51 protein-coding genes and 2 pseudogenes (1 of these 53 running past the window's edge) are annotated in these 57092 nt (G+C 72.9%); 38 read left to right on the top strand and 15 right to left on the bottom strand.

The genetic code is table 11. The features are described from left to right. Both ftsH and folE read left to right on the top strand, forming a co-directional pair. On the top strand, nucleotides 1–310 hold the 3' portion of the coding sequence (gene ftsH, locus POF43_RS09230) for an ATP-dependent zinc metalloprotease FtsH (protein WP_271313678.1). The gene continues 1748 nt to the left of window position 1, outside the view; 310 of the gene's 2058 nt are visible here — the last part of the coding sequence; the start codon falls outside the window, past its left edge; it ends in the stop codon at nucleotides 308–310. 129 nt (nucleotides 311–439) lie between these two features. After that, complete coding sequence (folE, locus tag POF43_RS09225) at nucleotides 440–1045, top strand: GTP cyclohydrolase I FolE (protein ID WP_271313679.1); 606 nt, start codon at nucleotides 440–442, stop codon at nucleotides 1043–1045. 27 nt (nucleotides 1046–1072) lie between these two features. Here the strand turns inward: folE and POF43_RS09220 are convergent, their stop codons facing one another. Continuing rightward, nucleotides 1073–2191, bottom strand: coding sequence for an alpha/beta hydrolase (locus POF43_RS09220; protein WP_271313680.1), 1119 nt, complete (start codon nucleotides 2189–2191; stop codon nucleotides 1073–1075). A gap of 201 nt (nucleotides 2192–2392) precedes the next feature. On the opposite strand from POF43_RS09220, the gene POF43_RS09215 reads away from it, so the two are divergent. The 6 genes from POF43_RS09215 (at nucleotide 2393) to POF43_RS09190 (ending at nucleotide 7418) form a co-directional block, all read left to right on the top strand. Then, nucleotides 2393–4225 carry a phosphatidylglycerol lysyltransferase domain-containing protein gene (locus tag POF43_RS09215; protein WP_271313681.1) on the top strand — a complete coding sequence of 611 codons (1833 nt, stop codon included), beginning with the start codon at nucleotides 2393–2395 and terminating at the stop codon, nucleotides 4223–4225. A 53-nt stretch (nucleotides 4226–4278) separates the two neighbouring features. Beyond that, nucleotides 4279–5133: a dihydropteroate synthase gene (folP, locus tag POF43_RS09210; RefSeq protein WP_271322820.1), complete on the top strand. Its 855-nt coding sequence runs from the start codon at nucleotides 4279–4281 to the stop codon at nucleotides 5131–5133. Continuing rightward, on the top strand, nucleotides 5130–5705 hold the full coding sequence (locus POF43_RS09205; RefSeq protein ID WP_271322819.1) for a nuclear transport factor 2 family protein: 576 nt from the start codon (nucleotides 5130–5132) through the stop codon (nucleotides 5703–5705). Before folP ends, POF43_RS09205 begins: the two co-directional genes overlap by 4 nt. 197 nt (nucleotides 5706–5902) lie before the next feature. Then, nucleotides 5903–6262, top strand: a complete 360-nt coding sequence (folB, locus tag POF43_RS09200) for a dihydroneopterin aldolase (RefSeq protein WP_271313684.1) — start codon at nucleotides 5903–5905, stop codon at nucleotides 6260–6262. Next, the gene (gene folK / locus POF43_RS09195) at nucleotides 6259–6849 is read left to right on the top strand and encodes a 2-amino-4-hydroxy-6-hydroxymethyldihydropteridine diphosphokinase (protein WP_271313685.1); all 591 of its coding nucleotides are present in this window, start codon (nucleotides 6259–6261) and stop codon (nucleotides 6847–6849) included. Before folB ends, folK begins: the two co-directional genes overlap by 4 nt. A gap of 80 nt (nucleotides 6850–6929) precedes the next feature. Then, nucleotides 6930–7418 (top strand): DUF3180 domain-containing protein, encoded by a 489-nt coding sequence (locus POF43_RS09190; RefSeq protein WP_271313686.1) that lies wholly within the window; start codon nucleotides 6930–6932, stop codon nucleotides 7416–7418. A gap of 228 nt (nucleotides 7419–7646) precedes the next feature. Here POF43_RS09190 and POF43_RS09185 read toward each other — a convergent pair whose 3' ends face one another. Further along, nucleotides 7647–8810: an ABC transporter ATP-binding protein gene (locus tag POF43_RS09185; protein ID WP_271313687.1), complete on the bottom strand. Its 1164-nt coding sequence runs from the start codon at nucleotides 8808–8810 to the stop codon at nucleotides 7647–7649. Nucleotides 8811–9027: 217 nt separating this feature from the next. Here POF43_RS09185 and POF43_RS09180 point away from each other — a divergent pair, with 217 nt between their 5' ends. The 4 genes from POF43_RS09180 to POF43_RS09165 all read left to right on the top strand — a co-directional run bounded on the left by POF43_RS09180 (nucleotide 9028) and on the right by POF43_RS09165 (nucleotide 12671). Continuing rightward, complete coding sequence (locus tag POF43_RS09180) at nucleotides 9028–9759, top strand: ABC transporter permease (RefSeq protein WP_271322818.1); 732 nt, start codon at nucleotides 9028–9030, stop codon at nucleotides 9757–9759. Beyond that, entirely contained in the window at nucleotides 9759–10502 is a 744-nt protein-coding gene (locus tag POF43_RS09175) for an ABC transporter permease (protein ID WP_271322817.1), read from the top strand. Before POF43_RS09180 ends, POF43_RS09175 begins: the two co-directional genes overlap by 1 nt. Beyond that, entirely contained in the window at nucleotides 10499–11467 is a 969-nt protein-coding gene (locus POF43_RS09170; RefSeq protein WP_271313690.1) for an ABC transporter substrate-binding protein, read from the top strand. The genes POF43_RS09175 and POF43_RS09170 overlap by 4 nt, the downstream gene beginning before the upstream one ends. A gap of 220 nt (nucleotides 11468–11687) precedes the next feature. Beyond that, entirely contained in the window at nucleotides 11688–12671 is a 984-nt protein-coding gene (locus POF43_RS09165) for a hypothetical protein (RefSeq protein WP_282704496.1), read from the top strand. Between the two features lie 282 nt (nucleotides 12672–12953). On the opposite strand, the gene POF43_RS09160 is transcribed toward POF43_RS09165, so the two are convergent. Together POF43_RS09160 and POF43_RS09155 are read right to left on the bottom strand one after the other, a co-directional pair. Continuing rightward, on the bottom strand, nucleotides 12954–14096 hold the full coding sequence (locus POF43_RS09160) for an NADH-quinone oxidoreductase subunit D (protein ID WP_271314792.1): 1143 nt from the start codon (nucleotides 14094–14096) through the stop codon (nucleotides 12954–12956). A gap of 12 nt (nucleotides 14097–14108) precedes the next feature. Continuing rightward, nucleotides 14109–15149, bottom strand: a complete 1041-nt coding sequence (locus POF43_RS09155) for an SAM-dependent methyltransferase (protein ID WP_271323565.1) — start codon at nucleotides 15147–15149, stop codon at nucleotides 14109–14111. A gap of 121 nt (nucleotides 15150–15270) precedes the next feature. Between POF43_RS09155 and POF43_RS09150 the strand changes: the two genes are divergently transcribed. Then, nucleotides 15271–16470, top strand: coding sequence for a sensor histidine kinase (locus tag POF43_RS09150; RefSeq protein WP_271323566.1), 1200 nt, complete (start codon nucleotides 15271–15273; stop codon nucleotides 16468–16470). 47 nt (nucleotides 16471–16517) lie between these two features. Further along, nucleotides 16518–17201: a response regulator gene (locus tag POF43_RS09145; RefSeq protein WP_271314801.1), complete on the top strand. Its 684-nt coding sequence runs from the start codon at nucleotides 16518–16520 to the stop codon at nucleotides 17199–17201. A 44-nt stretch (nucleotides 17202–17245) separates the two neighbouring features. On the opposite strand, the gene POF43_RS09140 is transcribed toward POF43_RS09145, so the two are convergent. After that, nucleotides 17246–18412 carry a threonine aldolase family protein gene (locus POF43_RS09140; protein ID WP_271323567.1) on the bottom strand — a complete coding sequence of 389 codons (1167 nt, stop codon included), beginning with the start codon at nucleotides 18410–18412 and terminating at the stop codon, nucleotides 17246–17248. A gap of 148 nt (nucleotides 18413–18560) precedes the next feature. On the opposite strand from POF43_RS09140, the gene POF43_RS09135 reads away from it, so the two are divergent. The 12 genes from POF43_RS09135 (at nucleotide 18561) to POF43_RS09080 (ending at nucleotide 32806) form a co-directional block, all read left to right on the top strand. Continuing rightward, nucleotides 18561–19499 (top strand): Rossmann-like and DUF2520 domain-containing protein, encoded by a 939-nt coding sequence (locus POF43_RS09135; protein ID WP_271314795.1) that lies wholly within the window; start codon nucleotides 18561–18563, stop codon nucleotides 19497–19499. Beyond that, nucleotides 19496–20353 carry a pantoate--beta-alanine ligase gene (gene panC, locus POF43_RS09130; protein ID WP_271323568.1) on the top strand — a complete coding sequence of 286 codons (858 nt, stop codon included), beginning with the start codon at nucleotides 19496–19498 and terminating at the stop codon, nucleotides 20351–20353. The genes POF43_RS09135 and panC overlap by 4 nt, the downstream gene beginning before the upstream one ends. Then, nucleotides 20350–22077, top strand: coding sequence for an L-aspartate oxidase (locus POF43_RS09125; protein ID WP_271323569.1), 1728 nt, complete (start codon nucleotides 20350–20352; stop codon nucleotides 22075–22077). Before panC ends, POF43_RS09125 begins: the two co-directional genes overlap by 4 nt. Then, nucleotides 22074–23087, top strand: a complete 1014-nt coding sequence (nadC, locus tag POF43_RS09120; RefSeq protein ID WP_271323570.1) for a carboxylating nicotinate-nucleotide diphosphorylase — start codon at nucleotides 22074–22076, stop codon at nucleotides 23085–23087. Before POF43_RS09125 ends, nadC begins: the two co-directional genes overlap by 4 nt. Continuing rightward, complete coding sequence (locus POF43_RS09115) at nucleotides 23087–23884, top strand: type III pantothenate kinase (RefSeq protein ID WP_271314799.1); 798 nt, start codon at nucleotides 23087–23089, stop codon at nucleotides 23882–23884. The genes nadC and POF43_RS09115 overlap by 1 nt, the downstream gene beginning before the upstream one ends. 553 nt (nucleotides 23885–24437) lie before the next feature. Beyond that, nucleotides 24438–25067, top strand: coding sequence for a hypothetical protein (locus tag POF43_RS09110; protein ID WP_282704495.1), 630 nt, complete (start codon nucleotides 24438–24440; stop codon nucleotides 25065–25067). Between the two features lie 260 nt (nucleotides 25068–25327). Next, a complete protein-coding gene (locus POF43_RS09105; RefSeq protein WP_271326146.1) occupies nucleotides 25328–25540 on the top strand; it encodes a hypothetical protein in 213 nt (70 codons plus the stop codon). Nucleotides 25541–25692: 152 nt separating this feature from the next. After that, the gene (locus POF43_RS09100) at nucleotides 25693–26109 is read left to right on the top strand and encodes a BlaI/MecI/CopY family transcriptional regulator (RefSeq protein ID WP_271317315.1); all 417 of its coding nucleotides are present in this window, start codon (nucleotides 25693–25695) and stop codon (nucleotides 26107–26109) included. A 9-nt stretch (nucleotides 26110–26118) separates the two neighbouring features. Beyond that, nucleotides 26119–26736, top strand: coding sequence for an amino-acid N-acetyltransferase (locus POF43_RS09095; protein ID WP_271317316.1), 618 nt, complete (start codon nucleotides 26119–26121; stop codon nucleotides 26734–26736). A gap of 165 nt (nucleotides 26737–26901) precedes the next feature. Beyond that, nucleotides 26902–27243, top strand: a complete 342-nt coding sequence (locus POF43_RS09090) for a histone-like nucleoid-structuring protein Lsr2 (RefSeq protein WP_271317317.1) — start codon at nucleotides 26902–26904, stop codon at nucleotides 27241–27243. Between the two features lie 631 nt (nucleotides 27244–27874). Continuing rightward, complete coding sequence (locus POF43_RS09085; RefSeq protein WP_271317318.1) at nucleotides 27875–30403, top strand: ATP-dependent Clp protease ATP-binding subunit; 2529 nt, start codon at nucleotides 27875–27877, stop codon at nucleotides 30401–30403. Nucleotides 30404–31207: 804 nt separating this feature from the next. Further along, entirely contained in the window at nucleotides 31208–32806 is a 1599-nt protein-coding gene (locus POF43_RS09080) for an MDR family MFS transporter (protein ID WP_271324532.1), read from the top strand. A 187-nt stretch (nucleotides 32807–32993) separates the two neighbouring features. On the opposite strand, the gene POF43_RS09075 is transcribed toward POF43_RS09080, so the two are convergent. From POF43_RS09075 to POF43_RS09055, 5 genes are all read right to left on the bottom strand, one after another. After that, nucleotides 32994–34247, bottom strand: coding sequence for a HAMP domain-containing sensor histidine kinase (locus tag POF43_RS09075; protein ID WP_271316551.1), 1254 nt, complete (start codon nucleotides 34245–34247; stop codon nucleotides 32994–32996). Between the two features lie 15 nt (nucleotides 34248–34262). Next, complete coding sequence (gene cseB / locus POF43_RS09070) at nucleotides 34263–34955, bottom strand: two-component system response regulator CseB (RefSeq protein ID WP_271316550.1); 693 nt, start codon at nucleotides 34953–34955, stop codon at nucleotides 34263–34265. Continuing rightward, nucleotides 34948–35526, bottom strand: coding sequence for a hypothetical protein (locus POF43_RS09065; RefSeq protein WP_271316549.1), 579 nt, complete (start codon nucleotides 35524–35526; stop codon nucleotides 34948–34950). The genes cseB and POF43_RS09065 overlap by 8 nt, the downstream gene beginning before the upstream one ends. Continuing rightward, entirely contained in the window at nucleotides 35514–36080 is a 567-nt protein-coding gene (locus POF43_RS09060; protein ID WP_271316548.1) for a SigE family RNA polymerase sigma factor, read from the bottom strand. Before POF43_RS09060 ends, POF43_RS09065 begins: the two co-directional genes overlap by 13 nt. A 288-nt stretch (nucleotides 36081–36368) precedes the next feature. Continuing rightward, complete coding sequence (locus tag POF43_RS09055) at nucleotides 36369–37322, bottom strand: iron-sulfur binding domain-containing protein (protein WP_271316547.1); 954 nt, start codon at nucleotides 37320–37322, stop codon at nucleotides 36369–36371. A 200-nt stretch (nucleotides 37323–37522) separates the two neighbouring features. Between POF43_RS09055 and POF43_RS09050 the strand changes: the two genes are divergently transcribed. Further along, nucleotides 37523–38407, top strand: a complete 885-nt coding sequence (locus POF43_RS09050) for a hypothetical protein (RefSeq protein WP_271325626.1) — start codon at nucleotides 37523–37525, stop codon at nucleotides 38405–38407. A 297-nt stretch (nucleotides 38408–38704) separates the two neighbouring features. Here POF43_RS09050 and disA read toward each other — a convergent pair whose 3' ends face one another. Then, the gene (disA, locus tag POF43_RS09045; RefSeq protein ID WP_271316545.1) at nucleotides 38705–39829 is read right to left on the bottom strand and encodes a DNA integrity scanning diadenylate cyclase DisA; all 1125 of its coding nucleotides are present in this window, start codon (nucleotides 39827–39829) and stop codon (nucleotides 38705–38707) included. 255 nt (nucleotides 39830–40084) lie between these two features. Here disA and POF43_RS09040 point away from each other — a divergent pair. Then, nucleotides 40085–40953: pseudogene (locus POF43_RS09040) on the top strand (IS5 family transposase). Nucleotides 40954–40968: 15 nt separating this feature from the next. Here POF43_RS09040 and POF43_RS09035 read toward each other — a convergent pair. Further along, nucleotides 40969–41571 carry a TetR/AcrR family transcriptional regulator gene (locus tag POF43_RS09035; RefSeq protein ID WP_271317100.1) on the bottom strand — a complete coding sequence of 201 codons (603 nt, stop codon included), beginning with the start codon at nucleotides 41569–41571 and terminating at the stop codon, nucleotides 40969–40971. 113 nt (nucleotides 41572–41684) lie between these two features. Between POF43_RS09035 and POF43_RS09030 the strand changes: the two genes are divergently transcribed. Together POF43_RS09030 and POF43_RS09025 are read left to right on the top strand one after the other, a co-directional pair. Then, nucleotides 41685–42890 carry an alpha/beta hydrolase family protein gene (locus POF43_RS09030; RefSeq protein ID WP_271324554.1) on the top strand — a complete coding sequence of 402 codons (1206 nt, stop codon included), beginning with the start codon at nucleotides 41685–41687 and terminating at the stop codon, nucleotides 42888–42890. Between the two features lie 240 nt (nucleotides 42891–43130). After that, nucleotides 43131–44044: pseudogene (locus tag POF43_RS09025) on the top strand (transposase). Between the two features lie 232 nt (nucleotides 44045–44276). Here the strand turns inward: POF43_RS09025 and radA are convergent. Further along, on the bottom strand, nucleotides 44277–45653 hold the full coding sequence (gene radA / locus POF43_RS09020) for a DNA repair protein RadA (RefSeq protein ID WP_271324553.1): 1377 nt from the start codon (nucleotides 45651–45653) through the stop codon (nucleotides 44277–44279). 425 nt (nucleotides 45654–46078) lie between these two features. On the opposite strand from radA, the gene POF43_RS09015 reads away from it, so the two are divergent. Then, nucleotides 46079–47713 carry a sigma-70 family RNA polymerase sigma factor gene (locus POF43_RS09015; RefSeq protein WP_282704494.1) on the top strand — a complete coding sequence of 545 codons (1635 nt, stop codon included), beginning with the start codon at nucleotides 46079–46081 and terminating at the stop codon, nucleotides 47711–47713. Between the two features lie 342 nt (nucleotides 47714–48055). Here POF43_RS09015 and POF43_RS09010 read toward each other — a convergent pair whose 3' ends face one another. Continuing rightward, nucleotides 48056–48928, bottom strand: a complete 873-nt coding sequence (locus POF43_RS09010) for a DUF3109 family protein (RefSeq protein ID WP_271325768.1) — start codon at nucleotides 48926–48928, stop codon at nucleotides 48056–48058. Between the two features lie 64 nt (nucleotides 48929–48992). Here POF43_RS09010 and POF43_RS09005 point away from each other — a divergent pair, with 64 nt between their 5' ends. From POF43_RS09005 to POF43_RS08975, 7 genes are all read left to right on the top strand, one after another. Continuing rightward, entirely contained in the window at nucleotides 48993–49919 is a 927-nt protein-coding gene (locus tag POF43_RS09005) for a Ppx/GppA family phosphatase (protein WP_271318439.1), read from the top strand. Nucleotides 49920–50205: 286 nt separating this feature from the next. Next, nucleotides 50206–50865, top strand: a complete 660-nt coding sequence (locus tag POF43_RS09000) for a DUF433 domain-containing protein (protein ID WP_271325026.1) — start codon at nucleotides 50206–50208, stop codon at nucleotides 50863–50865. Then, a complete protein-coding gene (locus POF43_RS08995) occupies nucleotides 50865–51542 on the top strand; it encodes a DUF5615 family PIN-like protein (RefSeq protein ID WP_271325027.1) in 678 nt (225 codons plus the stop codon). The genes POF43_RS09000 and POF43_RS08995 overlap by 1 nt, the downstream gene beginning before the upstream one ends. Before the next feature lie 76 nt (nucleotides 51543–51618). Continuing rightward, nucleotides 51619–52488, top strand: a complete 870-nt coding sequence (locus POF43_RS08990; protein ID WP_271317242.1) for a sugar phosphate isomerase/epimerase family protein — start codon at nucleotides 51619–51621, stop codon at nucleotides 52486–52488. Then, complete coding sequence (locus POF43_RS08985) at nucleotides 52485–53105, top strand: TetR/AcrR family transcriptional regulator (RefSeq protein WP_271317241.1); 621 nt, start codon at nucleotides 52485–52487, stop codon at nucleotides 53103–53105. The genes POF43_RS08990 and POF43_RS08985 overlap by 4 nt, the downstream gene beginning before the upstream one ends. 227 nt (nucleotides 53106–53332) lie before the next feature. After that, entirely contained in the window at nucleotides 53333–55171 is a 1839-nt protein-coding gene (ilvD, locus tag POF43_RS08980) for a dihydroxy-acid dehydratase (RefSeq protein WP_271325028.1), read from the top strand. 133 nt (nucleotides 55172–55304) lie between these two features. Continuing rightward, nucleotides 55305–56093: a class I SAM-dependent methyltransferase gene (locus POF43_RS08975; protein WP_271318659.1), complete on the top strand. Its 789-nt coding sequence runs from the start codon at nucleotides 55305–55307 to the stop codon at nucleotides 56091–56093. 145 nt (nucleotides 56094–56238) lie between these two features. On the opposite strand, the gene POF43_RS08970 is transcribed toward POF43_RS08975, so the two are convergent. Then, the gene (locus POF43_RS08970; protein WP_271325941.1) at nucleotides 56239–56706 is read right to left on the bottom strand and encodes a hypothetical protein; all 468 of its coding nucleotides are present in this window, start codon (nucleotides 56704–56706) and stop codon (nucleotides 56239–56241) included. Nucleotides 56707–57092: the final 386 nt, after the last annotated feature.

Here is a 57092-nt window from a genome sequence, read left to right as displayed (position 1 = left end):
CAACGAGGCGTGGGAGATCCTGGTCGAGAACCGCGACGTCCTGGACAACCTGGTGCTGGCCCTCCTGGAGAAGGAGACGCTGAACAAGGAGCAGATCGCCGAGATCTTCAAGCCCATCGTGCGGCGCCCGGCGCGCCCCGCGTGGACCGGTTCCTCGCGGCGCACGCCCTCGACCCGCCCGCCGGTGCTCTCGCCGCGCGAGCTGGCGCTGACCAACGGCGCGGCCAACGGCGTCACTCCGCCGTCGGTCTCGACCGTCAAGCAGCCGGTCGAGCCGGAGGCACCCCGGGACGGCGGCCCGACCGGCTGACCTCCCCGGTAGCGGTACCGGAATGAATGCCGCGTCTGCCAGGCTCTAGCCTGGGAGGCGCGGCATTCGTCATGTCCGCGCCCGTGGCAGCAGCGGCACGGGCGTACCCGGCACAGGAAGAGGCCCCAGATGACCGACCCGGTGACCCTCGCCGAGGCCAGTCCGGCGCGCGAGTTCGACGCGGCGCGGGCCGAGAAGGCGGTCCGCGAACTGCTGATCGCGGTCGGGGAGGACCCGGACCGCGAGGGGCTGCGGGACACCCCGGCGCGGGTGGCGCGGTCGTACCGGGAGATCTTCGCCGGCCTGCACCAGCGGCCGGAGGACGTGCTGACCACCACCTTCGACCTCGGTCACGACGAGATGGTGCTGGTCAAGGACATCGAGGTGCTCTCCAGCTGCGAGCACCACCTGGTGCCGTTCGTCGGCGTCGCCCACGTGGGGTACATCCCGTCGCACGACGGGAAGATCACCGGGCTGTCGAAGCTGGCCCGGCTGGTGGACGTCTACGCCCGCCGCCCCCAGGTGCAGGAGCGGCTGACCACGCAGGTGGCCGACTCGCTGATGCGGATACTGGAACCGCGCGGGGTGATCGTGGTCGTGGAGTGCGAGCACATGTGCATGACGATGCGCGGGGTGCGCAAGCCGGGCGCGAAGACCATCACCTCGGCGGTCCGCGGCCAGTTGCGTGATCCGGCCACCCGCGCCGAGGCGATGAGTCTGATCATGGCCCGCTGACCCCCGGCCGGGCCGGCGGGCCCGCGGTCACTGGGTCAGGTGATGGCTCAGCTGGTCGATGGAGGCGGGCAGTTCACGGTCCCAGGTGGTGAAGTTGTGCCCCCCGCTCGGCAGGATGATCGAGGAGACCTGCATCGGCGCGTGGACCGCCCGGATGAACGCCATGGTGGACCGGTAGTTGCCCTCGCCCTTGCGGCTGCTGGTGACCAGGACCCACACCGACGGGACCGGCTTGTGCTTCAGCCGCCACATCAGGTTGCTCTCGTTCTTCAGCGCGGCGCTGCCGCCGAACAGGCTGCCGGTGGTGGGGTCGTCGTGCGTGGCGTAGTACCCCGACAGCGACACGCCCGCCGAGAAGTCCTTCGGATTCTGCATCGCGATCTTCAGCGAGCAGTAGCCGCCGGTGGAGTCACCCATCAGGCCCCAGTTCTGCGGCCCGTTGCCCACCCGGTAGTTGGCCTCCACGGACTTGCGCAGGTCGGTGGTGAAGAACGTCTCCACCTGCGGGCCGTGCGGCACGTTCATGCACTCGGTGTCGCGCGGCGGGACCACGGCCGGCCGCATCATGATCATGATCATGGGCTGCATGGAGCCGTGCTTGATGTGGTCGGTCGCGGTCTGCGGGTACTTCATCCGGGTGATCAGTGACTCGGCGGTGCCCGGATAGCCGGTGAGGATGACGGCCGCCGGGAAGTTCTGCTTGTGGAAGGCCTTCTGGAAGTATTGCGGTGGCAGGTAGACGTACGCGGGAGAGGTGATCCCGGTCTTGGCTCCGGTGATCTCCACCTTGTCGATCCGCCCCGCCTTCGCCCAGTCGGAGCCGTTGGAGACCCCGACGTCCTCGTGGCCCATCTCCTCCAGACCGCCCTTGCCGCCCCCGCTGGCGGTGTAGTCGATCACCTGTCCGGGGGCCTGGTCGGTACCCAGCAGGTCGGAGAACGAGGCGTAGAACCCGAAGTAGGAGTTGATGGCCAGGCCCAGCGCCGCCAGGATCGTCAGCTGGCCACCGAAGAGCAGTCCGACCCGGCCGGCGACCGGTCTGACACCGCGGCCCGACAGCCGTGGCCACAGCCAGATCGTCGCGACGAACAGGGCCATCGCGAGGACGACCACCGCTACCAGGAGTTTTTTGCTCGTGAGACCCATCAGGCGCTTTCCGTTCGTAGGATCGGCCGCCCGCGCACCGCGAGTGGAACCTCACGACCCGTGTTCACGTCCTAGAAGACGCCTATCGCACCGACCGGGGTGCTACGGGCCGAGTGATCCGCTTATCGGGGCTTGGGAGACCGATGTCTGCACACAAAGATGCCGAATGCCTCACAGGGGTTCCGTCAGGAGGCGGCATCGATGACTGAGTCGTCGGACACACGGCAGCCACGGCTGCCGCGGTTCGTGCCCAGCTCGAAGGCGCCGGCCATTGTCGGCACCGTTTGTGCTCTTATCGGACTTCTCGACCTGGCGACCGGGATCGTGCCCCGGCTGCGGCACGGGCGTATGCACACCCTGGCGGAATACCTGCCGGGCGCTGTCAGCAGCATCGCCGCCGCCGCGTCGGTCATCGTGGGCCTCCTGCTGCTGATGCTGGCCCGCGGCCTGAAGCTGCGCAAGCGACGTGCCTGGGCCGCCGCCGTCGTGTTGCTGCCGGCCGGCGTGGTGGCCGAACTGCTGCACCACCGCGTCTCGCCGGTCGACACCGTGCTGTCGATCGGCCTGTTCGTGGTGCTGCTGACCCATCGGGGGGAATTCGCCGCGCTGTCCGACCCGCGCACCCGGTGGCGGGCGGTCCACAACTTCGTCGTGCTCAGCGTGGTCAGCTTCTGCCTCGGCCTGGTCATCGTCAGCGTCCACCCCAAGATGGAGATGGGCAGCCCGTCGTTCGGCGACCGCTGCCGCACCGTGGTCGAGGGGATGATCGGCTTCGGCGGACCGGTGCACTACCTGTCGGACCGCACCGCCGACCTGGTCGGCTACACCCTCGGCGGCCTGGGCTTCCTCATCCTGGTCACCACCGCCTACCTGGTGCTGCGCCCCGAGCACCCCACGGCGGTGCTCAGCGCGGACGACGAGGAGCGGCTGCGCGTTCTGCTCAACCGGCACGGACGCCGCGACTCGCTCGGCCACTTCGCCCTGCGGCGCGACAAGAGCGTCATCTTCTCCGCCACCGGCAAGGCCGCCATCTCCTACCGGGTGATCTCCGGCGTCATGCTGGCCTCCGGCGACCCGATCGGCGACGTCGAGGCGTGGCCCGGCGCCATCGAACGCTTCATGGAGGCCGCCGCCCGGCACGCCTGGATCCCGGCGGTCGTCGGGTGCAGCGAGACCGGCGGCGAGGTGTGGACCCGCGAGACCGGGCTCGACGCGCTGGAGCTGGGCGACGAGGCGATCGTGGAGACCGCCGCGTTCTCCATGCAGGGCCGCGCGATGCGCAACGTGCGGCAGATGGTCAAGCGGGTCGAGCGCAACGGCTACAGCTGCCAGATGCGCCGGGTCGGCACCCTGCCGGAGGAGGAACGCGCCCGGATCAGGGCCGCCGCCGCCGACTGGCGCGGCACCGACACCGAACGCGGCTTCTCCATGGCGCTCGGCCGGTTCGGCGACCCGCGCGACGGCGACTGCGTGGTGGTCACCGCGCACAAGCACATCGACGACGACCCCTCCCCGCACGGCGACCTCAAGGCGGTGCTGCACTTCGTGCCGTGGGGCCCGGACGGCATCTCGCTGGAGCTGATGCGCCGGGACCGCTCGGCCGACGGCGGCATGAACGAGCTGCTCATCGTGCACGCGCTGAGCAACGCCCGGGAGCTGGGCATCACCCGGGTCTCGCTGAACTTCGCGATGTTCCGCTCGGCGCTGGCCCGCGGCGAACGGATCGGGGCCGGCCCGGTGCTGCGGTTCTGGCGCGGCATCCTGGTCTTCCTGTCGCGCTGGTTCCAGATCGAGTCGCTGTACAAGTTCAACGCGAAGTTCCAGCCGGTGTGGGAGCCGCGCTTCATGGTCTTCCCCAACAACCGCGACCTGCCGCGCATCGGCTTCGCCGTCATGCAGGCCGAGGCGTTCATCACCCTGGAGCTGCCCGCCCGGGTGCGCCGCTGGATCCCCGGCGTGCGCGAGATCCCGCCCCCCGAGGCCGACCGTGCCCCGGAACAGCAGGTCACCGCGGTGCACGGCGGCGCCGCCTGACCGACCGGCCCGCCCCGCGCCGGTCGCCGCCGGCACCGCCTAGGCTTTGGCCCATGGGTGCGTTGCGAGGCCGGGTGGCGGGGCTGCCGGAGTGGGACCGCTGTGCGGTGATGGGCGTGGTCAACGTCACGCCGGACTCCTTCTCCGACGGCGGCAGCTGGTTCGACGCGGGACGGGCGGTGGAGCACGGCCTGCGGATGGTGGCCGCCGGCGCCGACCTGGTCGACGTCGGCGGCGAGTCGACCCGGCCGGGCGCCCGCCGGGTCGACGAGGCGGAGGAGCTGCGCCGCGTCCTGCCGGTGGTCCGCGAGCTGGCCGCGGCCGGCGTGCTGGTCAGCGTCGACACCATGCGCGCCACGGTCGCCGAACAGGCGCTGGCGGCCGGCGCCCGGCTGGTCAACGACGTCAGCGGCGGACTGGCCGACCCCGCGATGGTGCCCGCGGTCGCGGCGGCCGGCGTGCCGTTCGTGGTGATGCACTGGCGGGGCGCGAGCATCGACATGAACCGCCGCGCGGTCTACGGCGACGTGGTCGCCGAGGTCGCCGCCGAACTGCGGCAGCGGCTGGAGGCGGTGGTGGCCGGCGGGATCGACCCGGACAAGATCGTGCTCGACCCGGGCCTGGGATTCGCCAAGGACGCCGACCACGACCTGGCGCTGCTCGCCCACCTCGACGCACTGCACGACCTGGGCCGTCCGCTGCTGGTCGCCGCCTCCCGCAAGCGGTTCCTCGGCCGGGTGCTGGCCGGCGCCGACGGCACCCCGCCCCCCGCCCGGCAGCGCGACGCCGCGACGGCCGCCGTCTCCGCGCTCGCCGCCCGTGAGGGCGCCTGGGCGGTCCGGGTCCACCAGGTCGCCCCCACCGCCGACGCGGTCCGGGTGGCCCGCGCCGTGGAGGGCGCCGGATGAGGCGCCGCGGCGGCGGCCCCGGGCGCGGCGGTGGTCCCGGGCGCGGCGGCCCTGACGATCCGGACGACGGCCCGCTGCCCGACCCGTTCGGCTCCGACGAGGACCACGACGCCGTCGAGCAGGTCCACCAGGCGTTCTACGACGCCGTGGAGACCGGCGACCTCGACGCGTTGGAGCGGCTGCTGCTCGGCGGCGCGCTCGGTGAGACGGTGGCCGTCGTGCACCCCGGCTGGCCGGTGCTGCGCGGCCGCGGCCACGTGCTGCGGTCCTACGCGCTGATCATCGCCAATACCGACTATCTCCAGTTCTTCCTCACCGACGTCGAGGTCACCGTCTCCGGCGACACCGCGCTGGTCACCTGCACCGAGAACATCCTCAGCGGCGGCCCCGCCCAGCCCGACGGGTCAGCCGGCGAGCTGATCGGCGGCCTGGTGGTCGCCAGCAATGTGTTCCGCCGCACACCGGACGGCTGGCGCCTGTGGTCCCACCACGGCTCCCCGGTGCTGTCCGGGGAGGCCGGCGACGGCGAGGGACCCGGTGCCGGACCGCTCGGCGGACCCGACTCGGCCTAGCGGCAAAACAGGTGACGGACCGTCACGCATGGGACACAGGACCACTCGTTCGAGCCAAGATTGCGCCGGGTCAGGACTGAGGCACGCACCCCTCGGGTAGAGGCGGCTGCACCGGACACCCCCGTCGGCACGGGTTGCCGGTGCTCGCAGGTACATTCGACGCGTTCTTCTCGACAGTGCTGTAGGGAGTGGTGTTCGTGGACCGTGTCTCGTTGCGCGGCCTGAAGGCTCGCGGTCACCACGGTGTCTTCCCCCGGGAGCGGGCGGAGGGCCAGACGTTCATGGTCGACCTCACACTGGGCCTGGACACCACCGAGGCCGCCGCGACGGACGACCTGACGCGTACCGTGCACTACGGCGTGGTGGCCGAGGAGGCCGTCGCCGTGGTGCAGGGCGAGCCGGTCAACCTCATCGAGACGCTCGCCCAGCGCATCGCCGACCAGTGCTTCACGCACCCGGTGGTCCAGGAGGTCGAGGTGACCGTGCACAAACCGGATGCCCCGATCACCGTCCCGTTCGACGACGTGACCATCACCATCAGCAGGAGGCGCCAGTGAGTTCCGACCCCACCGTCCAGCCGGTACCGGTCTCCGTTGAACAGCAGGTCGACGCCGCCGACACCACCCTGCACAACCCGCGCCGCGCTGTCGTCTCGCTCGGCAGCAACCTCGGCAACCGCCTGGAGACCCTCCAGGGCGCCGTCGACGCCCTCGCCGACACGCCCGGCCTGCGGGTGAAGGCGGTCTCCCCGGTCTACGAGACCGAGCCGTGGGGCATCGAGCCCGGCTCCCAGCCCGACTACCTCAACGCGGTCGCGCTGATCAAGACCACCCTGCCGCCGACCTCGCTGCTGGAGCGCGCCCACGCCATCGAGGAGGCGTTCCTGCGGGTGCGCGACGAGCGCTGGGGACCGCGCACCATCGACGTGGACATCGTCGCCTACCAGGACGTCGTCTCCGAGGACCCCTCGCTCACCCTGCCGCACCCGCGCGCCCACGAGCGGGCCTTCGTGCTGGTGCCGTGGAACGACGTGGACCCGGCGGCCGAACTGCCCGGCCGCGGCCCGGTGGCCGACCTGATCGACACCGTCGGCCGCGACGACGTACGGGTTCACCGCGACGCGGAACTCAGGCTGCCCGAGTAGACGTTGCCCCGGTGGTGGCATCCTGGTCCGCAGGATCCGCCCACCGGGTCCGGCCGGGTACCGCCGAGGAGGAGACGTCGTTGAAGCAGGTGCGCTTCCGGGTGCTGATCGGCACGTTCCTGGTGACCGCCGTGGTCGCCTGGGCCGGATCGCGGCTGTGGAACGCCCTGGGCGAGCTGCCCGGCGTTCCGCTGGCCGCCCCGATCGTGCTCGGCGCCATCGCCGCCGTGCTGGCCGCCACCGCGATCTCGCTGCGCGCCCGGCTGAAGGAACAGCGTGAGCGGCAGGCCCAGGCCCGTGGCGTCGACCCGATGCTGGCCGCCCGCGCGGTGCTCTTCGGCCAGGCCAGCGCCCTGGTGGCCTCGCTGGTCGCCGGGGTCTACGCCGGGTTCTGCGTCTTCCTGATCGCCTCCCAGCTCGACATCGCGCCGCGCCGCGACCAGGCGGTCTACTCCGGCTGCTCGGTGGTGGCCTGCGCCGCGATCGTGGCCGCCGCGCTGTGGCTCCAGCGCATCTGCCGCATCCCGGACGACGAGGACGACCCGGGCCGCGGCACCGCGAAGGCCTGACCCCGGCCCGGACGCACCCCCCACGACACGCCGAAGGCGGTACGGAATCGACACCCGTACCGCCGTCGGCCCTTCCGGGGGCCCGCACCGCCGTCGGCCCTTCCCGGGACGCGTACCGCCGTCGGCCGCACCGCAGGCCCGTACCGCCTGCACACCCACCGGCCGCGTACCGCCCTCGTCCGCGCCGGCCGCCTACCGCCTTGGCCGCCCCGCGGACCCGTACCGCCGTCAGACGCTGGGGACGGTGTCCACCTCGACCTCGTCGCGGGGGACGTCGCGGGCGTCGGCGTCGATGGAGCGGCGCAGCGCCTCGTGCAGCCGGGCCGGGGTCAGCACGCCGCGGAACCGGGCGTCGGCGCCCTCGCCGTCCAGTACCGCGATCCAGCCCGCGTCGTGCTGGAGCATCACGCTGAACGCCTGCTTGAGGTTGGCGCCGAGCGGCAGCCACGCCTCCATGCGCCGGGAGTGGTCGCGGACCGTGCCGGCGGTCAGCGCCTCGGCGCTGACCCAGCCGTGCAGCGTGCCGTCGCCGTCCAGCACGACGGCCCACTGGGCGTTCTCCGCGCGCAGCCGGTCGGCGGCGCGGCCGGCCGGGTCGTCGAGGTGCACGACCGGCGGTGCCACCAGGTCGCCGGGCTCTATCGGGGTGACCGACAGCCGCTTCAGGCCGCGGTCGGAGCCGACGAAGTCGGCCACGTAGGGGCTGGCGGGGGCGCCCAGCACGGACGCGGGGGAGTCGAACTGCTCGATGCGCCCGTTGCCGTAGACCGCGATGCGGTCGCCGAGCCGGACCGCCTCCTCGATGTCGTGCGTCACGAACAGCACCGTCTTGCGCACCTGGCTCTGCAACCGCAGGAACTCGGCCTGGAGTCTCTCGCGGACCACCGGGTCGACCGCGCCGAACGGCTCGTCCATCAGCAGCACCGGCGGGTCGGCGGCGAGCGCGCGGGCCACCCCGACCCGCTGGCGCTGGCCGCCGGACAGCTGGTCGGGGTAGCGGTCGCCGTGCACCTTCGGGTCCAGGCCGACCAGGTCCAGCAGTTCGGTGGCGCGCTCGCGGGCCTTGCGGCGCGGCCAGCCCAGCAGGCTGGGGACGGTCGCGGTGTTCTCCAGCACGGTCTTGTGCGGGAACAGGCCCACCTGCTGGATGACGTAGCCGATGCGGCGGCGCAGCACGACCGGGTCGAGCTTGGCGATGTCCTCGCCGTCGAGCAGGATGCGGCCCTCGGTGGGTTCGATGAGCCGGTTGACCATCTTCATGGTCGTGGTCTTGCCGCAGCCGGACGGGCCGACGAGCGTGACCAGTTCGCCTTCGGCGACCTCGAAGGACAGGTCGTCCACCGCGGTGGTGCCGTCCGGATAGCGCTTGGTGACGTGCTCGAAGCGGATCATGTGTCCTCGCAGCGGGAAGGGGTGACGACCGTACCCTGCCCCCCTTGTGTGAATGCCATGTTGCTGGGATGTGGCACTGCGGCCCGATCGTCGGTGGCCGGTTATAGGCTCTCCGGGCTGGCGAGGAACAGATCCGGGAACGGTCCGGTTCTGCTCCGAGACGCTATCGATATACGACGCGGCGCTTGCGCCGGACCGGACGGGGGAGGTGAGCGCAATGGCCGGCCGAAACTGCCTGGAGGCGAACGACTGGATCTGCGGGGCGTACGTCAGCTCGCGGGCCCAGGACCTGGTCGACGCCACGGTGCAGCACGTGTGGATCACCGTGGTCTCCGTGGCGATCGGGGTGGTGGTGGCGTTCCCGCTGGCGCTGGTGGCCCGGCGCTGGAAGGCGGTGGCCGGGCCGGTGCTCGGCTTCACCACCATCCTGTACACCGTTCCGTCGCTGGCGATGTTCTCGCTGCTGCTGCCGGTCTTCGGGCTGTCGGCCGCCGTCGTCGTCACCGGTCTGGTGCTGTACTCGCTGACCATCCTGGTGCGCAACATCGTCGCCGGGCTGGAGGCGGTGCCCGAGGACGTCAAGGAGGCGGCCCGCGGCATGGGATTCGGCCAGACCCGCCAGCTGTTCCAGGTCGAGCTGCCGCTGGCGCTGCCCGCGATCATGGCCGGTCTGCGGATCGCCACGGTCTCCACGGTCTCGCTGACCACCATCGGCGCCATCGTCGGGTACGGCGGCCTGGGCAACCTGATCTACGAGGGCATGAGCAGCCTGTTCAAGGCGCAGGTCCTGACCGCCTCCGCCATCTGCGTGGTGCTGGCGGTCGCGGCCGACCTGCTGCTGCTGGGGGTGCAGCGGTTGTTGACCCCCTGGACGCGGGCCCGCGGCGGTGCCCGGCGCCGGGTGCGCCGGTCGGTGGCCCGGGTGGAGACCGGGGAGGTGGCGGCCTGATGGAAGCGATCCCGCAGGCGTGGACCTGGCTGACGTCCGGCGCGAGCTGGTCCGGCGGCGACGGCATCGGCGTCCGGCTCGGCGAGCACCTGTACCTGACGGTGGTGTGCCTGGCGATCAGCTGCGCGCTGGCGCTGCCGGTCGCCCTGGTCCTGGGCCACCTCGGCCGCGGCGGCGCGCTGGCCGTCAACATCTCCAACGCCGGCCGCGCGGTGCCCACCTTCGCGGTGCTGGTCCTGCTGCTGCTCAGCCCGATCGGCCAGGACGGCCAGTGGCCCACCGTCATCGCCCTGGTGCTGTTCGCCATACCCCCGCTGCTGACCAACGCCTACGTGGGCATGCGCGAGGTAGACCGCGACGTCATCGAGTCGGCCCGCGGCATGGGCATGACCGGCTGGCAGCTGATGCGCCGGGTCGAACTGCCGCTGGCCTTCCCGCTCATCATGACCGGGGTGCGCAGCGCCGCCGTGCAGGTGGTCGCCACCGCGACGCTGGCCGCGCTGCCCGGCGGCGGCGGTCTGGGCCGGCTGATCACCGCCGGGTTCGCCCGCCAGCGCACCTACGAGGTGGTCGGCGGTGCCCTGCTGGTGGCCGGGCTGGCGCTGCTGATCGAGGGGCTGTTCGTGGTGCTCCAGCGCTGCACCGACCCCCTGCGCCACCGGCGCGCCGTACGACGTGGCCGCCGTGACGATTCGGCGGACGCCAACCCCAGTGGTCCGTTCAAGAGATGGGTTACCGAATGAGCAAGGGTCTTCGCGGCATACGTGCCGCCGGCGCGGTCGCCACCGCGATGGTGCTGGCCGGCAGCCTGTCCGCGTGCGGCAACAGCCTGGAGGGCAGCGGTTCCGGGTCCGCCACGAAGTCGGGTTCCGGCTCCAAGGGTTCGCTGGTGATCGGTTCGGCGGGATTCACCGAGTCCACCGTGCTGGCGCAGATGTACGCGCAATTGCTGAACCACGCCGGATACAAGACGTCGATCAAGACGGTGAGCAACCGCGAGCTGTACGAACCCGCCCTGGAGAAGGGGCAGATCGACGTCGTACCGGAGTACGCGGCGACGATGGCGGAATTCCTCAACGACAAGGTCAACGGCGCCAACGCCAAGCCGGTCGCCTCGCCGGACGTGAAGGCCACGGTGGCGGCGCTGAGCAAACTCGCCACCCCGCGCGGCCTGAAGGTGCTGCCGGCCGGCCAGGCGGTCGACCAGAACGCGTTCGCGGTGTCGAAGACGTTCGCCGCGAAGTACCACCTGAAGTCGCTGAGCGACCTGGGCGCCGCCCACGTGCCGGTGAAGCTGGCGGCCGGCGACGAATGCCCGGACCGGCCGTTCTGCGAGCCCGGCCTGAAGAAGACCTACCACATCGACGTCACCGGCATCGATCCCAAGGGCGTCGGCACCACGCAGTCCAAGGCGGCGGTGAAGGCCGGCACCGACCAGCTGGTGCTGACCACCACCACCGACGCGACGCTTCCGGATTTCAATCTCGTCCTCCTCCAGGACGACAAGAAACTCCAGAACGCCGACTACGTTCTGCCGATTGTCAACGCCAAGCACGCCGGTAACGCGACCGTGGCGAACGCGCTCGACAAGCTGACGAAGGTGCTCACCACCGCCGACCTGACCAAGCTCGACGACCAGGTCGACGGCGAACGCCAGAAGCCCTCCGACGTGGCCACCGCCTACCTGAAGGCCAAGGGCCTGGTCTGAGGCCGCCGCGCCCCGGCGGGCGCGCGCAATGGCCGCAACGCCTCCGCCGGCCGTCGACGATCATGAAAGCGTCGGCGGCCGGCGGAATGCGTCCCACCACTTCGGCCGGAGAACACCGCGTCGCGATTCCGGGCCCGTTATCAGATCTTGTCGTGAGCAGGGCGTGAGAAATCCGGTCGCCGGTTCCCAGCGGCCGGATAACCGCGCTAGGTTTCAAGCCATGGCCCGTGGACGACACCGAGTTTCCCCAGCACTGCACCGGCGGCTGGCCCCGTTGGCGGTCGCGGGGTTCTCCGTCGCCGTCGCCGTGGGCGTCTGGTTCGCCCCGGCCGGCCCGCACGATGCCGTGCGGCGCGGCATGGTCGCCGCCGCGGCGGCCGGCGCGCTGTTCGCCGCCGTGCTGATGCGCCGCTGGGACCGTTCGGCCGGCAAGCGGGTCGCCGACCTGACCGCCGCCCGGTCCCGCGACGAGTGGCGTGCCGAGGAACACCTCGCGGAGCTGGAGAGCGACGTCGAGGAGGCCCGCGCGATCCGGCAGCGCATGGAGGCCGAACTGCGGGCCAAACGTGCCGAACTGGCCAAACTGCGCGGCGAGCACGCCGAGGTCCTGCGCCGCTACGCCCACGCCGAGACCGAGCGGGCCCGGGTGCTGGAGAGCCGCCGCCGGCTGGCCATAGAGGCGGCCACCCCGCCGCGCGCCATCGCCCCGCCGACCGCCGCGCCGTCCGCCGCGCCGACCCAGGAGGCGTACCGGCGGGCCGCCGCCGCCCTGCTGGCCCTGCCGCGCAACGCCGCACGCCAGCAGGCGCTGCGCACCGTCGAGACCGCCCGCCGCCGGGAGGCCGCCGCCGCGCGCGCCGACGGTGAGGAACGCCCCGGCCGCCACGCCCAGCCGCCGGCCGGCCGCCCGCACCCCGAACCGTCGGACCGCGGCGACCGTCCGGTGCGCGAACACCAGCTGGTGCCCGCGGTGGCCTCCGCCGTGCTGCCCTACACCCAGCCGCCGCGGCCGGCCAGCCGCACGATGGGCGGCTTCGACTTCTTCGGCACCCACAAGGCGGCCCCGGCCGCCCCCGCCGATCCCGCCCCCGCCGGACACCCCCGGGTCGAGCACGCCCCGGCGCCGCGCCCGGAGGTCATCGACCTGACCGCGCACGACGAGACCGAGCAGCTCGACGTGCGCGAACTGCGCGCCCAGGGCTGAGCACCGCCCGCCGGGGGCCGGCCGGACACGGCACCACGCCGGTCTCCGCGAACGCGGGGAACGTCCGCACGCCGACCGTCGTGTCGGTGGCGGCCGTTACGCTGCCGGGTGCGAAGAGGTCGGACGGAGCGCCCCGCGGGGTCCGCGGCCAAGGGGGGTGGCGTACCGAGGTTCCCCGCGGCCTGCCGGGACACCGAGCACGAACCCACCCCCCTCCGCACCGCCCGCCGCGGCGCGCACCCACCGGTCACCGGTGAAGGCGTGCCGGGCCCTTGCCCGGCCCTACTTGTCGACGTCGCCGACCACGAAGAACAGCGACCCCAGGATCGCCACCATGTCGGCGACCAGCGTGCCGGGCAGCAGTTCGGTCAGCACCTGCACGTTGTTGAACGACGCGGAGCGCAGCTTGAGGCGGTACGGCGTCTTCTCGCCCTTGGAGACCAGGTAGTAGCCGTTGACGCCCAGCGGGTTCTCGGTCCAGGCGTACGTCGCGCCTTCCGGGGCCTTCAGCACCTTCGGCAGCCGCTGGTTGACCGGGCCCGGCGGCAGCTCCGCCAGCCGGTCCAGGCAGGCGTCGGCCAGGTCCAGCGCGTTGTGCGTCTGCTCCAGCAGGCACTCGAACCGGGCCAGGCAGTCGCCCTCCTCGCGGGTGACCACCTTCAGCACGTCGGCCAGCTCCCCGTAGGCGAGGTACGGCTCGTCGCGGCGCAGGTCGAAGTCGGTGCCGCAGGCGCGCGCGACCGGACCGCTGACCCCGTAGGCGTGCACGGTGCGCCGGTCGAGGACGCCGACGCCGCGGGTGCGGGCCCGGAAGATCTCGTTGCCGAGCACCAGCTTGTCGAAGACGTCCATCCGGCCGCGCACCGCGGCGACCGCCTGCCGGGCCCGGCCGGTCCAGCCGGCCGGCATGTCCTCCTTGAGGCCGCCGACCCGGTTGAACATGTAGTGCATCCGGCCGCCGGAGATCTCCTCCATGACGGTCTGGAGCTCCTCGCGTTCGCGGAACGCGTGGAAGACCGGCGTCATGCCGCCCAGCTCCAGGGGGTAGGAGCCGAGGAACATCAGGTGGTTGAGGGCCCGGTTCAGCTCGGCGAGCAGCGTGCGGGTCCACACCGCGCGTTCGGGCACCTCCATGCCGAGCATCCGCTCGACGGCGAGCACCACGCCGAGTTCGTTGGAGAACGCCGACAGCCAGTCGTGCCGGTTGGCCAGCATGATGATCTGCCGGTAGTCCCGGGCCTCGAACAGTTTCTCCGCGCCGCGGTGCATGTAGCCGATGACGGGCTCGGCGCTGCTGATCCGCTCGCCGTCCAGTACCAGCCGCAACCGCAGCACCCCGTGCGTGGAGGGATGCTGCGGGCCGATGTTCAGCACCATGTCGGTGCCCTCGGCGGCGCCGCCGATCCCGACCGTCGTCTGCGTCATGCGCCCAGTGTCTCAGTCCACCGCCCGCCGCAGCGACCCCGGCAGCCCCGCCTTTACCGGCACCGCCAGCCAGCCGAAGCCGCCCAGGCCCTGCGGCGCGGTCAGTTCCGCCGCCTGCGACGCCGCCGCCAGCGCCCGCACGTACCCGGCGGGGTCGCTGGACGCCAGCGACAGCGCGGGCCGCGCGCCGTCCACCCCGAGGGCGCGCAGCGCGGCCCGCTGGGTCAGCAGCACCGCCCCGGCCGGGCCGGCCGCCGCGCAGGCGTCCAGCGCGACGTGCGCGGTCAGGTCGCACGAGCCGTCCGGCACCGGCGGGGTGCGCGCGCCGGCCCGGTAGCCGGTCAGCGTGCCGAACGGCGGCCGGTCGGCGGCCCGGTGGGCGTAGTCGGCGGCGACCGCCAGTCCGCGTTCCAGTGCGCCGGCCGCCGCCGCCCACGCCTCGTCGCGGGGCCGGCCGATCTCCGCCCGGTCGCCCGGTCGCCCGGCCGACGGCCACCAGCGCGCCAGCCAGTCCGCGTCCGGGCCGGTCACCGGCGCCCCGAGCCGTTCCTCACCGTCGGCCCGCGTCTCCACGTACCGCGGCACGCCGTCCTCGTCGGTCTGCGCCACCTCGACGCACACGTTGTCCAGCCACTCGTTGGCGAACAGCAGCCCGCTCAGGCCGCGCGGGATCTCGGCCGTCCAGCCGATCGCCGGGTCCAGGGCGGCCGGGCGCGGGGCGCGTTCGACGGCGTGGGCGCGCAGCCGGTCCGCGACACCGGGCGGCAGTAGGGAGCGGACGGCGGTGACCAGTTCGCCGCGGCCGGCGCCGACGTCGACGAACGCCAGCCGCGCCGGGCGGCCCAGCTCCTCGTCGACCGCCAGCAGCAGCCGGGCCACGGCGGCCGCGTACAGGGGGGAGGCGTGCACCGAGGTGCGGAAATGCCCGGCCGGGCCGGTCGGATCGTCAGGTCGTACGAAGAAGCCGCCGGGGCCGTACAGCGCCCGTTCGGCCGCCGCGCGCCACCGGGTCCAGCCACCGGGGTCCCGCGGGTCCTGCTCAGCAGTGCTCACCCGCCCACCGTAAGGCCGCCCGCCGGGCCGCCCGGCATCCACCCTGCGGACTACCCGCGGTGGTGAGGATCGCTCTCGTGGTTGACCCTTCGACGCCCGCCTCGTACCTACGCTGGGTTACGTGCAGGGTCTCTACGATTTCTTCCGGCGCCACCCGACCATGGTCGACACCTTCTGGGCCGTCGTCCTGCTCGGGCTCTCGGCGCTGGTGATCGTGGCCGGCCGCGACGGGAGCCTCTACCACCACTCGTGGCTGGCCGTCGTCTGCACGCTGGCCCTGTGCACGGTGGTGTCGCTGCGCCGGCGTTTCCCCGAGGCGATGCTGCTGCTGACCATCGCTACCGGACTCTTCCAGCTGGCGGCCGACGTACGGGTGCTGCCCGCCGACCTCGCCATGCTGGCCATCGCCTACACCGTCGCCTCCGTGGGAGCGCGCTGGTCCTCCCGCCTCGCGCTGCTGTTCGCACTGTGCGCCCCCGCGCTGTCGGAACTGCGCTGGTCCGGCTCCTACGACACCGGCTGGACCCGGGTCGTCCAGGCGGTCTTCCTCACCATCCCGTTCGCGCTGGCCTGGGTCATCGGCGACAGCCTGCGCACCCGGCGCGCGTACTACGCCCAGCTGGAGGAACGCGCCGAGCGGCTGCAACGCGAGCGCGAGGCCCAGTCCAAGGCCGCCGTCGCCGCCGAACGCGCCCGGATCGCCCGCGAGCTGCACGACGTCGTCGCCCACAACGTCTCCGTCATGGTCGTGCAGGCCGACGGCGCCGCCTACGTCCTGGACTCCTCACCGGAGCAGGCCAAGCAGGCGCTGGGCACCATCTCGCAGACCGGCCGGCTGGCGCTGGCCGAGATGCGCCGCCTGCTGGGGCTGCTGCGCACCTCCGACGACTCCGGCGGCGAGTACGTGCCGCAGCCCGGCGTCGACCAGCTCGGCGAACTCATCGAGCAGGTGCGCGGTGCCGGCCTGCCGGTGGACTTCGCCGTCGACGGCTCCAGCCGCCCGCTGTCCAGCGGCGTGGAGCTGACCGCCTACCGCATCGTGCAGGAGGCGCTGACCAACACCCGCAAGCACGGCGGCCCCGCCGCGCACGCCACCGTCCAGCTGACCTACGCCGAGCACGAGCTGCGGATGCTCATCGAGGACGACGGCCGCGGCGCGTTCGGCGGCGGCCCCGACGAGGGCGGCGCGGACGGCCTCGGCCAGGGCCTGATCGGCATGCGCGAGCGGATCGCCATGATCGGCGGCACCCTGCACACCGGCCCCCGCCCCGGCGGCGGCTTCCGCATCCGCGCCGAACTTCCGCTGAAGGCCGCGCGTTGAACGTTGCGTCCGACGCCGCCCCCGCCCACCTCCCGCTGGAGAACGCCATGGCCATCCGCGTGATGCTCGTCGACGACCAGGCGCTGCTGCGCACCGGCTTCCGCATGGTGCTCAACGCCCAGCCGGACATGGAGGTGGTCGCCGAGGCGGGCGACGGCGCCGAGGCCCTGGAGGTGCTGGCCCGCTCCGCGGTCGACGTGATCCTGATGGACGTGCGCATGCCGCGGATGGACGGCGTCGAGGCCACCCGGCGCATCTGCGGCGGCCGGGACCGGGCGGCGCGCGACCAGGGCCCGCGGGTGCTGATCCTCACCACGTTCGACCTCGACGAGTACGCCTTCGCCGCGCTCAAGGCGGGCGCGGCCGGCTTCATGCTCAAGGACGTGCCGCCCGCCGAACTGCTGGCGGCCATCCGCGCCGTCCACAGCGGCGACTCCGTCGTCGCGCCCAGCACCACCCGGCGGCTGCTGGACCGCTTCGCGCCCCTGCTGCCGCGCACCGAGGCACCGGTCCACACCGAGCTGGAACGCCTCACCGACCGCGAGCACGAGGTGCTGCTGCTGATCGCCCAGGGCCTGTCCAACGGGGAGATCGCCCGCCACCTGGTGCTGTCGGAGGCCACCGTCAAGACCCACGTCGGCCGGGTGCTGACCAAGCTCAACCTGCGCGACCGCGTCCAGGCGGTCGTGCTGGCCTACGAATCCGGCCTGGTGCGGGCAGGCGGCGCGTAGGCCCCGCCCCGCCGACCGGCCCGGGTTCGCGGTCCCGCCCGGCGTCAGACCAGCCGCCGCAGCAGCCCTTCGACCGCCTCGCGGACGTCACGCGCGGTCCACTCCAGCGCGTCGGAGGCCACCGTGACCTCCGTCATCGACAGGCCGGGCGGACCGGGCTCGGACCACCAGGAGAAGAGCATCACGCCGTCCTCCTCGGCCTGCGCGAGCACCGCCTCGCCCAGTGCCGACGCCGCGAACGGCAGCCAGACCTGGAACTGGTGGGTGTGCGGCACCGCCGGATGCACCCGCGACCACGGCAGCGGCGCCAGCGCCTCGGTCAGCGCGGCGGCCACCGTCTTCGCGTGCGCCACGTAGGCCGCCAGCCGGGGCAGCTCGGTACGCAGACCCGCCAGCGCCGACAGCGCGGCCGGCCACTGCTCGAAGAGCTGGCCGCCGTACCGGTGCCGCCACGCCTTCGCCTCCGCCACGAAGTCCGCCGGACCGGCCAGCGCGGCACCGGACATGCCGCCCAGCGACTTGTAGAACGACACGTAGACGCTGTCGGCCAGCTCCGCCAGCTCCGGCAGCGACCGCCCGAAGTGCGGTCCGCACTCCCACAGCCGGGCGCCGTCGAAGTGCACCACCGCGTCCCGCTCCCGGCCGGCCGCCACCACCGCGGTCAGCTCCTGCCAGGACGGCAGCACGAACCCGGCCTCGCGCAGCGGCAGTTCGAGCATCAGCGTGCCGATCGGCTCGTCGAGGTCGGCCACCTCGGCCGCGGTGGGCAGCCGCCGTTCCCTCGTCGGGTGCACGCCCCGCAGCCCGCTCAGGGCGCTCAGCGCGTCCCGCTCGTACATCTCCGGGTGCGCCAGCGGGTGCAACGCCACCGTCGCGATCCCGGTGCGGCCCGCCCAGCACCGCAGCGCCACCTGCTGCGCCATGGTCCCGGTCGGGAAGAACGCCGCCGCCGGCATGCCCAGCAGCTCCGCCACCCGGTCCTCCAGCGCGGCGACGACCCCGTTGCCGTACCGGTCGGGCAGCTCGTCGAGGTCGTAGGCGCCCTCGGCCCCGTCGGCCAGCGCGGCCAGCGACTGCCGCAGGTTGCGCGGCCGGTCCACCAGCGTGCGCCGCGCCCCGGCCAGCGCCCGCCGGCGCCGCACCGCCGGGTCCGGCGCCACCCGCGCCTCCTGTGCCGCCTCGTCCTCAAACATTCCGGCCGTGTCGCTCATACGGGTGATCCTCGCGCACCGCTGCCGCCGAACACAGGGATTTATCCGCCCTTCCGGCTCTCCCCCGGTTGCCGCAAGCCATTCGCGTAGCATTGACGAAAAGACACGTCCGGTACCCGGTGAGGACTGGAACGGAAGGCGTCGCAGCGTGAACCCATCGCACGAACCAGGACCCCGGCCCCCGGGCGTCGAGGACCGTCCGGCCCGGCTGACCGTCGGGGTCGTGGGCGCCGGCCGCGTCGGGCCCGCGCTGGCCGCCGCCCTGAAACTGGCCGGACACCGCCCGGTGGCCGCCTCCGGCGTCTCCGACGCCTCCCGCCGCCGGGCCGCCGCCCTGCTGCCCGACGTCCCGCTGGTCGAACCCGCCGAGGTGCTGGCCCGCGCCGACCTGGTCCTGCTGACCGTCCCGGACGACGCGCTGCCCGGCCTGGTCGCCGGCCTGGCCGACACCGGCGCGATCCGCCCCGGCCAGCTGCTGGCGCACACCTCCGGCCGGTACGGCGCCGGTGTCCTGGACCCCGCCCGGCGGGCCGGCGCGCTGCCGCTGGCCCTGCACCCGGCGATGACGTTCACCGGCACCACCGTCGACGTCGACCGGCTGGCCGGCTGCTCGTTCGGCGTGACCGCGCCGCAGGAGCTGCGGCTGGCCGCCGAGGCGCTCGTCGTGGAGATGGGCGGCGAACCCGAGTGGATCGACGAGCAGGCCCGGCCGCTCTACCACGCGGCGCTGGCCATCGGCTCCAACCACCTGGTCACCCTGGTCGCCCAGGCCCGCGAACTGCTGGCCACCGCCGGCGTCGACAACCCCGGCCGGATGCTCGGCCCGCTGCTCGGCGCCGCCCTGGACAACGCGCTGCGCTCCGGCGACCAGGCGCTGACCGGCCCGGTCTCGCGCGGCGACGCCGGCACGGTCGCCGCCCACCTCGACCAGCTGCGCGCCCACGCCCCGCAGAACGTGCCCTCCTACGTCGCCATGGCCCGCGCCACCGCCGACCGGGCGCTGACCAACGGCATGCTCAAGCCCGAACTCGCCGAGGCCCTGCTCGGTGCCCTCGCCGACAGACCCGAGGACGGAACCGCCCGATGACCCTGCTGACGCACACCATCGCCGAGTACCGCGACGCGGTGGCCGCCCGGCCCGGCACCCGCGGCGTCGTCCTCACCATGGGCGCCCTGCACGAGGGCCACGCCGCCCTGGTCCGCGCCGCCCGCGAGCACGTCGGCCCAAGCGGCTGCGTCGTCGTCACCGTCTTCGTCAACCCGCTCCAGTTCGGCGCCGGCGAGGACTTCGACCGCTACCCGCGCACCCTCGACGACGACGTCGCCCTCGCCGGGAAGGCCGGCGCCGACGTGGTCCTGGCCCCCGGCGTCCGCGAGGTCTACCCGGACGGCGGCGTGCTGACCGGCATCACCGCCGGACCCATGGGCGCCGGCTACGAGGGCGCCGCCCGGCCCGGCCACTTCGACGGCATGCTCACCGTCGTCGCCAAGCTGCTGCACATCACCGGCGCCGACGTCACGTTCTTCGGCCAGAAGGACGCCCAGCAGATCGCCCTGGTGCGCCGGATGGCCGCCGACCTCAACTTCCCGGTGCGGATCGAGGCGGTGCCCACCGTCCGCGAACCGGACGGCCTCGCCAGGTCCAGCCGCAACCGCTACCTGTCCGACACTGAACGGCAGGACGCGGTCGCACTGTCGCGCGCGCTGTTCGCCGGCCGTGACGCGCTGCCCGGCGGCCCGGCCGCGGTCCGCTCGGCGGCCCGCGCCGAACTGGACGCCGCCGCCGGTGTGACGGCGGACTACCTCGCCCTCGTCGACCCCGCCACCTTCACCGACGCCGCCGACGACCACACCGGACCGGCCGTGCTGGCCGTCGCCGCCCGGGTCGGCGGCACCCGGCTGATCGACAACCTCCCCCTGGCGTTCGGAGACGTCGAATGACCGACATACGGCTCGCCGCCCCCGCGCCCGGCTGGTCCCGCGCCGCCGACGTCGTGGTCGTCGGCTCCGGCGTCGCCGGGCTGACCACCGCGCTGCGCTGCGCGGCCGGCGGCGCCCGCGTCGTCGTCGTCACCAAGGCCCGCCTCGACGACGGCTCCACCCGCTGGGCGCAGGGCGGCATCGCGGCCGCCCTCGGCGACGGCGACACCCCCCGCCAGCACCTGGACGACACCCTGGTGGCCGGCGCCGGACTGTGCGACGAGTCCGCGGTGCGCCTGCTGGTCACCGAGGGCCCCGACGCGGTACGGCGGCTGATCGCCACCGGCGCCCGCTTCGACGCCGACCCGCTGACCGGCGCGATCCTGCTCACCCGTGAGGGCGGCCACCACCGCAGGCGCATCGCGCACGCCGGCGGTGACGCCACCGGCGCCGAGGTCTCCCGCGCCCTGGTCGACGCGGTCCGCGCGGCCGGCATCGAGACGGTGGAGAACGCCCTCGTCCTCGACCTGCTCACCGACGCCGCCGGCCGCACCGCCGGCGTCACCCTGCACGTCATGGGGGAGGGCGCCCGCGACGGTGTCGGCGCGGTGCACGCCCCCGCCGTCGTGCTGGCCACCGGCGGCATGGGCCAGGTCTTCTCCGCCACCACCAACCCGGCCGTCTCCACCGGCGACGGCGTGGCGCTCGCGCTGCGGGCCGGCGCCGAGGTGAGCGACCTGGAGTTCGTCCAGTTCCACCCGACGGTCATGTGGCTGGGCGCCGGCGCCGAGGGCCAGCAGCCGCTGGTCTCCGAGGCGGTACGCGGCGAAGGCGCCCACCTGGTGGACGCCGACGGGGTCCGCTTCATGCTCGGACAGCACGAACTCGCCGAACTCGCCCCGCGCGACATCGTCGCCAAGGCGATCACCCGCCGCATGCGCGAGACCGGCACCGAGCACATGTACCTCGACGCCCGGCACTTCGGCGCCGCCATGTGGGAACACCGTTTCCCCACCATCCTCGCCGCCTGCCGCGCCCACGGCATCGACCCGGTCACCGAACCGGTCCCGGTCTCCCCGGCCGCCCACTACGCCTCCGGCGGCGTGCGTACCGACGAGCGCGGCCACACCACCGTCCCGGGCCTGTACGCCTGCGGGGAGACCGCCTGCACCGGCGTGCACGGCGCCAACCGGCTCGCGTCCAACTCGCTGCTGGAGGGCCTGGTCTACGCCGAACGCATCGCGGAGGACGTCCTGGCCGGCCGCGGCGCCCGGGCACCCGGCGAACCCGTCGCCCCGGTCGCACCGGCCGACCCGCTGCCCGGACCGGCCGACCGCGCCGTCCTCCAGCGCCTGATGACCTCCGGCGCCGGCGTACTGCGCGACGCGGCCGGGCTGGCCACCGCCGCCGACGGCCTGCGCGAACTGCGCGAGCGGGCCCGCGAGGCCGCCCGGCACGGCACCGGCCCCGAACCATGCGTGGACACCTGGGAGACCGCCAACCTCCTGCTGGTCGCCGAGACCCTGGTGACCTGCGCCAGGACCCGCAAGGAGACACGGGGCTGCCATTGGCGGGAGGATTACCCCGAGCGGGACGACGAACGCTGGCACCGCCACCTCGTCGTCACCCTCACCCCGGAGCGGACACCGGACGTCCGCGCCACCCCCGGCACCGCATTCCCGCCGGTCAGCACCGTCGTCACCGCCGCACCGGCGGCCGAATACCCCGTGGAGAACCGTTCATGAGCCCCGACCTTCCCCTCCTCCAGATCGGCCTGCCCGGCCAGTCCCCGGCCTCCGAGGGCGGCTGCGGCGACGGCTGCGGATGCGGCGGCGGCGACGACGGCTACGAACTCGACCCGCTGGAGTGCGGCCTCGACCCCGACCTCGCCGAGCTGCTCGCCGACGCCGGCCTCGACCCGGTCATGATCGAGGACATCGCCCACATGGCGATCGAGGAGGACCTCGACAACGGCGTGGACGTCACCACGGTGGCCACCGTGCCCGCCGACGCCGTCGCGGTCGGCGACTTCACCGCCCGCGAGGCCGGCGTGGTCGCCGGACTGCGGGTCGCCGAAGCCGTGCTGTCGGTGGTGTGCACCGACGAGTTCGAGGTCGAACGGCACGTCGAGGACGGCGACCGGGTCGAGGCCGGCGACCGGCTGCTGACCGTGCGCACCCTCACCCGCGACCTGCTCACCGCCGAGCGCAGCGCCCTGAACCTGCTGGGCCGGCTGTCCGGCATCGCCACCGCCACCCGCGCCTGGGCCGACGTGCTGGAGGGCACCCACGCCAAGGTCCGCGACACCCGCAAGACCACCCCGGGCCTGCGCGCCCTGGAGAAGTACGCGGTGCGCTGCGGCGGCGGCGTCAACCACCGCATGTCGCTGTCCGACGCGGCCCTGGTCAAGGACAACCACGTCATCGCGGCCGGCGGCGTGGTCAACGCGTTCCGTGCGGTCCGCGAGGAGTTCCCCGGCCTGGACGTGGAGGTCGAGGCCGACACCCTCGACCAGGTCCGCGAGGTCGTGGAGGCCGGCGCCGACCTGATCCTGCTGGACAACTTCACCCCCGAGGCCACCGCCGAGGCCGTCGTGCTGGTCGCCGGCCGCGCCGCCCTGGAGTCCTCCGGCCGCCTCACCCTGGCCACCGCCCGCGCCTACGCCGAGACCGGCGTGGACTACCTCGCCGTCGGCGCCCTGACCCACTCGGTGACCGTCCTCGACATCGGCCTGGACCTGCGGGCGGACGCCTGATGCTCCTCACCATCGACGTCGGCAACACCCACACCGTCCTCGGCCTGTTCGACGGCGAGGAGATCGTCGAGCACTGGCGGATCTCCACCGACGCGCGGCGCACCGCCGACGAACTCGCCGTGCTGCTGCACGGGTTGATGGGCACCCACCCGCTGCTCGGCGACGAGCTGGGCGACGGGGTGGACGGCATCTCCATCTGCTCCACCGTCCCGTCCGTCCTGCACGAACTGCGCGAGGTCACCCGCCGCTACTACGGCGACGTGCCGTCCGTACTGGTCGAACCCGGCGTCAAGACCGGCGTGCCGATCCTGGCCGACCACCCCAAGGAGGTCGGCGCCGACCGCATCATCAACGCGCTCGCCGCCGTCCACCTCTACGACGGCCCGTGCATCGTGGTGGACTTCGGCACCGCCACCACCTTCGACGCCGTCTCCGCCCGCGGCGAGTACCTCGGCGGCGCCATCGCCCCCGGCATCGAGATCTCCGTCGACGCCCTCGGCGTGCGCGGCGCCCAGCTGCGCAAGATCGAACTCGCCCGCCCCCGCAGCGTCATCGGCCGCAACACCGTCGAGGCCATGCAGTCCGGCATCCTCTACGGCTTCGCCGGCCAGGTCGACGGCATCGGCGAACGCATGGCCCGCGAACTCGCCGACGACCCCGACGACGTCACCGTCATCGCCACCGGCGGCCTCGCCCCGCTGGTCCTCGGCGAGGCGTCCATCATCGACGAGCACGAGCCCTGGCTCACCCTGATCGGGCTGCGCCTGGTCTACGAGCGCAACGTCACGTCGAGCTGACGGCGCGGGCGCGTCCAGCGGGGATGCGTCGCGTTCGGGGCCGGGCGCGGAGACGTGCCGCGGGGATGCGTGGTGAAGACGTGCCGTGAAGACGTGCCGCGGGGATGCGTCGTGAGGACGCGCCGCGCCAGCGGATCGCCGGGACCGGGCGCGGGGACGTGCCGTGGGGACGGATCGCTGAGGTGCGAGCCCCGGGCCTGCGGAGACGCGCTGCGGGGGCACGACACGGCGTCGGACCGCCGGAGCAGCCCGCGAGGACGTGCCGCGCAGGCGGATTACGGGCCGGACGCGGAGAGGCGCCGCGCGAACGGATCGCCGGGGCCGGGCGCGGAGACGTGCCGCGGGGATGCGCCGCGAAACGCATCGCGCCAGCGGATCGCCTGGACCGGGCGCGAAGACGTGCCGTGTAGACGTGCCGCAAAGACGCGCCGCCCCCGGGGGCGGATCGGGCCGAATGGGCCGAAGCGTGCCGCTCGTCCGGTGCCGGTGCGGCCGGACACTCCGGCCGCGCGTCATTGCGGGGATTTGTGCGTTTAGTACGTAAAGTCGGCGCATGCCCACGCCTATCGGCGCCCGGGGCGGCATGGCGTTCAGTGCGGACGAAGTGCGCGTTGTGCGGCGTGCCCTCACCGAGGCCCTCGGTCCTGACTTCCGGTCGCCGGCGCCGCCCGCCGTGCCCGCCCCGGCCCGCGGGCCGGACGAGACCACGCAGGCGCCGCTGCTGCGGCGGCTGGTGCACGACCTCGACGAGGCGGTCGGCGAGGCGGCCCGCCGGCGCGCCTTCGCCGCCGCCGACCTGGCCCGGCACCGCGCCGCGCTGCCCGGCGCCGCCCTCGGCTACCTCGACCGGCTCGCCGAAGCCCTCGACGACGGCTGTCCGCCCGCCCCCGAGGACCTGGCCGCGGTCCGCGGGCTGGCCGCGGTGCCCTGCACCCCGGCGGAGGCCTTCCGGCGTGCCGGACTGCGCCACCGGTGCGAACGGCTCGGCGCCCGTCCGCCGGCCGGCCGGGCCCGGCTGCTGGCGCTGCCCGGCGGCCGGACCGGCTCGTCCGGCGCCCCGGATCCCGGCCCCCGCCCGGCCGACCCCGCCGAGGCCGAACCCGGCCGCCGGGTGCCCACCCCGGCCGAGATCTGGCCGCCCCGGCGCGGCACGCCGCCCGACGGTGACCGGCCCGCGGACTGAATACCGAATGCGGCCGGGGCCGGCGCCAAGGAGAACGCCGAATCCGGCGCCAGGCGGGACACCGGGGCCGGCGCCAAGGGGGCCGCCGCGGAGGGTGGACGCGGGGCCGCACAGAATTCGCACAGATTTCCCCGCAGGTGGGAAGAACGTCCGATCGCACACCTCTCGTCGGGCGGCGCGGAGGGCGTGGCTACTCTGGACCCACCGAAAGCCGTCCGGACCGACCCGGAACCGGCGCCGGAGAAGGAGTTGTGCCAACCGTGGACTACGTCTCCGCGATCGTCCCGCCGCTCGTCATGGCCGTGGGCTTCACGCTTCTGGTCAGGACGATCATCAAGCACCAGGGCGGCGCCAACCGTTCCAGGGAGGACGCGGCCGTGGACGCCATCCTGGCCCGCGCCGAGGCCGACCGGCAGACCGAGGCCGCGGTCCCCGGTGCCGCCGCCACCGGTGGCGGGACCGCCTCCGCCTGATCCGGGCCCGCCCCTGAGCCGCCGCCGCGCCCGCCCCGCGCCTGCCCCCGCGCCCGCCCCGCGGCCGGCGCCCGGGCGGCTGCGGCCGCCCGCGACCCTCCCTGCGGCGCCGAAAAAGCCGCATCTGTGACATTTGCCTCTACAATTCAGGTGTGCCACGGCCATTGGGAGATCTCGAAGACGCGGTCATGACCAGGGTGTGGCAGTGGAACCGCCCGCTCACGGTCCGCGAAGTCCTGGAAGACATGCAGCAGGAACGGTCCATCGCCTACACGACCGTCATGACCGTAATGGACAACCTCCATCAGAAGGGCTGGCTGCGCCGGGAACACGAAGGGCGCGCCTATCGCTATGAGGCGGTTTCCACCCGTGCCGCCTACGCGGCCGCACTCATGCACGAAGCCTGGGCCGCCAGTGACAACCCGGCGGCCGCTCTCGTCCAGTTCTTCAGCATGATGTCCCCGGAACAACGGGAAGCTCTGCGGGACGCTTCGCGGATCGTGCAGCCCGAAGCGGGTGCCGATGACGGGGACGAACCCGCCGACACCGGGGAAGAACGCGGGCGATAGCGTCGTGGTATGTCCTGCGAACCGCCCGGTGCTTCCGGTTCCCCTTCCTCCCCGCCATCCCCTTCCGCTTCTTCGGCTGCCTCTTCGGGCACCTCTTCGGCCACGTCTTCGGGGACGTTCGGGAATGTCGTGACGCTCCGCCGGGCCCGGACCAGTGATGTGCCGGCCGTTCGGCAGTTGCTCGACGGCTATGTGCACGAGCGCATCCTGTTGGGCAAGCCCACCGTCACCCTTTACGAGGACATCCAGGAGTTCTGGGTCGCCGAACGCGACGAGGACGCCGAGGTGGTGGGGTGCGGGGCGCTGCACGTGATGTGGGAGGACCTGGCCGAAGTGCGCACGCTGGCCGTCCGGCCGGACCTGCACGGCAAAGGCGTGGGCCACCTCGTTCTGGGTAAGTTGTTGCAGACAGCACGCTGGCTCGGCGTACGCCGAATTTTCTGTCTCACCTTCGAAGTTGACTTCTTCGCCAAGCACGGCTTCGTCGAGATCGGTGAGACTCCGGTGGACATGGATGTCTACAGCGAGCTACTGCGTTCCTATGACGAGGGTGTCGCCGAGTTCCTCGACCTCGAACGAGTGAAGCCGAACACCCTGGGCAACAGCCGGATGCTCTTGCATCTGTGATCGGGTTTGTCCGAATCGCGCCCTGCTCAAGGCGCATGTTGCGCCTGGCATGCCCGTGCTCTCCCTGTCCAGGGGTTTGAGTTTTCCGGGGAAAAGGGGTTTCCTTTTACCCGTACTCCTTTATGCCGGGGCACTCCCCGGACCATATCGATGAAAGGGAAGCCCGTGGCACAGAAGGTCCAGGTCCTTCTTGTGGACGACATCACCGGCGGCGAGGCTGACGAGACCGTCACCTTCGCCCTCGACGGCGCCACCTACGAGATCGACCTCACCACGGAAAACGCGGACAAGCTGCGGACGCTGCTTGCCGATTACGTGGACGCCGGCCGCAAGACCGGTGGCCGGGCCGCTCGCGGCCGTGGACGCGCCACCCGCGCGGCCGCCGGCTCCGCGGGCCAGGACACCGCGAAGATCCGCGCCTGGGCCAAGGACAACGGCTATGACGTCAACGACCGCGGCCGGGTCCCCGGCACCGTTCGTGAGGCGTACGAGAAGGCGCACGGCTGACAGGTCCGCCGAGCCGGGTGACGGACGGCGAGTCCGCACGGACTCCATGTCACATCCGGCGCCGGAGGGACCGACCGCATGGCGGTCCGGGAATCCCAGCGGCGTTCGCTGCCCCGCGGGGCACGTCGGGCGCCGGGATCCCGCCGATCGGACCGACCCATGTGCGCGACACCGGCCCCGGTTGCCTTACGGGGGCACTCGCCGGTGCCGACCGCACGGGGGAGGCGGGCGGCCACCAGCCGCACGCCGCGAGATCGACGCGTTACCACGTGGGGGCGTACGGGGGCCAGGGACGGCGCGGGGTTGTTCGCTGGTAGCAGACACACCGGGTGCGCGCGGCATGGATTGTCGGTGCGGGCGGGTAAGAAAGTCCTAGTGAGGCAGGGCGACGAGGAAGTCGGTCGGGCGGCGTTCGCCACGGGCGTACCGGAATATGGGTATTCCGGTTGGCCTGCGGGAACATCGTCTCGCACCATCTAGTTGCAGCTGTAGTCGGCCTTGCGGGGGCAGTGCTTTCCGCAGAGCTGGCGGACGATTGAAGTGAGCTGTCCTGCTCGCCGGGACTAGCATGCGGAAGGACAGGGAGGGGACCGGCCCCGATCTGCCTGACCGCTCTGAGGAGCGATTAACGATGTTCGAGAGGTTCACCGACCGCGCGCGGCGGGTTGTCGTCCTGGCTCAGGAAGAAGCCCGGATGCTCAACCACAACTACATCGGCACCGAGCACATCCTCCTGGGCCTGATCCACGAGGGTGAGGGTGTCGCCGCTAAGGCCCTGGAGAGCCTCGGGATCTCGCTCGAGGCGGTCCGTCAGCAGGTGGAGGAGATCATCGGGCAGGGCCAGCAGGCCCCGTCCGGGCACATCCCCTTCACCCCTCGTGCCAAGAAGGTCCTGGAGCTCTCGCTCCGCGAGGCCCTCCAGCTCGGCCACAACTACATCGGTACGGAGCACATCCTGCTCGGCCTGATCCGCGAGGGCGAGGGCGTCGCCGCCCAGGTCCTGGTCAAGCTGGGCGCCGATCTGAACCGGGTGCGGCAGCAGGTCATCCAGCTGCTGTCCGGCTACCAGACCGGCAAGGAGTCGGCCACGGCCGGCGGTCCCGCCGAGGGCACGCCGTCCACCTCGCTGGTCCTGGACCAGTTCGGCCGCAACCTGACCCAGGCTGCTCGTGAAACCAAGCTCGACCCGGTCATCGGGCGCGAGAAGGAGATCGAGCGGGTCATGCAGGTGCTGTCCCGCCGTACCAAGAACAACCCCGTCCTCATCGGCGAACCCGGCGTCGGCAAGACCGCCGTCGTCGAGGGCCTGGCCCAGGCGATCGTCAAGGGCGAGGTCCCCGAGACGCTGAAGGACAAGCAGCTCTACACGCTGGACCTCGGCGCCCTGGTGGCCGGTTCCCGGTACCGCGGTGACTTCGAGGAGCGCCTGAAGAAGGTGCTCAAGGAGATCCGCACCCGCGGCGACATCATCCTGTTCATCGACGAGCTGCACACCCTGGTGGGCGCGGGCGCCGCCGAAGGCGCGATCGACGCCGCCAGCATCCTCAAGCCGATGCTGGCCCGCGGCGAGCTGCAGACCATCGGCGCCACCACGCTGGACGAGTACCGCAAGCACCTGGAGAAGGACGCGGCCCTCGAACGCCGTTTCCAGCCGATCCAGGTCGCCGAGCCCTCGCTCCCGCACACCATCGAGATCCTCAAGGGTCTGCGGGACCGGTACGAGGCCCACCACCGGGTCTCCATCACCGACTCCGCCCTGGTCGCCGCCGCCACCCTGGCCGACCGGTACATCTCGGACCGCTTCCTGCCGGACAAGGCGATCGACCTGATCGACGAGGCCGGCTCCCGGATGCGCATCCGCCGGATGACCGCCCCGCCGGACCTGCGCGAGTTCGACGAGAAGATCGCCGACGTGCGCCGGGACAAGGAGTCGGCCATCGACTCCCAGGACTTCGAGAAGGCAGCTTCGCTCCGCGACAAGGAGAAGCAGCTGCTGGCCGCGAAGACCAAGCGGGAGAAGGAGTGGAAGGCCGGCGACATGGACGTCGTCGCCGAGGTGGACGAGGAGCTGATCGCCGAGGTCCTGGCGACGGCCACCGGCATCCCGGTCTTCAAGCTCACCGAGGAGGAGTCCTCCCGGCTGCTGCGCATGGAGGACGAACTCCACAAGCGCGTCATCGGCCAGAAGGACGCCATCAAGGCGCTGTCCCAGGCGATCCGCCGCACCCGCGCGGGTCTGAAGGACCCCAAGCGTCCCGGTGGCTCGTTCATTTTCGCCGGCCCGTCCGGTGTGGGTAAGACCGAGCTGAGCAAGACCCTCGCCGCGTTCCTGTTCGGCGACGAGGACGCGCTCATCCAGCTCGACATGTCGGAGTTCAGCGAGAAGCACACCGTCTCGCGGCTCTTCGGCTCCCCGCCCGGATACGTCGGCTACGAAGAGGGCGGCCAGCTCACCGAGAAGGTGCGCCGCAAGCCGTTCTCCGTGGTCCTGTTCGACGAGGTCGAGAAGGCCCACCCGGACATCTTCAACTCCCTGTTGCAGATCCTGGAGGACGGTCGGCTGACCGACTCCCAGGGCCGGGTCGTCGACTTCAAGAACACCGTCATCATCATGACGACCAACCTCGGCACCCGCGACATCTCCAAGGGCTTCAACCTCGGCTTCGCCGCCGCGGGTGACGTCAAGTCCGGGTACGACCGGATGAAGGCGAAGGTCAGCGAAGAGCTCAAGCAGCACTTCCGGCCGGAGTTCCTCAACCGTGTCGACGACATCGTGGTCTTCCACCAGCTCAGCGAGGAAGACATCATCCAGATCGTCGACCTCATGATCGCCAAGGTGGACGAGCGGCTCAAGGACCGCGACATGGGCATCGAGCTGAGCGCGGACGCGAAGTCGCTGCTGGCCAAGCGCGGCTACGACCCCGTGCTGGGCGCCCGGCCGCTGCGCCGGACCATCCAGCGCGAGATCGAGGACGCCCTGTCGGAGAAGATCCTCTTCAGCGAGCTGCGCCCCGGCCACATCGTGGTCGTCGGCACGGAGGGCGAGGGCGAGAACGCCGCCTTCACCTTCCGCGGCGAGGAGAAGGTCACCGTCGCCGACACCCCGCCGATCGAGGCGGCCGGCAGTGGTGGCACGCCGAACCTGAGCAAGGACGTCTGAGACGCCTGAGCCCTGGTAGCAGCAGGTACGGAACGCGGGGCCGCCCCCGGTGGGACTTCCCACCGGGGGCGGCCCTTTTCCCTGCCCGCTTGCGTTGCCCGCCTTCCCCGTCCGCGGGCCCGTCCGCCCGCCGGTCGCGCCGGCCGCCGCACCGCGATCCGCCGCGCCGGTGACGGGCGGGACCTGCGATCCACCTCGCCGGCGACGGGGCCTCTGTGCGCCAGCACCGCGATCCACCTCGCCGGCGACGGAACCCCGTGGGCCGCCGCACCGCGATCCGCCGCGCCGCCGACAGCACCCACGGTCCCGCGGGCCACGGAAACCCCGGTGGCCGCAGATTCAGGGAACCCCCTCAGTGACCGGAAAAAGCGTGGCGGGTGGGCGGAGGGTGTGGCAGTCTGCGGGCGATGGGCCGTCGTCCGCACGCGTGCGCCCGTTGTCCCCGGCCGCCATTCCCGCCGGGTCCGTCCGAGCCGGTCGGTGTCAATGCGTCCGGCGCCGAGCGGATTGACGCCCATGCGGTAAGCGGACATTCCAGGTCATCATGTCGCGATCTCCGGCAAAGTGTCCGATAATGCGGGTATTCGGCTCGTGCTGCCGTCACGACCGGCGGCGCTGGATTGAGTTCGCAGGGGAACGGCATATGCCGAACGGGAAGACCGGCCGGTTGAATCGTCGAAAAGCGTCCGATATCACAGCGGGAGGGTGGCTGCGGGGGCCTGATGAAATCTTTATACTAGTCGGGCGGCAAGTAAGTCGATTCCGACAGTCAGCCCGACGCCGCCTCAACGGGGGAGTTCACCCATGTCACAAGCCGAGTCCATATCCGCGCCCGTGGTGAAGGGCGTCGGAGAGGGGGGCAGACCGCAGCGCAGCGTGCGCGTGGTGCTGCTCGGTCTGATGATCGCGATGCTGCTGGCCATGCTCGACAACATGATCATCGGCACGGCGATGCCCACGATCGTCGGCGAACTGGGCGGCCTCAACCACCTGTCGTGGGTGGTCACCGCCTACACCCTGGCCACCGCCACCTCCACCCCGATCTGGGGCAAGCTCGGCGACATGTACGGCCGCAAGGGCATCTTCCTGACCTCGATCGTGCTGTTCCTGTTCGGGTCGGCGCTGTCGGGCCTGTCGCAGTCGATGAACGAACTCATCGCCTTCCGCGCGGTGCAGGGGCTCGGCGCCGGCGGTCTGATGGTCGGCGTCATGGCGATCATCGGCGACCTGATCCCGCCGCGTGAGCGGGGCAAGTACCAGGGCATGATCGCCGGCGTCATGGCGCTGGCGATGATCGGCGGCCCGCTGGTCGGCGGCTTCATCACCGACAACTGGGGATGGCGCTGGAGCTTCTACATCAACCTGCCGCTCGGCGTGGTCGCGTTGATCATGGTCTCCATCGTGCTGCACCTGCCCCGCAAGCGCTCGCAGAGCCGGATCGACTATCTCGGCGCCGGGCTGCTGACCGTCGGCATCACCGCGCTGGTCCTGCTGACCACCTGGGGCGGCACGCAGTACGCGTGGAGCTCGCCCATCATCATCGGTCTGGGCGTCGGCGGCGTGCTGGCGCTGGCCGCCTTCGTCCTCGCGCAGACCCGGGCCGCCGAACCGGTGCTGCCGCTGCGGATCTTCCGCAACCGCAACTTCTCGCTCATGACGGTGATCGGCTTCCTGGTCGGCTTCGTGATGTTCGGCGCGATGACGTTCCTGCCGCTCTACCAGCAGTCCGTGCAGGGCGCGTCGGCCACCAACTCCGGCCTGCTGCTGATGCCGATGCTGCTGGGCATGATGGTCGTCTCGGTCGTCGCCGGCCGGATGACCAGCGCCACCGGCAAGTACAAGATCTTCCCCGTCATCGGCTCCCCGCTGATGGTGGTCGGCCTGTACCTGCTGTCCACGATGACGGTCCACACCACCCGGTTCACCTCCGGGCTGTTCATGGTGCCGCTCGGCATGGGCATGGGCTTCCTGATGCAGATCACCATGCTGGTCGCGCAGAACAGCGTGGAGATGAAGGACATGGGCGTCGCCAGCTCCTCCACCACGCTGTTCCGCACCATCGGCGGTTCGTTCGGCGTGGCGCTGTTCGGCGCGCTCTACACCCACCAGGTGACCGCCACGATGGCCGACCGGCTCGGCCCGGCTGCGGCGGCGAAGCTCAGCTCCGGCGGGGCCCAGCAGTCGCCCAAGGCCATCGAGCACTTCCCGGCCGCGGTGAAGGACGCCTACTTCCACGGCGTGACCAGCGGTATCCACCAGGTCTTCCTGTGGGGTTCCGCGATGGCGGTGCTGTGCTTCGTGGCCGCGATCTTCGTCAAGGAGATCCCGCTGCGCGGCGCCACCCCGGCCCCCGGCGCCGAGGGCGAGACCCCGGTCGGACCGCTGGCCGTCGCCGAGGTCTGATCCCCCGGCACCGAAGGCGGTCCGCCGCCACCCCGCGGTGCTCAAGCGGTTGGCCGCCCGCACCGCACCCCCGGCGGTCCCACCGCCACCCGTACACCCCCGGCGGTTCCCCCCCCCCCCCCCCCCCCCCCCCCCCCCCCCCCCCGGCCGCGCCGGCGGTTCCCGGGCCCGGACCCGGCGCGTGCCGTCAGGCCGTGCCGTTGTCCGGGCCCGGCGCTTCGGGGAGCAGCAGTTCCGCGACGGCGCCGTCGTCGTTGCGGAACGACAGACTCGCGCCGAGCACCCGGGCCTGGCCGGCCGCGATCGTCAGGCCCAGGCCGTGGCCCTGGCCGGAGCGGTCGCTGGAACCGGTGCGGAAACGGCTCGGTCCCTCGCGCAGCAGGGCCCGCGGATAGCCGGGGCCGTGGTCGCGCACCCGCAGCAGCGGGCCGTCGAGCTCCACCTCCACCGGTGCGCGGCCGTGCCGTTCGGCGTTGGACAGCAGGTTGCCCAGCACGCGTTCCAGCCGCCGCGGGTCGGTGTGCACCCAGGCCTCGCGCAGCACCGTCAGCGTCGCGTCCGGCGCGAGCCCGCGCACCCGGCGGCGCACGAAGTCCGGCAACGGGATCTCCTGGAGGTCGGCGCGTTCGGCGGCGCTGTCCAGCCGGGAGACCTCCAGCAGGTCCTCCACCAGGGTGCGCAACGCCTGCGCGCGGTCCTGGACGAGTTCGGAGGGCCGGCCGGGCGGCAGCAGCCCGGCGGCGGCGACCAGCCCGGTGACCGGGGTGCGCAGCTCGTGCGCGATGTCGGCGGTGACCCGGCGTTCCGCCTCCAGCCGGTCCTGGAGGGCGTCGGCCATCGCGTCGACCGCCCGCGCCAGCTCGTCGGTCTCGTCCCGCACCCGGCGGCCCACCGCGTCGCGCACCCGCACGTCCGGCGCGCCCTCGGCGACCTGCCGGGCGGCGACCGCGGCCTTGCGCAGCCGGCGCGAGAGCGAACCGCCGACCAGCACGCTCAGCGCCGAGCCGGCCAGTACGACGGCGGCGCAGTCCACCACCAGGACGCCGTCGAGGTTGTCCAGGATGGCGTCCGGCTCCACGAACCGGCTGCTGATGGACAGGATCTTGTTGTCCGCCATGGGGATCGACGCCCACACGATGGGCTCGCCGCTGAGGTACTCGATGTCGGTGGCGCGCTGGCCGCGTTCGGCGGCCTGCCGCAAGCCCCCGGGCAGCCGGGGGTCGTTGATCCGGGCGCCGAAGACCAGGCGGTGGGTGGACTCGTAGTTGCGGGAGGCGACCTGGACCCGGTCGTCCTGGAGGTTGCGGGAGTTGTTCATCATGTCGACCCGCGCCGCGTTGCGCACCACGACCGCCATGGCCAGCGCCACCAGTGCCGACACCACGGCGATGGCGGCGGTCAGCTTCCACCGCAGACCCGGCCCGGACCTCGGGCGGCGCAACCAGGCCACCCCGGTTCAGCCCTTGAGCTTGTAGCCGAAGCCGCGCACGGTCTCTATGCGGTCCTGGCCGATCTTGCCGCGCAGCCGCTGCACGTGGACGTCGACGACCCGGGTGTCGCCGCCCCACTCGTAGTCCCACACGCTGGTCAGCAGCCGGTCGCGGGACAGCACGGTGCCGGGCGCCGCGGAGAACTCCAGCAGCAGCCGCATCTCGGTCGGCGTCAGCGACACCGGCTCACCCGCCCGGCGCACCTCCATGCCGTCGGTGTCGATCTCCAGGTCGCCGAAGCGCAACGGCCCCGCCGCCGCGCCGGCCGCCTCACCGGGACCCCGGCCGGCGTGCCCGAACCGGCGCAGCACCGCGCGGATGCGGGCCACCAGCACCGAACCGTCGAACGGCTTGGTGACGTAGTCGTCCGCGCCGGCCTCCAGACCGAGCACCACGTCGATGGAGTCCGCCCGCGCCGACAACATGATCACCGGCACGGTGGACTCGTCGCGGATCCGCCGGCACAGGCTGACGCCGTCCATGCCCGGCACCATCACGTCCAGCAGCGCGATGTCGGGCCTGCGGGCGCGGAACGACTCCAGGCCGGCGATCCCGTTGGGCACCGCCGTGACCGTGAAGCCGTCGCGCTCCAGGGTGAGCTGGGTGGCCTCGCGGATCACGTCGTCGTCCTCGACGAACAGCACGTGCGTCTCAGTCATCGCCGCTGGTCCCGTACTCGTTGCGGGTCTGCGAGGTCTCGGTGAACCGGCCGTTGCTCCAGTGGTACATGTAGACGTCCTCCCCGGACGGGCAGCACACGGCGTCCCGGTGGCTGTAGATCTGCCGGGTCAGCTCCAGGTCGCCCTGGGAGATGTCGATGTAGACCGGCGGGGTGTCGTCGCCGAACACGTCGACGTAGCGGCCATTCTCCACGCGGTAGACATATCCGCCCAACCCCACACCGTCGCCGCAGGTGGAGACATTGATCACCACATCGGGCCGGGAACCGCCGGTGAGGTCGCCGTAGCTGGTGTCGACCGGGTACTCGTCGCCGCCGCAGGGCTTGAGGGCGGCCTTGATGTCGGCGCCCACCTTCGGGTCGTGGCGCAGCACGGAGACCGGGTCGATCCGGTCGCCGCCGGTCGGGCTCGGCGCGAGCGACGGCACCACCGCGGCCGGGGCGTCGCCCTCGACGCGGACACCGCCGCCCTCGCTGCACCCGGTCATGACGACGAGCGACAGCAGGGCGACGGCGGACAGCGTGCCCCCGGCCGGACCTATGCGGCGCACGCACCCTCCTTCACACGCTGCGGCCCGCCGCTTCCGCGTCCGAAGGCGTTGCGCTCCAGCTCCTCGCGCAGCCGGGCCAGGGCCCGGTGCAGGGTGCTCTTGACGGTGCCGGTGGACATGCCGAGGGCGCGGGCGGTCTCCTCGGTGCTCATCTGCTCCCAGTGTCGCAGCACGACGACCTGTCGCTGTTTGGGGGCCAGCACCGCCATCGCGCTCAGCAGCATCGCCCGGTCGGCGTACTGCTCGCTGCTGTCGTCGACGCCGGAGTCCGGCAGGTCGTCGGTGGGGACCTCTTCCAGCTTGCGCGAACGCCACCACTCGGTGCGGGTGTTGATCATGACCCGCCGCATGTAGGCGTCGGCCAGCCCCTTGTCCGCTATCAGCTCCCACCGGGGGAACGTGCGGGCCAGCGCCGTCTGCACCAGGTCCTGGGCGTCCACCGGGTCCGGCACCAGGCGTCGCGCGCTGCGCAGCAGGGACTCCTGGCGCGAACGCACGTACTCCTCGAAGTCGAGCGTTGAGCCGTTGTCCTCGGTCGCCGGGCTCGCCGTCATGGCCGCCGCCTCCATTCCGTACCGCGCCACCTCGTCCGTTACGGGCCACGGTGGGCGCGGTCCGCAGCCGGCGGGAGCGCCGACTCCATGGACGGTAGGCAGCGGCTGTTGCGGAATGACCGACCGGCAGCACACAGCCGGCTCACAGCGACCCGTCAGTTGTGTAACAACCGGAACCCGCGTGAGGTTACGCGGGCGATACGACCGGGAAGCTCCCGGTAACGACACGTCTGCGTGCGATCGTCACCGTCTCGACGTCTCGGGCGACATCCGCGACATGGGCGTCAGCTACGACATCGGGAGCCGGTACACGCCCTGGGCGACCGGTTCGACGAGGCCGTCGGCGACCAGGCCGTCCAGCGCCCGCTCGCGCTGCACCGGTTCGTCCCACACCGCCTCCAGCGCGGCGCGCTCCACCGGGCCGTCGGTGTCGCGCAGCACCGCCAGCAGCTTGCCGCGCACCTGGCGGTCGGTGCCGGCGTAGCTCTGGCCGCGGCGCGGCGGTCCGTCGTGCGCGGGGAAGCCGGCCAGCCGCCAGGCGCACCGGTCGGCCACCGGGCAGCGTCCGCACTCCGGCGAGCGCGCGGTGCACACCAGCGCGCCCAGTTCCATGGTCGCCGCCGCCCAGGTCGCCGCCGTCGCCTCGTCGGCCGGCAGCAGACGCGCGGCCAGCCGGCGTTCGGCGGCGGTGGTGGCGGTGGGCGGGTACTGCTCACCGGTGACGACGCGGGCGAAGACCCGGCGCACGTTGGTGTCCAGCACCGCGTGCCGCCGCCCGTGGGCGAACGAGGCGACCGCCGCCGCGGTGTACTCCCCGACGCCGGGCAGCGCGAGCAGCGCCTCGTGGTCGTCGGGGACCTCGCCGCCGTGCCGTTCGGTGATCGCCGCCGCGGCGGCGTGCAGGCGCAGCGCCCGGCGCGGGTAGCCGAGCCGGCCCCAGGCGCGCACCGCCTCGCCGGGCGGTTCCGCGGCCAGGTCGGCCGGCCGCGGCCAGCGCGCCAGCCACTGCGCGTAGACCGGCAGCACCCGGGCCACCGGGGTCTGCTGGAGCATGAACTCGCTGACCATCACCCCCCACGCGCCGGCCTCCGGACGGCGCCACGGCAGGTCGCGGGCGGCCACCGAGAACCACGCGTTGACCTCGCGGTGCAGGGCGGCGGTCCCGGCGGCGGACGGCCCGCCCGGCGGACGGGCGGGGGACGGCTGGGCGGGGACGGCGGCGGAGGCACGGATCACAGTCATGGCACTGCCGATCCTGGCACACCACGCCGTTCCGCCCGGCGCGGCCGGAGCCGGAGCCGCCCCAGTGAGGGGCGGGACGCCCGCTTCGCCCCGGGGTGGCCGGATGGTGCCCGACCGGCCGGGATGATGATCCGGAAAAGATCCTCTGCCACGGGCGGGTGCTGCATCAGGGTGACGCCGATCTCCCATAGAGTTCGTGTGTGGGCAACGTGCGCAACCCGGTGGGCCCCCTGCCCTCCTCCATTTACTGGCGGCGGCGGGCAGTTGTGGCGTGCCTGTTCGCGATCGTCGCGGCACTGGTCGTATGGCTGGCGCTGCCCGGCGGCCCCGGGCACGGCGGTGGCGGTCACACCGGCGCGCAGGGCGGCGGACACAGCGGCACCCCGCTGCCGTCGATCACCCCCGGCCCGACGACCAGTCAGACCGGCATCACCACCGAACCCGGCGGCCGCACTTCCGGCGGTTCCGGTGACGGCGGTTCCGGTGACGGTGGTTCCGGTGACGGCGGCTCGGGTGACGGTGGGTCCGGTACGTCCGGCGGTTCCGGCTCCGGGAGCTCGGACTCCGGTGGGACCGGCTCCGCCGCTGGCGGGTCCGACGACGGCGGCGCCCAGGTGGGTTCGGGCGGCGGCTCCGGCGGTACGGGCAGCTCCGGCACCCGGTTGCCGACCGGCACGTCGGTGCCCGACTGCGCCTCCTCGCAGGCCAGCCTGCGGGTCCGCAGCGTCAAGTCCTCCTACTCGGCCGGCCAGAAGCCGCAGTTCGCGGTGACGGCGGTCAACTCCGGCGACGCGGCGTGCAAGGTGAACTTCTCCGCCGTCGGCACCGTGGTCACCATCACCGACTCCGCCGGCCACCACGTGTGGGCCAGCGACGACTGCCCGCCCGGCCGCACCCCGTACCTGCTCCAGGTCCCGGCCGGTGGCAGCACCATCGACGACGTCGACTGGAACCGCGCGGTCAGCGCCCCGCAGTGCGCCACCCCGTCCAGCACCGGCACCGTCGCCTCCGGCACGTACCACGTCAAGGTCGCCGTCCCCGGCCTCACCACCGTGACGACCAGCTTCACCCTCGGCAACGGCTGACCCGCACGGCGAGGACACCGGTGCGGTCCGGTCCGGTGGCGCGTCGGGTGCGGTGGCGCGTCGGAGGTGGGTGTATCGGAGGCGGGCGCGTCGGAGGTGGGCGCGGCGGGTGCGTCGGACACGGCGGGTGCGTCGGGTCTACGGGGGCTTCGGGCCCGAGGGTGCGGTGCGTCTCCGCGGTCCCGCAGCCCGTCGACCCGGTCCCGCAGTGGTTCGCCCGGTCCCCGCAGTGGTTCGCGCGGTGCGGCGGTGGTTCGCGCTGGCGGAACGTTCAACCACCGTGCCGGACGCGGTGGTTCAGACGTAGCGCTCCAGGATGGAGGACTCCGCGAGCCGGGAGAGCCCCTCGCGGACCGAACGGGCGCGGGCCTCGCCGACGCCTTCCACGGTCTGCAGGTCGTCCACCCCGGCGGCCAGCAGCTTCTGAAGGCCGCCGAAGTGCTCCACCAGCCGCTCGATGACGGTGTTCGGCAGCCGCGGCACCTTCGCCAGCAGCCGGAAACCGCGCGGGCTGACCGCCGTGTCCAGCGACTCCGGCGAACCCGTGTACCCCAACGCCCTTGCCGCCGTGGTCAGTTCGATCAGGTCGCTCTGCGGCAGCGCGTCGAGTTCGGCCAGCGCCTCCGCCACCGTGCGGGTCCGCTTGGCGGTCGGCTCGGGAACGTAGTCGCGCACCACGAGTTCGCGCTCCGGCTCGACCCCGGCGATCAGCTCGTCCAGCTGCAACGACAGCAGCCGCCCGTCGGTGCCCAGTTCGATGACGTACTCGGCGATCTCCACCGCGATCCGCCGGACCATCTCCAGCCGCTGCGCCACCGCGGTCACGTCGCGGACGGTGACCAGGTCCTCGATCTCCAGCGCCGACAGCGTGCCGGCCACCTCGTCCAGCCGCAGCTTGTACCGCTCCAGCGTGGCGAGCGCCTGGTTGGCCCGCGACAGGATCGCCGCCGAGTCCTCCAGCACCCGGCGGTGGCCGTCCACGTACAGCGCGATCAGCCGCATCGACTGGCTGACCGACACCACCGGGAAGCCGACCTGCCGGCTGACCCGGTCCGCGGTGCGGTGCCGGGTGCCGGTCTCCTCGGTGGGGATCGACGGGTCCGGCACCAGCTGGACGCCGGCCCGCAGGATCTTGGTGATGTCCCGGTCCAGGATCAGCGCGCCGTCCAGCTTGCACAGCTCCCGCAGCCGGGTCGGGGTGAACTCGACGTCCAGCACGAAACCGCCGGTGCACAGCGACTCCACCGTGCGGTCCATCCCGAGGACGATCAGTCCGCCGGTGTTGCCGCGCACGACCCGTTCCAGCCCGTCCCGCAACTCGGTGCCGGGGGCCACCGCGCTCAGCGAGGCCCGCATCAAGGCGTCGGCGCCGGCGCTCATGGCCGCCCTGCCGGGAGACGCTGGCCGGTCGTTGGCTGCCACTGCTCTCCTCCGGACGACTGAAGGCACAGTCTACCGGCGGCCCCCCGCCCGGCGCCGGGCCACGGCACGGGAGGCAACGGGAGCCGCCCGCGGTGGGGTGCGGGAGGGGCGATCGGGGTGCGGGAAGGTCTGCGGTGGGGGTGGGATCGTGGATCGGGGTGCGGGAGTCTGCGGTGGGGTGCGGGACCGTGGATCGGGGTGCGGGATCGGCCGCGGTGTGGTGCGGGACCTTGGCCGTTTCGTTCGGATCATCTGATCGTTGGTCCGGGTGTGCCGTTAAGCGATGCGCAGTGGGCGCGGATCGAGCCGTTGTTGCCGGACCGGGCGCCTCGGCGGGGTGGGCGGTGGCGCGATCACCGTGAGGTGGCCGACGCGATCGCCTTCAAGTTCCGGACGGCGTCGCAGTGGGTCCAACTGCCGGAGAAGTACGGCAACCGGCGCGGGGTCTACAACCGGCTGCGGATGTGGGCGGTGGACGGCACCTGGGAGCGGGTCTTCACCGCGCTGATGGCCCGCGTCGACGCGGACGAGGATCTGACCTGGGCGGTCTCGGTGGACTCCACGATCGTGCGTGCGCATCAGCACGCGGCCGGGGCCCGCAAAAAGGGGCCCCGGCCGGCGAGCCGCACGACCATGCCATCGGCCGCTCCCGCGGAGGACCGACCACGAAGATCCACCTGGCGTCCGACGACCGCTGCAGGCCGATGGCCTTCGTGCTCACCGCCGGGCAGGCGGTGACGCACCCGCCTTCCCCGACGTCATGGCCGCCTGCGCGTCCCCCGCCCGCGCGGGCGGCCCCGCACCCGGCCCGATGCGGTCCTGGCCGACAACCTGGCCGACAAGGCGTACTCCTCCTGCGCCATCCACGACCACCTGCGCAGACGCGGCATCCGGGCGGTCATCCCCCGTCCCGGCCGACCAGCGCGGCCACCAGCTCCGCCGGGGCAGCCGCGGCGGCAGACCACCCGCCTTCGACCGTGATGCCTAAGCAGCGCAACACCGTCGAACGCTGCATCAACCGCTTGAAGCAATGGCGCGGCCTCGCCACCCGCTACGACAGGACCGCAACCATCTACCTCGCCGGACTCCACCTCGCCGGCATCTTCATCTGGTCCGTCCGATGATCCGAAGGAAACGTCCTAGCGCACGTCCGCTTTCAGCGCGGATTCGATCATCGTGGTGAGGGTGTCGAGGTATTCGTCGTCGTTGTTGCCGTCCATGATCAGGATCCGGAACACCAGCGGTGCGATCAGCAGGTCGATGGCCAGTTCCAGGTCCAGTGGGGTTGGGAGTTCGCCGCGATCGATGGCGGCTTGCAGCATGGCGCGGGCCGCTGCCCGGCGCGGGGCCGCCACGCTGGTGTGCCACACGTCGGCGAGCGCAGTGGTGCGGCGGGCTTCGGCGAGAAGTCCGGGGCCGATGCTGGCGACCACTGGGTTGGTCAGTTGGTTGCGGATGGTGGCGACGAATTCGCGCAGGTCGGTGTGCAAGGCGCCGGTGGCCGGGGTCCGCGGGAGGGTGTCTTGGACCGCGTCGCGGATCAGTTCGGTGAGCATTTCCTGCTTGGACCGCCAGCGGCGGTACAGCGCGGCCTTGCCCACGCCGGCACGCCGCGCGATCGCCTCCATGGACAGCCGCGCGTAGCCGGTTTCGGCGAGTTCGGCGAATGTCGCCTCGGTGATCGCTTCGGTCACCTTCTGCCGTAGGACGGCGCCCCCGACCGCAGTGCGTTCCGTTGCCATGCGGCGAGCATATCCGAGACGGAACGGTTGCGTTCCATTAGGCGCGGCGTTAGCATCGTAATCGATCAGGTGGAACGGTACCGTATCGTTCCAATTCTGGAGGGAAGCGGATCATGAAGTTCCTCTTCGACGACGAGTCCTTCTCCTTCGAGGCGTTGCGCGCCACTGGATACGCCGCCTACGGCGGCGCCGAGCTCGGCGAGGTCCTGGTGACCTGCCGGCAGATTCCGGAAGGGGACGAGGAGGCATGGTCGGCCCGGTGGGCCGCGACGGCGGCGCGAGTCGAGCGCATCGGCCGGGACGCGCTGGCCGCCGGACACCGGGTGAGCGCGCGCGAGGCGCTGCTGCGCGCGTCGAACTACTACCGGACCGCCGACTTCTACCGGCGTACGGACCCGGCGAATGACGCCGAGTCGGCCCGGCTGGCGGCGGCGTCCCGGCAGACCTTCGCGGACGCGGCCGGATTGCTCGAGACCCCGGCCCGCGCCGTGCGCATCCCGTACCAGGGCACGACGCTGCCCGGGTATCTGTTCCTCGCCGACGACTCGGGCGCCGCGCGCCCGACCGTGATCTTCCACGGCGGTTACGACTCCACCCTGGAAGAGGACTACTTCGCGCTGGCGGCGGGGGCGCTGCGGCGCGGCTACAACGTCTTGGCCTTCGACTGCCCGGGCCAGGGCACGGTCGTGCGCGAGCAGGGCCTGCACTTCCGGCCCGACTGGGAGGCCGTGGTCACCCCGGCAGTCGACTTCGCGCTCGCCCTTCCCGAAGTGGACGCGGACCGGCTCGTGCTGATCGGCATGAGCCTGGGCGGCTACCTCGCCGCACGGGCGGCCGCGTTCGAGCACCGTCTGGCCGCATGTGTCCTGTACGACGGCGTCTATGACTTCGGCGTCGAAGGTATCAGCAGGTCCGCGGCCGAGGCCCACGGCGGCCTGGAAGCCGCGATGGCGCAGAGCGTCTCACTGCGCTGGTTGATCCGCAACGGCCTGTGGACCTTCGGGGCCCCTGATGCCAACGGACTGTTCAAGGCATTCGAGGCTTACACGATGGAGGGAATCGCGGACCGGATCACCTGTCCGACGCTCGTGCTGCAGGCGGACAACGACCAGTTCTTCCGCGGCCAGCCGCAGCGTGTCTTCGACGCGCTGACCTGCCCGAAGGAACTGATCGCCTTCCGCGAGGACGAGGGCGGCGGCGAGCACTGCCACGAAGGCGCCATCGCCCTGTTCCACCAGCGCACCTTCGACTGGCTCGACACCTCTCTCACGGCGTCCGCAGCTGTGGCGGCGCCCGCCATGGTCGGGTCGCCGGCATGATCTGCACGGCGCTGGAGTACGCCGTCGCGCTCCAGCCGTCACCGTAGGTCGGCGGCACGCACAGTTCGGCGTCGGCCATCCCGCCGTCCACCCGCTGCGGCAGGCTGTGCCCCTGATCGGTCAGCTGAACGCGCGAACCCGCCACCGACGACTCGCCCGAAGGTGCCCTCCGACGAGTTGGTGCGTGACAAGGGACGAGGCGTCGTTGCTGGCCGGTGGCATGATCCGAGTGTGGCGATCATGGTTGATCGGGTGGTGCTGGCACATCGGCTGTTCACGGGAATCTCGCAGCGTCATCTGGCCTGCTGGTCGAGGAGTTGGCGTTGCCGTGGGCGGCTGGGCTCGAGAGCCGGCGTCGCGCTGCGCGGGGTAGCGTCAGGAAGAGGGCCGCTGGTGCCGGCGCCCGCCACCGGCTGGTGTTCGTCGACCGGCTGGTGGCCACACTGATCCATCTGCGGCTCGACCTGCCGCATGCGGTGCTGGGGCTGCTCTTCGGTGTCGACCGCTCCACCGTCACCCGTGCGATCGCGGAGATACATGCATTGCTGTCCGAGCCGGGATGCGCGGTGCCCGACACCGCTGGCCTCCGGCTGTTGACCCTGGCCGATGTGTTCGCCTACGCCCGGGCTCAAGGGATCGAACTACGTCTGGACACCTCCGACGTGCAGGTGCGCAGGCCGCCTGCCGGACGTGGTGGGCGGCAGGCGTTCGTGTCGGGGAAGAAGAAGCAGAACACGATGAAGGTCACCGTTGTCGCCAACAGCCAGGGCCGCACATCATGGGTCGATGCCCTGCGACCTGGACGGACGCATGATGCGACCGCCGCACGCAACGACGGCATCGCCCTTTGCTTCCAGCAGTTTCCTGACGTTCAGGTCCTCCTGGACGACGGCTGTCCCGGGCTTCGCCGTGATCACCCCGGGCAGGCAGTGACCCCGCCGAGGAAGGGCAACAAGATCAGTCCGCCTGAGATCCTTGAAGTCCGACGCCGAGCCCGTCACCGGCACTCCTCGAAGCGCATCACCGTTGAACACGCCCTCGCCGACCACAAACGCTGGAAGCAGCTGACTCGCTGGACACACCGGCGAGAGGTCCTACCCGCCACCTACCGGGCTATCGCCAGCCTCGACTCCGACCGCAACACGACCGCCTGACGACGGTCACGACCAGGACAAACACGCCTCATCTCCTATCACGCACCAACTCGTCAGGAGCCTTACCACAGGCAAGTGGCCTAGGGCACGAGACCGCCGGCCGGAGCCGCCGGGCCGCCGGCAGCGGGCTGCGGGGTCGCCGACGACGGGGTGCGGCTTCGCCGGCGCCGGACCGCGGGCCGTCGACCGGCGCGTACCGGCCGACGGCGGAGCTCGGCGCCGGCGCCGCAGGCTACTGGCGGCGGGGGAGTACCCGGAGCGCCTCCCCCATGTCGGCGACCTCCAGCACCTTCATGCCCGGCGGCACCTTGCCCGGGTCGGTGGGGACGAGGGCGTGGGTGAAGCCCAGCCGTGCGGCCTCCGACAGCCGGCGCTGCACGCCGGTGACCCGGCGGACCTCGCCGGCCAGCCCGACCTCGCCGATGGCGACCAGGTTCTTCGGCAGCGGGGTGTCGCTCGCCGCGCTGGCCAGCGCCAGCGCCACCGCCAGGTCCGCGGCCGGCTCCGACAGCTTCACGCCGCCGACGGTCGCGCTGTAGATGTCGCACTTGCCGATCTGGTGGATGCGGCCGCGCTGTTCGAGCACCGCCAGCATCATCGACACCCGGGAGGTCTCCAGGCCCGAGGTGGTGCGGCGCGGCGAGGGGATCTGCGAGGCCACGGTGAGTGCCTGCACCTCGGCGACCAGCGGGCGCCGGCCCTCCAGGGTCACCGTCAGGCAGGTGCCCGGCACCGGTTCGTCGCGCCGGGTCAGGAACAGCCCCGACGGATCGGTGAGTCCGGTGATGCCCTCGTCGTGCAGTTCGAAGCAGCCGACCTCGTCGGTGGTGCCGTAGCGGTTCTTCACGCCGCGGATCAGCCGCAGCCGCGCGTGCCGGTCGCCCTCGAAGTGCAGCACCACGTCCACCAGGTGCTCCAGCAGCCGCGGGCCGGCGATGGCGCCGTCCTTGGTGACGTGGCCGACCAGGATCGTGGAGATCCCGCGGTCCTTCGACGCCCGGATCAGCGCCCCCGCCACCTCCCGCACCTGCGCCATGCCGCCCGGCGCGCCGTCGATCTCCGGCGACGCCACCGTCTGCACCGAGTCCAGCACCAGCAACGCGGGCTTGACGTCGTCCAGATGACCCAGCACCGCCGACAGGTCGGTCTCCGCCGCCAGATACAGGTGGTCGGAGATCGCGCCGATCCGGTCCGCCCGCAGCCGTACCTGGCCGGCCGACTCCTCACCGGTCACGTACAGCGTGCGCGCCGACTCGCTCGCCGCCTTCGCCGCCACGTCCAGCAGCAGCGTCGACTTGCCCACGCCCGGTTCGCCCGCCATCAGCACCACCGCGCCCGGCACCAGGCCGCCGCCCAGCACCCGGTCCAGCTCCGGCACGCCGGTGGGCCGCGCGGTGGCCTGCCGCCCGTCGACCTGGCCGATCGGCAGCGCCGGCGTCGTCACCCGCCCCGCCGCCGTCGTGCGCACCGCGGGCGCGCCGTACTCCTCGACGGTGCCCCACGCCTGGCACTCGCCGCACCGCCCCAGCCACTTGACCGTCATCCACCCGCATTCGGTGCAGCGGTATGACGGTCGGTCCTTCGCAGTCGTACGTGTACGGGCAGCCATAACCGTCACCGTATCGGCGCCCTCGGACAACGGACCGCCGAGGCCGCGTTCGGCGCCGCCGGAAGGGCCCACGGAACGGTGCCGCCGCCGCGCGTCACCCGTACCCGCGCCCCCGGGAAGCCGTCGGCCGAGGACGTTGAGGCCCCGTCAGGCGGACGTCGCGCCGACGCCGCCCGGACCGCGCCCGGAGGCCGGGCGGACGTTGCGCCGACCCCTCCGTACCGCGCCCGGACGTCACGCGTACCGCGCCCGGACGGTATCCGTACCGTGCCCGGACGTCACGTGTACCGCATGATCCCGCATCCACGCCGCACTCGTACGAATAGCGCACGTGTCCTCATAGCACCGGGAACTCCACCCGAAAGGGTTAAACGTTCCGCCGGAGGGTGAAGGAGGGCGTACCCGGCGCCTACCGTCGGCCAGTGATGAGCAGGTCTGAAGTCACCCCGTCGCACCACCAGGCCACCGGCGTCCACCGGGCGGGCGGACGTGCCCGCCGCCGCGGCCCGGCCGACCCGCTGTCCGGGCAGCCGGCCGCCGCCTACGAGCCGTACCTCGACGGGCTGTTCACGTACTGCCTGTCCGTGCTGTGCGAACACGACGCGGCCGTCGCCGCGCTCGGTGACACCCTCGCCGTCGCCGAACGCGCCCACCACCGGCTGCGCGATCCGCGGCTGCGGCGCCCCTGGCTGTACGCCATCGCCCGCTGGGCCTGCCTGCTGCGCTTCACCGACGGCCGCCCGGTCGCCTTCCGCGCCACCCCGGCCCTCGCCGATGCCGCCGCGGGGGAGCGGCGCCGCCAACTCGCCGCGCTCGCCTGGCCGGAGGCGGCCGGCACCACGCCCGAACAGCGCGAGGCCATCGAACTCGCGGTCCGCCACCAGCTCACCGACACCGAGATCGCCGCCGTCCTGCGCCTGGAACCCGAGGCCGCCCGCACCCTGCTCTCCCGCGCCGCCTGCGAGGTGGAACGCACCCGCACCGCGCTGCTGGTCGTCCGGGCCGGCCGCTGCCCCGACGTCGACCGGGTCGCCGCCGACACCCACCTGCTGCTGAGCACCACGCTGCGCCGCGAACTCGTCCGGCACGTCGACGAGTGCCCGGCCTGCCGCCGCACCGCGGAACAGGCCGTCGCACCCGGTCCGTGGCCCGGCACCACCGCCCCCGCCGTGCTGGCCGTGCTCACCGCGCCGCGCGAGGCGGCACACGCCGCGATGACCCGCTCCGCCCGCGCGCTGCGGGCCGGCGCCCGCGACCGGCACGGCACGCCCCGCCACCCGGTGCCGCACTTCGACCGCCGCGGCTTCCCGGTCGACGGCAAGGAACGGGCCGCCCGCCGCGCCCTGATCCGGCACCGCGCGGTCACCACCACGGTCGTGGCGGCCGTGGTCGCCGCGCCGGCGCTCGCCCTGTGGGCCGCCTACCGCCCGGCACCCGCCTCCGGCGCCCCGCAGGGGCCCAGGTCGGTCTCGGCCCCCGACGCCGAGGGCGACGACTACGCGTACGTGAAGACGGGCACGCGGTCGGTCGCCCCGGGCCGGTCCGCCTCCGGTCCCCGGTCCGCCCCCGCCTCCGGCGCGCCGACCCCGTCCGCCACCGACGCCTCCGCCTCCCCGGCCCCCTCCGCGCCCGCCGCGCCGGGCTCGCCGGACCCCTCGGCCTCCGTCCCGCCCGGCACCCCGACCCCGTCCGGCGACCCGCACGACGGCGGCAGCCCGTCCGCGCCGCCCGGCTGGATCACGGTGCGGGCGGCGCCCTCCGGCGACGTCACCGCCATCACGGTCGTCGCGCACGGCGGCTCACCGGTGCGGTGGAGCGTGTCGTGCGACGCGCCGTGGCTGCGGCTGAGCCGGACGTCCGGCACGCTGCGGCCCGGCGAGGCGGTCACCGTCCTGGTCCGGGTCGCCCACGCCCGGGAACCGGCCGGCCCCTGGAACGGCCGCGTCGTCTTCACCCCGTCCGGCGCCCCGGTCACCATCCAGGGCCAGGGCCCGATCCCACCGCCCGCCACCAGCCCACCCCCGCTCCCCGGCCGGGCCCCGGTGCCGATCCCGACGTGAGGGGGCGTTCTCCGGGGTGCGGGGGCGGGGTGCTTTCTGCGGTGCGGGGGCGGGGTGACGGGGGAGTGTTCCGCGGTGCGGGGGCGCTTTCCGCGGTGCGGGGGCTGCCTTCCGCGGTGCGGGGGCGGCCTTCCGCGGTGCGGGGGCTGCCGCCGGTGCCGTTTGCTGCGGGTGCCGGGGCCGGCCCTGGTGCCGTGGGGTGCCGGGGCCGACCCGTTTCCGTCGTCAGGGGCCGGCGCCGGGGCCGCTTCCCGCGGGGTGCCGGGGCCGACCCCGTTGCCGTAGGACGCCCGTAGCCCGTAGGCAGACCCGTTGCCGGCGCGAGCGGGCCGGCGCCGGAGATCAGCCCTGCGTCGTCGCTGCCGTCGCCGTCGCCGCTGCCGCCGGTTTCGGGTCGGCCGGGTGCGGGGCCATCGGCAGCAGGGACGCCAGCCGCGCCTCGCACAGCTCCACGAGCCGGGCGTAGCCGGCGGCGCCCATCAGCTCGGTCAGCTCTGGCCGGTAGGACATGAATACCGGTTCGCCGGCGCCGTGCGCGGAGGTCGCGCCGGTGCACCACCAGTGCAGGTCGTGGCCGCCCGGACCCCAGCCGCGCCGGTCGTACTCGCCGATGGAGACCACCAGCACCCGGCTGTCGTCCGGCCGGTCCACCCAGTCGAACGTACGGCGGATCGGCAGCTGCCAGCACACGTCCGGCTTGGTCTCCAGCGGTTCCCGGCCCTCGCGCAACGCCAGCGTGTGCAGCGCGCACCCCTGGCCCGCGCCGAACCCCGGCCGGTTGAGGAAGACGCACGCGCCGTCCACCCGCCGGGTCTGCCGGTCGCCGTCCTCGCTGACCTCCGCCCAGCCCTGCGGACCGGTGCCGGCGGCGTGGTACTGCCACAGCTCCGGCGTCAGCCGTGCCATGTGCTCACCGACCCGCGCCTCGTCGTCCTCGTCGGAGAAGTGCGCGCCCAGCGTGCAGCACCCGTCCGACGCCCGGCCCGCCTCGATCCCCTGGCAGCCGGAACCGAAGACGCACTTCCACCGCGAGGTCAGCCAGGTCAGGTCGCAGCGGAAGACCTGTTCCTCGTCGTCCGGATCGGTGAACTCCACCCATGCCCGGGGGAAGTCGAGCCCCACCTCGTCGTCGACCGCGACCGCGGGAGCGCCCTCGCGATCCTGGTCCCGGCTCTTCTTGCTCTTCTTGGACTTCGCCTTTGCCGCATTTGCCACGCGGCCCAGCGTAGAACCTGGTACCTCACATCGGGCGTCACGGATCGCGCTAGCGTTCATCCTCATGCGACTCGGAGTGCTCGACGTGGGGTCCAACACCGTCCACCTGCTGGTGATGGACGCCCACCCCGGCGCGCGCCCGCTGCCGGCCTACTCGCACAAGGCCGACCTGCGGCTCGCCGAACTGCTCGACGAACGCGGCGCCATCACCGACGACGGCGTCGAGGCGCTGGTCGGCCACATCGCCGACGCGCTGGTGGTCGCCGAGGACAAGGGCGCCGAGGAGGTGCTGCCGTTCGCCACCTCCGCGATCCGCGAGGCGGTCAACGGCGAACAGGTCCTGGCCCGGGTCGCCGAGCGGACCGGCACCGCCCTGACCGTGCTGTCCGGCGAGGAGGAGGCCCGCCTCACCTTCCTCGCCGCCCGCCGCTGGCTCGGCTGGTCGGCGGGCCGGCTGCTGGTGCTGGACATCGGCGGCGGCTCGCTGGAGGCCGCGCTCGGGCTGGACGAGGACCCGGCCGCCGCCGTGTCGCTGCCGCTGGGTGCCGGCCGGCTCACCGCCGCCGCGCTGCCCGGCGACCCGCCGCGGGCGGAGGACATAAGGGCGCTGCGCAAGCGGGTGCGCGCCGAGATCGCCCGCACCGTCGCCGACTTCAGCCGCCAGGGCACCCCGGACCGCGTGGTCGGGACGTCGAAGACCTTCCGCCAGCTCGCCCGGATCGCCGGCGCCGCCCGCTCCGCCGAGGGGCTGTACGTCCAGCGCACCCTCAGCCGCCGCGCCCTGACCACGTGGGTGCCCCGGCTGGCCGCGATGCCGGTCGCCGAACGCGCCGCGCTGCCCGGCGTCTCCGAGGGCCGCGCCCGCCAGCTGCTGGCCGGTGCCCTGGTCGCCGAGGCCGCCATGGACCTCTTCGGCGTCGACGACCTGGAGATCTGCCCCTGGGCCCTCCGCGAAGGCGTGATCCTCCGCCGCCTCGACCATTTGCACTGAGGCGGGGGTGGGGGCGTGGGGCGTGGGGCGTAACACGGGGTGCGAGGTGCGGGCGCTGCGATCGCCGGGGCCGTCACCGGGGGCCGTCGACCCCAGGAACCGTCGACCGTAGGAGCCGTCACCAGGTCCCCTCGACCGTGGGGGTCAACGTGACGCTGTGCTTCTTCGCCGGATCGAGTGGAATCCGGCGACGGCCGCCACGACGAGCCGCCGGAGTCCTATTCTGAGGTGGTAGGGGAAAATGGTGCGGTTGGTGCGATAAGCACCGTATGGGGTGGTGGGTGCGATGGGTTACTCGACGAGCATGGCCGCGGCCCTGTCGGGGGTCACGACGGGACAGCTGAGGGACTGGCGGCGGAACCGGGAGCGGAACCGGGGGGGTGGGCCGATCCTCCGCCCGGCGCCGACGCCGGGGCCGGCGCTGTACTCGTTCGAGGACGTCCTCGCACTGCGGGCCTTCGCACGGCTGGGCCGGGGCGTGCCGCTGCGCCGAATCCGCGAGGCGTTCACGGCGCTGGAGGACCCCGGCCCAGCGGCCTGGCCGTCCCGGCCGGTCCAGCTGTCGGCGTTCTCGCTGGTGGCCGACGGTGACGCCGTGGTCCTGGCCAGGTCCTGCCAGGTCGCCGGTCCGCGCGCCCGGCGACGAAGGACGGTGCTCACCACGGTGGCCGGAGTGCTGGGGGAGTTCACCCCGCGGGCCGGCGTCGTGGTCCCGCATCTGCTGCGCCCCCGGTTCCACGTCACCGTGGACCCCGGAACGCAGAGCGGCCTGCCGGTCATCGCCGGCACCCGGGTCCCGTTCGACGCGGTGGCCGACTTGGTGGACGACGGGGTGCCGCCCGAGCGGATCACCGAGCACTACCCGGGCGTCAGCGCGGAGGCCGCCCGGGACGCCACGTCCTTCGCCCGCTACGTCAACAGTTACCGCACGCCGAGGGCCGTCTGATGCGCATCCTCGTCGACGAGAACGTGCCGGCGCCGGTGGTCGGCATGCTCAGGACCCTGCTGCCGGGCCACGAGGTGCAGAGCGTCCGGGACATCAAGTGGACCGGACGGGACGACGCGGCCGTGCTCGCCGCCGCGACGGACAAGGGGTTCGACGCGTTCCTCACCCGGGACAACCGGCAGTTGGACGACGCGGCCGAGCACGCCGCCATCAGGCGGTCCGGGATGCACCACATCCGGTACCGCCAGGACGGCCGGGGCCGCGCCGGCCTGGGCCTCGCCATGGGCGCCGTCATCGCCGCCATGACCCGCGTCGCCGACGAACTCGCCCGGGCCGGCGGCCAGCGCCTGATCCACATCAAGGGCCCGACCCCCGACACCGCCCACTACGACACGGTCGACCCCACCAGGAAACCCCCGAGGCCACCGAAGCCGCCGACAGCGCCGCTGAAGACGGCACCCCGGCCCGCGAAGACGTCAACCGCGCCCCCGAAGACGTCGACCAGGCCCCGGAAGGCGCCGACCCCGCGGGTGAAGGCGGCAACCGGCCCCCCGAAGACCTCGCCGGTGCCCCGGAAGGCGCCGACCGTGCGGGGGAAGACCTCGTCCACGCCTCCGAAGACCTCGCCCGCGCCCCCGACGACGCCCCCCGCGGCGCCCCGAAGACCGCGCCGCTGACCGGGAAACCGCAGCTCGCGCCGCCTTCGACGGTTCCCCGCCGACGCCGACCGGGAGCCGACGTAGGCTATGGCGCGTGGCTGACGCACCCCCAGACCCCGGTAGGTCCCGCAAGCACGCGGAGGCGAAAGTCGCGCTGTCGACGGCGTCGGTGTACCCGGAGTCCACGGCCAACGCCTTCGAGATCGCGGCCCGCCTCGGCTACGACGGGGTCGAGGTGATGGTCTGGACGGACCCGGTCAGCCAGGACATCGAGGCGCTGCGCCGGCTGTCGGACTACCACGGCGTACCGGTGCTCGCGGTGCACGCGCCCTGCCTGCTGATCACCCAGCGGGTGTGGTCCACCGATCCGTGGACCAAGCTCCAGCGGGCGAAGGCCGCCGCCGACCGGCTGGGCGCGTCGACCGTCGTGGTGCATCCGCCGTTCCGCTGGCAGCGCGGCTACGCCCGCGACTTCGTGCGCGGCGTGTGGCGGATGGCCGACGAGACCGACGTGCGGTTCGCGGTGGAGAACATGTACCCGTGGCGTTACCGCGACCGGGAGATGCAGGCGTACGCGCCCGGATGGGATCCGACGGACGAGGACTTCCGGCACTTCACGGTGGACCTGTCGCACACCGCCACCTCGCGCAGTGACGCCCTCGGCATGGCCGGCCGGATGGGGGACCGGCTGGCCCACGTCCACCTGGCCGACGGGCGCGGTTCGGCCAAGGACGAGCACCTCGTTCCGGGCCGGGGAACGCAGCCGTGCGCCGAACTGCTCCACGGGCTGGCCGCCCGCGGCTTCACCGGGCACGTGGTGATCGAGGTCAACACGCGGCGCGCGATGTCCTCCGCCGAGCGGGAGGCGGACCTCGCCGAGGCGCTGGCGTTCACCCGTACCCACCTCGCGGTGGCCGACCTCGCCGCCGGCGGGCCGGGCGGCGGCCTGCGGAACCGCCGGTGACCACCCCGAAGGCCCCCCGCGGCCGCGGCCGCCCCGCCGGTTCCCGGGCCGGCGACCCCGGCACCCGTGAGCGGATTCTCGGCGCGGCCCGCACGCTGTTCGCCGAACGCGGCTACGACAAGGCGTCGATCCGCGCGATCGCCCAGGCCGCCGGGGTGGACGCCGCGCTGGTCCACCACTACTTCGGTGCCAAGGAGCAGGTCTTCGAGGCCGCCGTGGAGGTGTCGTTCGCCCCGGCGCTCGGGGCGACCGAGGCGCTGACCGAGGGCACCGTCGACCGCTCCGAGGCGGGTGAACGCCTGGCCCGCTACTTCCTCGACGTCTGGGAGAACCCGGCCACCCGCGCGCCGCTGCTGGCGGTGCTGCGTTCCGCGGTGACCAACGAGACGGCGGCCACCGTGCTGCGCGGCTTCGTGCTGCGCCGGCTGCTCTCCCGGGTGGTCGGCGAGCTGGACCAGCCGGACGCCGCGCTGCGCGCCCAGCTCGCCGCCTCGCAGATGATCGGCCTGGCCGTGACCCGTTACGTGCTCAAGATCGAACCGATCGCCTCGGTGCCGACCGAGGAACTCGTCGCCCGCATCGCCCCCACCCTCCAGCGCCACCTCACCGGAGCCTGAACCGTTTCCGCCGGAGTACGGTGGACGCGCCCGGTGCCGGGAAACCCCGGCGGCCTCCGGAGGGTGACCGCAACCTGGGCATGCTGTCCACATGGCGGACGAAGTGTCCAGTTCCTGAGCGGGGCGGCGTACCCTCGGGAGGATCGAGACGTCTGATCCGAGACACGTGATTCCGAGACAGGACGCTGGATCACGGAGGCCGGATCGCTGAGGAGTGTGGAGCTACCGTGCCCGAGCTGAGGTCACGTACGGTCACCCACGGCCGCAACATGGCGGGAGCCCGCGCGCTGCTGCGGGCGGCCGGAGTCGCACGCGAGGACTTCGGCAAGCCGATCATCGCGGTCGCCAACAGCTTCACCGAGTTCGTACCCGGCCACACCCACCTCCAGCCGGTCGGCCGCATCGTCTCCGAGGCGATCCAGCAGGCGGGCGGCATCCCCCGCGAGTTCAACACCATCGCGGTCGACGACGGCATCGCCATGGGCCACGGCGGCATGCTCTACAGCCTGCCGTCCCGCGACCTGATCGCCGACTCCGTGGAGTACATGGTCGAGGCGCACTGCGCCGACGCCCTGGTCTGCATCTCCAACTGCGACAAGATCACGCCCGGCATGCTCATGGCCGCGCTGCGGCTGAACATCCCGACGGTCTTCGTCTCCGGCGGCCCGATGGAGGCCGGCAAGGCGGTCCTGGTCGACGGCACCGTCCGCAAGCTCGACCTGATCACCGCCATCGCCGAGTCCGCCAACGAAGCGGTCTCCGACGCGGACATGGCCCTCATCGAGGAGAACGCCTGCCCGACCTGCGGGTCGTGCTCCGGGATGTTCACCGCCAACTCGATGAACTGCCTCGCCGAGGCCATCGGCCTGGCCCTGCCCGGCAACGGCTCGGTGCTGGCCACCCACACCGCCCGCAAGGCCCTCTACCAGGACGCCGGCCGCGCGATCGTCGACATCACCCAGCGCTACTACGGCCAGAACGACGAGACCGTCCTGCCGCGCAACGTCGCCTCCCGCGCCGCGTTCGAGAACGCCATGGCCCTCGACATCGCCATGGGCGGCTCCACCAACACGATCCTGCACCTGCTCGCCGCCGCCGAGGAGGCCGGCCTCGAATTCGGCCTCACCGAGATCGACGCCGTCTCCCGCCGGGTGCCGTGCTTGTCCAAGGTCGCGCCCAACGGCTCCTACTACATGGAGGACGTGCACCGGGCCGGCGGCATCCCCGCCATCCTCGGCGAGCTCTACCGGGCCGGCCTGCTCAACGACACCGTGCACGCCGTCCACGCCGACTCGCTCGACGAGTGGCTCAAGCAGTGGGACGTGCGCGGCGGTTCCCCGTCGCCCGAGGCCGTGGAACTGTTCCACGCCGCGCCCGGCTGCGTGCGGTCCGCCACCGCCTTCTCCCAGTCCGAACGCTGGGAGTCCCTCGACACCGACGCGGCCGGCGGCTGCATCCGCGACATCGAGCACGCCTACTCCACCGAAGGCGGCCTGGCCGTACTGCGCGGCAACGTCGCACCGGACGGCTGCGTCGTCAAGACGGCCGGCGTCGACGAGTCCATCTGGGTCTTCGAAGGCCCCGCCGTCGTCTGCGAATCGCAGGAAGAAGCCGTCGAGCGCATCCTGTCCAAGCAGGTCAAGGAGGGCGACGTCGTCGTCATCCGCTACGAGGGCCCCAAGGGCGGCCCCGGCATGCAGGAGATGCTCTACCCGACCTCCTTCCTCAAGGGCCGCGGCCTCGGCAAGGCATGCGCCCTGATCACCGACGGCCGCTTCTCCGGCGGCACCTCCGGCCTGTCCATCGGCCACGTCTCCCCGGAGGCCGCGGCCGGCGGCACCATCGCCCTCGTCCGCGACGGCGACCGCGTCCGCATCGACATCCCGGCCCGCAGCATCGAACTGCTCGTCCCCGAGGCCGAGTTGACCGCCCGCCGCGACTCCCTCGGTGGCGTCTACGCCCCGGCGGCCCGCGAACGCAAGGTCTCCGCCGCCCTGCGCGCCTACGCCGCCATGGCCACCAGCGCCGACCGCGGCGCCGTCCGCGACGTCAGCAAGCTCGGCTGACCGTCACCCCACCCCCGCCCCGGCCCCGCGCCGCCCCTTCCCGGGCCGGCCGCGGGGCCGACGCGCGCCACGCCCCGCCCACAACGCCCCGAATCCGGTGCGTAGCGGCCCGCTGCGCGGTGAGGATGGCCGTATGACCTTCTCCCGAGCCCAATACGCCGCCTCGTTCAACGTCGTCGCCGCCAAATACGCCGCCACCCGGCCCAGTTATCCACCTCAGCTCTTCGTCGAGATCGAGGAACTCGCCGGCCGGCCGCTGTCCGAGGCCGATGTCCTCGACGTCGGAGCGGGCACCGGAATCGCCACCCGCCTCCTGCACGACCACGGCGCCAACGTCACCGCCGTCGAGCCGAGCGCCGGCATGGCCACCCAACTGCGCGCCGAGATCCCGCACGCCCGCCTGCTGCGCGGCACCGGCGACCAACTCCCGTTCGCCGACGCCACCGCCGACTTCGTCACCTACGCCCAGGCCTGGCACTGGACCGACCCGAGCCGCTCCGTCCCCGAGGCCCTGCGCGTACTGCGCCCCGGCGGCGCGCTCGCCATGTGGTGGAACGTCGACGACCCCGCGTCGGTCTGGATGACCGAGCAGAAGGAACGCCTCGCCCGCCGCGTGCCCGACCAGCACCGGCACGTCACGCCCGCCGAGGCCGGCGACCGGATCAGGGAGCTCGGCCTGGGCCTCGAACCCGTCTGCCGCGACGACCTGCGCTGGACACGCGAGACCAGCGTCGACCACCACCTGGACACGCTGGCCAGCCACTCCTTCCTGGCCGTCCTCGACGACGCCGAGGTGGAATCGATCCTGGCCGACGAACGCGAAGCGCTGCTGGAGGTCTTCCCCGACGGCGTCGTGGTCGAGGCCTACGCCGTCCTGCTCACCGTCCTGGTCAAGGACGACGCACCGGCACCGCAGAAGTGATCCACGCCCCACCCGACCGGCCGCCCCCGGACACCCTCCACACCCCGGGCGGCCGGGACGCCTCCGCGCACGCGACACCGTCCGGCGACATCCCCCGAGCCGCCGCTCCGGCACCGCGCGGTCGATCCTCTCTGCCGAATTCCTCCTACCCGTTGCCACGCCGGTGGCTCGCGGCGACCGAGCCGACGACGCCGACCACCGCGGCGACGAGGGCGGCTCGCCACAGGCCGTCCCATATGTTGCCGAACAGGGCGCCCGGCGTGAGGACTTCACGTATCACCACGTCGGAGACCAGCATGGCGCCCGCCGGTATCGCGCCCACCTGCCAGGGGTGGTCGCGGGCCCACCGCCGGATGCGCCGGTCCCGCGGTTCGGCACCCGGATCGCCGACCACCGCACCCGCGCCGCCGACCGCGAAGAGCAGCAGCAGGCCGAGCGACAGCGAACTCGCCAGCAGCCGCAGCCCGAAGTGCCCGCCCAGCAGATCGGCGCCGACCGCCACCGCGGTGCCGAGCCCGCCGACCACGGCCGCGGAACGCCACGGCCCCAACGTCGCCGAAGCCACGGCCAACTGCCGTTCCCCGGCCCTCGAGATCTCCTCCGTACGCTTCATACCTCCACGGTGCTCCCGCCCCGCCCCCGCCACCATCGGGGATGACCCTGACCCGCCCCGCACTCCACCCGTAAGCCATCCGGGTGACGCCCTCCGGGTCACGGCGATCCGAGCCCTCACCTTCGGGCCGCTACCTCCGGGCCGCGGCCTTCTTGGTTCCGGCCCTCATGGCCCCTGCGGTCCCGGCTTCCCCGCGATCCGAGTCCCCGCGATCCGAGTTCCGCGATCCCGGGTCCCATCTCCGGGCCGTCGCCCTCTTCGTCCCCGCCCCCATGGCCCGCGATCCCGGGTCACCGCGATCGGGCGAAGCCCGCCAGCTCCCCGGGATCCGATCCTCCGCGATCCCGCACCGCGATCCGGGCGAAGCCCGCCGCGTCCTCCGCGAT

The sequence above is a fragment of the Streptantibioticus silvisoli genome (assembly GCF_027947535.2).
Taxonomy (GTDB): Bacteria; Actinomycetota; Actinomycetes; order Streptomycetales; family Streptomycetaceae; genus Streptantibioticus_C; species Streptantibioticus_C silvisoli.
Note: the sequence above shows the minus strand (reverse complement) of the source record. Positions and strands in the feature narration are given on the sequence as shown.

Excerpts from the sequence above, each read along its gene's own strand:
- POF43_RS09055 (WP_271316547.1), bottom strand. The coding sequence starts at position 37,322 with ATGACTGTGATCCGTGCCTCCGCCGCCGTCCCCGCCCAGCCGTCCCCC.
- POF43_RS09175 (WP_271322817.1), top strand. The coding sequence starts at position 9,759 with ATGGAAGCGATCCCGCAGGCGTGGACCTGGCTGACGTCCGGCGCGAGC.
- panC (WP_271323568.1), top strand. The coding sequence starts at position 19,496 with ATGACCCTGCTGACGCACACCATCGCCGAGTACCGCGACGCGGTGGCC.
- POF43_RS09000 (WP_271325026.1), top strand. The coding sequence starts at position 50,206 with ATGGGTTACTCGACGAGCATGGCCGCGGCCCTGTCGGGGGTCACGACG.
- POF43_RS09030 (WP_271324554.1), top strand. The coding sequence starts at position 41,685 with ATGAAGTTCCTCTTCGACGACGAGTCCTTCTCCTTCGAGGCGTTGCGC.
- POF43_RS09085 (WP_271317318.1), top strand. The coding sequence starts at position 27,875 with ATGTTCGAGAGGTTCACCGACCGCGCGCGGCGGGTTGTCGTCCTGGCT.
- POF43_RS09095 (WP_271317316.1), top strand. The coding sequence starts at position 26,119 with ATGTCCTGCGAACCGCCCGGTGCTTCCGGTTCCCCTTCCTCCCCGCCA.
- POF43_RS08970 (WP_271325941.1), bottom strand. The coding sequence starts at position 56,706 with ATGAAGCGTACGGAGGAGATCTCGAGGGCCGGGGAACGGCAGTTGGCC.
- radA (WP_271324553.1), bottom strand. The coding sequence starts at position 45,653 with ATGGCTGCCCGTACACGTACGACTGCGAAGGACCGACCGTCATACCGC.
- folP (WP_271322820.1), top strand. The coding sequence starts at position 4,279 with ATGGGTGCGTTGCGAGGCCGGGTGGCGGGGCTGCCGGAGTGGGACCGC.
- POF43_RS09110 (WP_282704495.1), top strand. The coding sequence starts at position 24,438 with ATGCCCACGCCTATCGGCGCCCGGGGCGGCATGGCGTTCAGTGCGGAC.
- cseB (WP_271316550.1), bottom strand. The coding sequence starts at position 34,955 with ATGACTGAGACGCACGTGCTGTTCGTCGAGGACGACGACGTGATCCGC.
- nadC (WP_271323570.1), top strand. The coding sequence starts at position 22,074 with ATGAGCCCCGACCTTCCCCTCCTCCAGATCGGCCTGCCCGGCCAGTCC.
- POF43_RS09170 (WP_271313690.1), top strand. The coding sequence starts at position 10,499 with ATGAGCAAGGGTCTTCGCGGCATACGTGCCGCCGGCGCGGTCGCCACC.
- POF43_RS09035 (WP_271317100.1), bottom strand. The coding sequence starts at position 41,571 with ATGGCAACGGAACGCACTGCGGTCGGGGGCGCCGTCCTACGGCAGAAG.
- POF43_RS08995 (WP_271325027.1), top strand. The coding sequence starts at position 50,865 with ATGCGCATCCTCGTCGACGAGAACGTGCCGGCGCCGGTGGTCGGCATG.
- POF43_RS09060 (WP_271316548.1), bottom strand. The coding sequence starts at position 36,080 with ATGACGGCGAGCCCGGCGACCGAGGACAACGGCTCAACGCTCGACTTC.
- POF43_RS09145 (WP_271314801.1), top strand. The coding sequence starts at position 16,518 with ATGGCCATCCGCGTGATGCTCGTCGACGACCAGGCGCTGCTGCGCACC.
- POF43_RS09160 (WP_271314792.1), bottom strand. The coding sequence starts at position 14,096 with ATGACGCAGACGACGGTCGGGATCGGCGGCGCCGCCGAGGGCACCGAC.
- POF43_RS09115 (WP_271314799.1), top strand. The coding sequence starts at position 23,087 with ATGCTCCTCACCATCGACGTCGGCAACACCCACACCGTCCTCGGCCTG.
- POF43_RS09205 (WP_271322819.1), top strand. The coding sequence starts at position 5,130 with ATGAGGCGCCGCGGCGGCGGCCCCGGGCGCGGCGGTGGTCCCGGGCGC.
- POF43_RS09185 (WP_271313687.1), bottom strand. The coding sequence starts at position 8,810 with ATGATCCGCTTCGAGCACGTCACCAAGCGCTATCCGGACGGCACCACC.
- POF43_RS09140 (WP_271323567.1), bottom strand. The coding sequence starts at position 18,412 with ATGAGCGACACGGCCGGAATGTTTGAGGACGAGGCGGCACAGGAGGCG.
- POF43_RS09125 (WP_271323569.1), top strand. The coding sequence starts at position 20,350 with ATGACCGACATACGGCTCGCCGCCCCCGCGCCCGGCTGGTCCCGCGCC.
- POF43_RS09165 (WP_282704496.1), top strand. The coding sequence starts at position 11,688 with ATGGCCCGTGGACGACACCGAGTTTCCCCAGCACTGCACCGGCGGCTG.
- POF43_RS09005 (WP_271318439.1), top strand. The coding sequence starts at position 48,993 with ATGCGACTCGGAGTGCTCGACGTGGGGTCCAACACCGTCCACCTGCTG.
- POF43_RS09180 (WP_271322818.1), top strand. The coding sequence starts at position 9,028 with ATGGCCGGCCGAAACTGCCTGGAGGCGAACGACTGGATCTGCGGGGCG.
- POF43_RS09220 (WP_271313680.1), bottom strand. The coding sequence starts at position 2,191 with ATGGGTCTCACGAGCAAAAAACTCCTGGTAGCGGTGGTCGTCCTCGCG.
- POF43_RS09215 (WP_271313681.1), top strand. The coding sequence starts at position 2,393 with ATGACTGAGTCGTCGGACACACGGCAGCCACGGCTGCCGCGGTTCGTG.
- POF43_RS08975 (WP_271318659.1), top strand. The coding sequence starts at position 55,305 with ATGACCTTCTCCCGAGCCCAATACGCCGCCTCGTTCAACGTCGTCGCC.
- folE (WP_271313679.1), top strand. The coding sequence starts at position 440 with ATGACCGACCCGGTGACCCTCGCCGAGGCCAGTCCGGCGCGCGAGTTC.
- POF43_RS09015 (WP_282704494.1), top strand. The coding sequence starts at position 46,079 with ATGAGCAGGTCTGAAGTCACCCCGTCGCACCACCAGGCCACCGGCGTC.
- POF43_RS09080 (WP_271324532.1), top strand. The coding sequence starts at position 31,208 with ATGTCACAAGCCGAGTCCATATCCGCGCCCGTGGTGAAGGGCGTCGGA.